This is a genomic window from Tenacibaculum crassostreae (assembly GCF_964512405.1).
Taxonomy (GTDB): Bacteria; Bacteroidota; Bacteroidia; order Flavobacteriales; family Flavobacteriaceae; genus Polaribacter; species Polaribacter crassostreae.
Genome location: NZ_CAZELE010000001.1, coordinates 115,344 through 173,014, shown reverse-complemented (window position 1 = coordinate 173,014; position 57,671 = coordinate 115,344). Strand labels below are relative to the sequence as shown.

The 57,671-nt window shown below is 32.0% G+C and carries 47 protein-coding genes (2 of these 47 cut by a window edge); 14 read left to right on the top strand and 33 right to left on the bottom strand.

Annotation, left to right across the window (positions count from 1 at the left end):
- The 5 genes in view from ACKTST_RS00760 to ACKTST_RS00740 are tightly spaced (at most 40 nt apart) and all read left to right on the top strand, a layout consistent with a single transcriptional unit that may run on beyond the window.
- Positions 1-626 carry the end of a 4Fe-4S binding protein gene (locus ACKTST_RS00760; protein WP_408045887.1) on the top strand. The gene continues 1,000 nt to the left of window position 1, outside the view, so the window shows 626 of its 1,626 coding nt (coding positions 1,001-1,626); its start codon lies off the left edge, out of view; it ends in the stop codon at positions 624-626.
- Positions 627-666: 40 nt separating this feature from the next.
- Positions 667-1,125 (top strand): toxin-antitoxin system YwqK family antitoxin, encoded by a 459-nt coding sequence (locus tag ACKTST_RS00755; protein ID WP_408045886.1) that lies wholly within the window; start codon positions 667-669, stop codon positions 1,123-1,125.
- A gap of 3 nt (positions 1,126-1,128) precedes the next feature.
- Complete coding sequence (locus tag ACKTST_RS00750; protein ID WP_408045885.1) at positions 1,129-1,824, top strand: glycosyltransferase family 2 protein; 696 nt, start codon at positions 1,129-1,131, stop codon at positions 1,822-1,824.
- The gene (locus ACKTST_RS00745) at positions 1,824-3,314 is read left to right on the top strand and encodes a cellulose synthase family protein (RefSeq protein WP_408045884.1); all 1,491 of its coding nucleotides are present in this window, start codon (positions 1,824-1,826) and stop codon (positions 3,312-3,314) included. Before ACKTST_RS00750 ends, ACKTST_RS00745 begins: the two co-directional genes overlap by 1 nt.
- Positions 3,314-4,729 carry a mannosyltransferase gene (locus ACKTST_RS00740; RefSeq protein WP_408045883.1) on the top strand — a complete coding sequence of 472 codons (1,416 nt, stop codon included), beginning with the start codon at positions 3,314-3,316 and terminating at the stop codon, positions 4,727-4,729. The genes ACKTST_RS00745 and ACKTST_RS00740 overlap by 1 nt, the downstream gene beginning before the upstream one ends.
- A 72-nt stretch (positions 4,730-4,801) precedes the next feature.
- Here the strand turns inward: ACKTST_RS00740 and ACKTST_RS00735 are convergent, their stop codons facing one another.
- The 8 genes from ACKTST_RS00735 to ACKTST_RS00700 form a co-directional block, all read right to left on the bottom strand.
- Positions 4,802-5,383, bottom strand: coding sequence for an acyltransferase (locus ACKTST_RS00735; RefSeq protein WP_408045882.1), 582 nt, complete (start codon positions 5,381-5,383; stop codon positions 4,802-4,804).
- 62 nt (positions 5,384-5,445) lie between these two features.
- Complete coding sequence (locus ACKTST_RS00730) at positions 5,446-6,189, bottom strand: energy transducer TonB (RefSeq protein ID WP_408045881.1); 744 nt, start codon at positions 6,187-6,189, stop codon at positions 5,446-5,448.
- Between the two features lie 103 nt (positions 6,190-6,292).
- A complete protein-coding gene (locus ACKTST_RS00725) occupies positions 6,293-7,015 on the bottom strand; it encodes an energy transducer TonB (protein ID WP_408045880.1) in 723 nt (240 codons plus the stop codon).
- Between the two features lie 63 nt (positions 7,016-7,078).
- Positions 7,079-7,456: a VanZ family protein gene (locus tag ACKTST_RS00720; protein WP_408045879.1), complete on the bottom strand. Its 378-nt coding sequence runs from the start codon at positions 7,454-7,456 to the stop codon at positions 7,079-7,081.
- Positions 7,422-7,802 (bottom strand): glycine cleavage system protein GcvH, encoded by a 381-nt coding sequence (gene gcvH, locus ACKTST_RS00715; protein ID WP_408045878.1) that lies wholly within the window; start codon positions 7,800-7,802, stop codon positions 7,422-7,424. Before gcvH ends, ACKTST_RS00720 begins: the two co-directional genes overlap by 35 nt.
- Positions 7,803-7,834: 32 nt before the next feature.
- Positions 7,835-14,965, bottom strand: a complete 7,131-nt coding sequence (sov, locus tag ACKTST_RS00710; protein ID WP_408045877.1) for a T9SS outer membrane translocon Sov/SprA — start codon at positions 14,963-14,965, stop codon at positions 7,835-7,837.
- Between the two features lie 6 nt (positions 14,966-14,971).
- Positions 14,972-15,553 (bottom strand): Holliday junction branch migration protein RuvA, encoded by a 582-nt coding sequence (gene ruvA, locus ACKTST_RS00705; protein WP_408045876.1) that lies wholly within the window; start codon positions 15,551-15,553, stop codon positions 14,972-14,974.
- A 77-nt stretch (positions 15,554-15,630) separates the two neighbouring features.
- Positions 15,631-17,916 carry an NADP-dependent malic enzyme gene (locus tag ACKTST_RS00700; RefSeq protein ID WP_408045875.1) on the bottom strand — a complete coding sequence of 762 codons (2,286 nt, stop codon included), beginning with the start codon at positions 17,914-17,916 and terminating at the stop codon, positions 15,631-15,633.
- A gap of 138 nt (positions 17,917-18,054) precedes the next feature.
- On the opposite strand from ACKTST_RS00700, the gene ACKTST_RS00695 reads away from it, so the two are divergent.
- The gene (locus tag ACKTST_RS00695; RefSeq protein WP_408045874.1) at positions 18,055-18,672 is read left to right on the top strand and encodes a PAS domain-containing protein; all 618 of its coding nucleotides are present in this window, start codon (positions 18,055-18,057) and stop codon (positions 18,670-18,672) included.
- A gap of 54 nt (positions 18,673-18,726) precedes the next feature.
- On the opposite strand, the gene queG is transcribed toward ACKTST_RS00695, so the two are convergent.
- Positions 18,727-19,668 carry a tRNA epoxyqueuosine(34) reductase QueG gene (gene queG / locus ACKTST_RS00690; protein ID WP_408045873.1) on the bottom strand — a complete coding sequence of 314 codons (942 nt, stop codon included), beginning with the start codon at positions 19,666-19,668 and terminating at the stop codon, positions 18,727-18,729.
- A gap of 119 nt (positions 19,669-19,787) precedes the next feature.
- On the opposite strand from queG, the gene ACKTST_RS00685 reads away from it, so the two are divergent.
- The 3 genes from ACKTST_RS00685 to ACKTST_RS00675 all read left to right on the top strand — a co-directional run bounded on the left by ACKTST_RS00685 (position 19,788) and on the right by ACKTST_RS00675 (position 25,312).
- Positions 19,788-22,382: an AsmA family protein gene (locus tag ACKTST_RS00685; RefSeq protein ID WP_408045872.1), complete on the top strand. Its 2,595-nt coding sequence runs from the start codon at positions 19,788-19,790 to the stop codon at positions 22,380-22,382.
- Between the two features lie 114 nt (positions 22,383-22,496).
- On the top strand, positions 22,497-24,962 hold the full coding sequence (locus ACKTST_RS00680) for a DUF5686 and carboxypeptidase regulatory-like domain-containing protein (RefSeq protein ID WP_408045871.1): 2,466 nt from the start codon (positions 22,497-22,499) through the stop codon (positions 24,960-24,962).
- 107 nt (positions 24,963-25,069) lie between these two features.
- Positions 25,070-25,312, top strand: a complete 243-nt coding sequence (locus ACKTST_RS00675; RefSeq protein ID WP_408045870.1) for a MoaD/ThiS family protein — start codon at positions 25,070-25,072, stop codon at positions 25,310-25,312.
- An 8-nt stretch (positions 25,313-25,320) separates the two neighbouring features.
- Here ACKTST_RS00675 and ACKTST_RS00670 read toward each other — a convergent pair whose 3' ends face one another.
- Genes ACKTST_RS00670 through recO form a run of 3 tightly spaced genes read right to left on the bottom strand, consistent with a single transcriptional unit; the run spans position 25,321 to position 28,842 of the window.
- On the bottom strand, positions 25,321-25,602 hold the full coding sequence (locus ACKTST_RS00670; RefSeq protein WP_408045869.1) for a DUF3817 domain-containing protein: 282 nt from the start codon (positions 25,600-25,602) through the stop codon (positions 25,321-25,323).
- Positions 25,603-25,611: 9 nt separating this feature from the next.
- Positions 25,612-28,116: a TonB-dependent receptor gene (locus ACKTST_RS00665; protein WP_408045868.1), complete on the bottom strand. Its 2,505-nt coding sequence runs from the start codon at positions 28,114-28,116 to the stop codon at positions 25,612-25,614.
- A gap of 3 nt (positions 28,117-28,119) precedes the next feature.
- Entirely contained in the window at positions 28,120-28,842 is a 723-nt protein-coding gene (gene recO, locus ACKTST_RS00660; RefSeq protein ID WP_408045867.1) for a DNA repair protein RecO, read from the bottom strand.
- A gap of 92 nt (positions 28,843-28,934) precedes the next feature.
- On the opposite strand from recO, the gene ACKTST_RS00655 reads away from it, so the two are divergent.
- Positions 28,935-29,408 (top strand): CYTH domain-containing protein, encoded by a 474-nt coding sequence (locus ACKTST_RS00655; RefSeq protein WP_408045866.1) that lies wholly within the window; start codon positions 28,935-28,937, stop codon positions 29,406-29,408.
- Positions 29,409-29,589: 181 nt separating this feature from the next.
- Here the strand turns inward: ACKTST_RS00655 and ACKTST_RS00650 are convergent, their stop codons facing one another.
- From ACKTST_RS00650 to ACKTST_RS00630, 5 genes are read right to left on the bottom strand one after another with little or no spacing between them, the layout of a single operon-like run.
- Positions 29,590-30,906, bottom strand: coding sequence for a sensor histidine kinase (locus ACKTST_RS00650; RefSeq protein WP_408045865.1), 1,317 nt, complete (start codon positions 30,904-30,906; stop codon positions 29,590-29,592).
- Positions 30,907-30,917: 11 nt separating this feature from the next.
- Positions 30,918-31,625: a LytR/AlgR family response regulator transcription factor gene (locus tag ACKTST_RS00645; protein WP_408045864.1), complete on the bottom strand. Its 708-nt coding sequence runs from the start codon at positions 31,623-31,625 to the stop codon at positions 30,918-30,920.
- Positions 31,626-31,638: 13 nt separating this feature from the next.
- On the bottom strand, positions 31,639-32,964 hold the full coding sequence (locus tag ACKTST_RS00640; RefSeq protein WP_408045863.1) for a histidine kinase: 1,326 nt from the start codon (positions 32,962-32,964) through the stop codon (positions 31,639-31,641).
- Between the two features lie 6 nt (positions 32,965-32,970).
- A complete protein-coding gene (trhA, locus tag ACKTST_RS00635) occupies positions 32,971-33,612 on the bottom strand; it encodes a PAQR family membrane homeostasis protein TrhA (RefSeq protein WP_408045862.1) in 642 nt (213 codons plus the stop codon).
- Entirely contained in the window at positions 33,584-34,378 is a 795-nt protein-coding gene (locus ACKTST_RS00630) for a lysophospholipid acyltransferase family protein (RefSeq protein ID WP_408045861.1), read from the bottom strand. Before ACKTST_RS00630 ends, trhA begins: the two co-directional genes overlap by 29 nt.
- A gap of 93 nt (positions 34,379-34,471) precedes the next feature.
- Between ACKTST_RS00630 and trpS the strand changes: the two genes are divergently transcribed.
- Together trpS and ACKTST_RS00620 are read left to right on the top strand one after the other, a co-directional pair.
- Complete coding sequence (gene trpS / locus ACKTST_RS00625; protein WP_408045860.1) at positions 34,472-35,440, top strand: tryptophan--tRNA ligase; 969 nt, start codon at positions 34,472-34,474, stop codon at positions 35,438-35,440.
- Positions 35,441-35,485: 45 nt separating this feature from the next.
- Positions 35,486-35,788, top strand: coding sequence for a DUF6370 family protein (locus tag ACKTST_RS00620; RefSeq protein WP_408045859.1), 303 nt, complete (start codon positions 35,486-35,488; stop codon positions 35,786-35,788).
- Positions 35,789-35,850: 62 nt separating this feature from the next.
- Here the strand turns inward: ACKTST_RS00620 and ACKTST_RS00615 are convergent, their stop codons facing one another.
- Positions 35,851-36,891 (bottom strand): NADP(H)-dependent aldo-keto reductase, encoded by a 1,041-nt coding sequence (locus ACKTST_RS00615; RefSeq protein WP_408045858.1) that lies wholly within the window; start codon positions 36,889-36,891, stop codon positions 35,851-35,853.
- A gap of 119 nt (positions 36,892-37,010) precedes the next feature.
- Positions 37,011-38,198, bottom strand: coding sequence for a phosphoglycerate kinase (locus ACKTST_RS00610; RefSeq protein WP_408045857.1), 1,188 nt, complete (start codon positions 38,196-38,198; stop codon positions 37,011-37,013).
- A gap of 111 nt (positions 38,199-38,309) precedes the next feature.
- Between ACKTST_RS00610 and ACKTST_RS00605 the strand changes: the two genes are divergently transcribed.
- Complete coding sequence (locus tag ACKTST_RS00605; protein WP_408045856.1) at positions 38,310-38,732, top strand: molybdenum cofactor biosynthesis protein MoaE; 423 nt, start codon at positions 38,310-38,312, stop codon at positions 38,730-38,732.
- On the opposite strand, the gene ACKTST_RS00600 is transcribed toward ACKTST_RS00605, so the two are convergent.
- On the bottom strand, positions 38,729-41,485 hold the full coding sequence (locus ACKTST_RS00600; RefSeq protein ID WP_408045855.1) for a PD-(D/E)XK nuclease family protein: 2,757 nt from the start codon (positions 41,483-41,485) through the stop codon (positions 38,729-38,731). The genes ACKTST_RS00605 and ACKTST_RS00600 overlap by 4 nt on opposite strands.
- A 68-nt stretch (positions 41,486-41,553) precedes the next feature.
- On the opposite strand from ACKTST_RS00600, the gene ACKTST_RS00595 reads away from it, so the two are divergent.
- On the top strand, positions 41,554-42,339 hold the full coding sequence (locus ACKTST_RS00595; RefSeq protein WP_408045854.1) for an amidohydrolase: 786 nt from the start codon (positions 41,554-41,556) through the stop codon (positions 42,337-42,339).
- Between the two features lie 105 nt (positions 42,340-42,444).
- On the opposite strand, the gene ACKTST_RS00590 is transcribed toward ACKTST_RS00595, so the two are convergent.
- The 13 genes from ACKTST_RS00590 to ACKTST_RS00530 all read right to left on the bottom strand — a co-directional run.
- Positions 42,445-43,425, bottom strand: a complete 981-nt coding sequence (locus tag ACKTST_RS00590) for an acyl-ACP desaturase (RefSeq protein WP_408045853.1) — start codon at positions 43,423-43,425, stop codon at positions 42,445-42,447.
- Between the two features lie 30 nt (positions 43,426-43,455).
- Positions 43,456-44,184: a lysophospholipid acyltransferase family protein gene (locus ACKTST_RS00585; protein ID WP_408045852.1), complete on the bottom strand. Its 729-nt coding sequence runs from the start codon at positions 44,182-44,184 to the stop codon at positions 43,456-43,458.
- Positions 44,185-44,247: 63 nt separating this feature from the next.
- Entirely contained in the window at positions 44,248-44,655 is a 408-nt protein-coding gene (locus ACKTST_RS00580; protein ID WP_408045920.1) for a hypothetical protein, read from the bottom strand.
- Positions 44,656-44,839: 184 nt separating this feature from the next.
- Positions 44,840-48,037, bottom strand: a complete 3,198-nt coding sequence (locus tag ACKTST_RS00575; RefSeq protein ID WP_408045851.1) for a TonB-dependent receptor — start codon at positions 48,035-48,037, stop codon at positions 44,840-44,842.
- A gap of 206 nt (positions 48,038-48,243) precedes the next feature.
- Complete coding sequence (pgi, locus tag ACKTST_RS00570) at positions 48,244-49,815, bottom strand: glucose-6-phosphate isomerase (RefSeq protein WP_408045850.1); 1,572 nt, start codon at positions 49,813-49,815, stop codon at positions 48,244-48,246.
- Positions 49,816-49,817: 2 nt separating this feature from the next.
- Positions 49,818-51,098: a peptidoglycan DD-metalloendopeptidase family protein gene (locus ACKTST_RS00565; RefSeq protein WP_408045849.1), complete on the bottom strand. Its 1,281-nt coding sequence runs from the start codon at positions 51,096-51,098 to the stop codon at positions 49,818-49,820.
- A gap of 99 nt (positions 51,099-51,197) precedes the next feature.
- Positions 51,198-51,974, bottom strand: a complete 777-nt coding sequence (locus tag ACKTST_RS00560; RefSeq protein WP_408045848.1) for a DUF3108 domain-containing protein — start codon at positions 51,972-51,974, stop codon at positions 51,198-51,200.
- Between the two features lie 98 nt (positions 51,975-52,072).
- On the bottom strand, positions 52,073-52,990 hold the full coding sequence (locus tag ACKTST_RS00555; RefSeq protein WP_408045847.1) for a tryptophan 2,3-dioxygenase family protein: 918 nt from the start codon (positions 52,988-52,990) through the stop codon (positions 52,073-52,075).
- A gap of 166 nt (positions 52,991-53,156) precedes the next feature.
- Positions 53,157-54,317, bottom strand: a complete 1,161-nt coding sequence (gene hppD, locus ACKTST_RS00550) for a 4-hydroxyphenylpyruvate dioxygenase (RefSeq protein ID WP_408045846.1) — start codon at positions 54,315-54,317, stop codon at positions 53,157-53,159.
- A 111-nt stretch (positions 54,318-54,428) separates the two neighbouring features.
- Positions 54,429-55,586: a homogentisate 1,2-dioxygenase gene (locus ACKTST_RS00545; protein WP_408045845.1), complete on the bottom strand. Its 1,158-nt coding sequence runs from the start codon at positions 55,584-55,586 to the stop codon at positions 54,429-54,431.
- A 194-nt stretch (positions 55,587-55,780) separates the two neighbouring features.
- A complete protein-coding gene (locus ACKTST_RS00540; protein WP_408045844.1) occupies positions 55,781-56,113 on the bottom strand; it encodes a 2Fe-2S iron-sulfur cluster-binding family protein in 333 nt (110 codons plus the stop codon).
- Positions 56,113-57,009, bottom strand: coding sequence for a sterol desaturase family protein (locus ACKTST_RS00535; protein WP_408045843.1), 897 nt, complete (start codon positions 57,007-57,009; stop codon positions 56,113-56,115). The genes ACKTST_RS00540 and ACKTST_RS00535 overlap by 1 nt, the downstream gene beginning before the upstream one ends.
- Positions 57,009-57,671, bottom strand: the 3' portion of a protein-coding gene (locus ACKTST_RS00530; protein WP_408045842.1) for an NAD(P)/FAD-dependent oxidoreductase. 393 nt of this gene lie beyond the right edge of the window; only the last 663 of its 1,056 coding nucleotides appear in the window; its start codon lies off the right edge, out of view — the gene reads right to left on this strand; the stop codon is at positions 57,009-57,011. Before ACKTST_RS00530 ends, ACKTST_RS00535 begins: the two co-directional genes overlap by 1 nt.

Genomic DNA, 57,671 nt, shown 5'->3' with positions numbered 1-57,671 from the left:
GTTGGTACTGTTCTTGGGTTTGTGGTTGTGGTGGACTTGCAGAAACTTTAGGGGATCCATACAGACAACATTCAGACAAGAGTATAAAAGCATGGAAATTGGAACGCTGGTTAATTCATTCAGTGTTAGTATTTTCTTTAGTAATGACTTTAGTCACTTTATACTGTTATTTTACAGGGGCGGATTCTTTTATCGGAATTAAATCGCAATGGATTAAAGACACTTACAGTTTCTTAATCGGAGCTTGGTTTGCAGGGGTAATCGGTACTGGTTTTTATCCAATCTTCGGAAACCGTGTTTGGTGTCGTTTTGGTTGTCCGTTAGCAGCATATATGGGGCTCGTTCAACGCTTTAAATCTCGTTTTAGAATTACCACCAATGGAGGTCAATGTATTTCTTGCGGAAATTGTTCTACCTATTGCGAGCAAGGTATTGATGTGCGTTCTTATGCTCAAAAAGGAGAAAACATTGTGCGTGCTAGTTGTGTAGGATGTGGAATTTGTTCAGCGGTTTGTCCTCGTGGAGTTTTAAAATTAGAAAACGGTCCTGAAAAAGGGCGTATCAATCCTACTGAAGTTTTATTAGGGAATGATGTTGACTTGATGAAATTGGTAAATGATAAATAAGCTATTTCATAATTGTAATTGTCTAAAAGAAATACTACTTATGGTATTATTTCTTTTTTCGCTACAGGTCTTTTCTCAAAAAACATATCATAAAGCTTTTTACTCCAACGGAAATATAAAAGAAGAAGGTTGGTTACAAAACGACAAAAAAATAAATTACTGGAAGTTCTATTATAAAAACGGAACTCTAAAAAAAGAAGGACATTTTAAAAACAATCTTCAAACAAAATATTGGTGCTTTTACCGTAAAGACGCTTCTAAAGAAAAAGAAGGGCATTTTATAAATGGAACGCAGAATAAATGGTGGTTGTTTTATGATACTAATGGAAATGTAAATCATAAATGTCAATTGAAAAACAATAAAAAAAACGGGTTTTGTTTACTTTATAAAAATCAGCAACTGGTAAAAGCTGTAAAATTTAAAAACGGTAAAAAACTAAAAGAGTGGAGTAATTTATCTTCTTTTGCAAAAGATAATAATGTCAATGATTTAAAATAACCAATGAATAAACAAGCAATAACAGTAATAATACCCGCTTATAACGAGCAAGATTCTATTGCGAATGTAATTAACGATATTCCTGCCATAGTAAATGAGGTAATTGTTGTAAGTAATAATTCTACTGATAATACTGAGCTTAACGCTAAAAATGCAGGAGCTACCGTATTAACCGAAAATAGAAAGGGGTATGGATATGCTTGTTTAAAGGGAATGGAATATGCAGCTAAGCAAAAAAACAAACCTGATATTATTGTCTTTCTTGATGGAGATTATTCTGATTATCCTGAGCAGCTCACCGAAATTGTGAGTCCTATTATTAACGATGATCTCGATTTTGTTATTGGTTCTAGAGTAAAAGAATTACGAGAACAAGGTTCGATGACACCACAGCAAATATTTGGAAATTGGTTAGCAACCTCATTAATGAAACTATTTTTTAATGCAAAGTTTACCGATTTAGGTCCGTTTAGAGCCATAAAATACAATAAACTTCTCCAGTTAAAAATGGAAGATAAAACCTACGGATGGACAGTTGAAATGCAATTAAAAGCGTTAAAACAACAACTAAGCTATACCGAAATCCCTGTAAAATATAGAAATAGGATTGGAGTTTCAAAAGTTTCGGGCACAGTAAAAGGTAGTATATTAGCAGGCGTTAAAATATTAGGTTGGATATTTAAATACAGTTTTAAATAATGGTTTTAGATTATATTATAATTTCAGTTTACACTATTTCTTTAGTGTTAATACTTATGTATGCTTTAGCACAATTAAATTTACTGTTTAATTACTTAAAAGCGCGAAAAAAAGAAGATAATAGTCCAAAATTTGATTTATCAAAACCAGAAGAAACTCCTTATGTAACCATTCAATTACCAGTGTTTAATGAACTGTATGTAATGGAACGTTTGTTAGATAATATTTCTAAGATACGATATCCAAAAGACAAGTTAGAAATTCAGGTTTTAGATGATTCTACTGATGAATCAGTAATTTCAACAGCGAAACAGATTGAGAAACTTCAACAAACAGGATTAGACATTCAACATATTAGAAGAGAAAATCGTGTTGGATTTAAAGCAGGTGCTTTAAAAGAAGGATTAACAACTGCTAAAGGAGAATTTATAGCCATTTTTGATGCCGATTTTTTACCTGAAGAAGATTGGTTAGAAAAAACTATTCCGCATTTTAAAAACTCAGCAATTGGCGTTGTACAAACACGTTGGGGACATATCAACAGAAACTATTCAACTTTAACTAAAATTCAAGCATTTGCTTTAGATGCGCATTTTACCCTAGAACAAGTTGGAAGAAACAGTCAAGGACATTTTATCAATTTTAATGGAACAGCTGGTGTTTGGCGGAAAGAATGTATTTACGATGCTGGTAACTGGGAAGGAGATACGTTAACCGAAGATTTAGATTTAAGTTACCGTGCGCAACTTAAAAAATGGAAGTTTAAGTATTTAGAAGATGTTGTTACTCCTGCTGAACTCCCTGTAATTATCAGTGCAGCACGTTCACAACAATTCCGTTGGAATAAAGGTGGCGCTGAGAATTTTCAAAAAATGCTAAAGAGAATCATTACAAGTAAAACCATTTCATTCAAAACAAAAATCCATGGAATTTTACACTTGCTAAACAGTTCTATGTTTACTTGTATATTTTTGGTGGCTGTTTTAAGTATTCCAATGTTGTATATTAAAAATGAATATGCACATTTAAAAATGTACTTTTTAGTAATGAGTTTCTTTGTAATTAGCACCCTCATTTTCTTTGTTTGCTACTGGTTTATGTACAAACGAACCTACGGTGGTGGTTTTGTTAATTTTATAAAGTACATCGGGGCATTTTTCTCGTTTTTCTCAATAGCAATGGGATTTTCTTTGCACAATACCATTGCCGTTTTAGAAGGTCATATTGGTAAAAAAAGTGAATTTGTTCGTACGCCAAAATTCAATATAAAATCGTTAAGCGACAGTTGGAAAAACAATAAATACATTCGTAAAAAACCATCTACCAATGTGATTATTGAAGGTTTGCTGGCCTTATATTTTGCCTTTGGAATGTATAGCGCTTTTGTTGTTGGAGATCAAGGTGGAGATTTTGGTTTATTTCCGTTTCACTTAATGTTATTTATAGGATTTAGCTACGTTTTTTACAAATCTATTTTCTCTAAAGCTTAATGAGTTTTAAAAAGAAATACATAAATGCTATTGTAATTTTTCTAAGCGTCTTATTGTATTTCTACGTTGCTTATTTTTTAGAAAGAACACAATTTTACATCTTAGTTTTTTTATGGAGTATTTTATTTGCTACCTCTTATTTTCTTTGGAAAAAGAATAGCAATAACTTTCAGTTTTTAGCGACTATTTCTTTTCTTTTTAGATTGGTTTTCTTGTTTGCAATCCCCAATTTATCGCAAGACTTCTATCGATTTATTTGGGATGGTCGACTAATTTTTGAAGGATTGAATCCTTATTTATCGTTACCTGAAACTTTTATTGAACAACAAAATTACCCCATAAATCAGGCAGTAGAATTGTACAGCGGAATGGGAACAATGAACGGAAGTCATTATACCAACTATCCTCCATTAAATCAATTGTTTTTTTTTATTGCTGCAATGTTTTCTAATAATAACATTTTAGGAAGTGCTGTTGTAATGAGAATTCTAATAATTTTAGCTGATGTTGGAATTTTATACTTCGGAAAAAAGCTACTTAAAAAACTGAATTTACCAATTAATTCAATCTTTCTATATATATTAAATCCGTTTATCATTATCGAGTTAACAGGAAACCTTCATTTTGAATCGGTAATGTTATTCTTCTTAGTTTGGTCTTTGTATTTATTATCTCTAAGAAAATGGATGTATTCAGCAATAGTATTAGCTTGTTCTGTTTCAGTAAAATTAATTCCGTTACTTTTTTTACCATTGTTCTTTCAATGGTTTGTAAATAAAAAAACAACCTTATTTAAAAGCTTACAACAATTGTTTGGTTTTTACTTCTTAACTATTGGAACTACCATCTTACTTTTCACACCTTTTTTTTCTTCAAATTTAATAGACAACTATACAAACTCAGTTGGTTTATGGTTTAGGAATTTTGAATTTAATGCCAGTTTTTACTACATCGCAAGAGAAATAGGCTATCTGTTTAGAGGGTATAACGAAATAGCTATCATTGGAAAAATAACACCGATACTAACAATCCTATTTTTAGTAATCATTACTTTTTTTAGGAAAAACTCCACCTTTAAAGAACTCATAACAGCGATGTTATTCGGGCTTTCTTTTTACTATTTCACTACTACAACCATGCATCCTTGGTATATAGCAACATTATTAATTTTATCTGTATTTACAAATTATCGATTTCCTGTTGTATGGAGTTTTGTAATCATATTAAGTTATCAAGCTTATGCCAATACGCCTTGGAAAGAAAATTTATGGTTTGTAACTATTGAATACTTAGCTGTTTATGGGTTTTTACTTTGGGAGATACTCATAAAAAAACCCACTCAAAAAACTCTGAGTGGGAAAAATTGCTATGAAAAAGAAAAAGAAAGTGGTCTTTCAACCACAATTCAAATATAAATAAGTTTTTCTTTACTTCAAATACTTTTTATAAAAATTTTAATCTTTTTTTTACTTTATCTAAACCTTAGGTTAACATTTTGTTACTTCATTATCTTTTAAACAATATTTATCTCCACTTTCTGGGCAATTTGCAAACCCTTTTTCATCAAAATATAAACGATGACCGTACTCGCTAATCCACCCTATTTGTTTAGAAGGATTTCCTACAACCAAAGCATAAGGTGCAACTTCTTTAGTTACCACAGCTCCTGCACCAATAAAAGCGTATTCTCCTATATTATTTCCACAAACAATTGTTGCATTTGCTCCTATACTTGCTCCTTTTTTTACAGTTGTTTCTAGGTATTGATCTTGTCTTTTAATTGCACTACGCGGATTAATTACGTTGGTAAACACCATTGATGGACCCAAAAAAACATCATCTTCACAAATAACACCTGTATAAATAGAGACGTTATTTTGAACTTTCACATTACTTCCTAACACAACCTTAGGTGATACCACTACATTTTGACCAATATTACAATTATCACCTATTTTACAGTTGGGCATTATATGGCTAAAATGCCATATTTTAGTTCCATTACCTATAATTGAACCATCGTCGATAACTGCTGTTTCGTGTGCAAAAAATGTTTTATCTGTATCCATATAAACAAAAATAAAAAAACTCAACCTAAAACGGTTGAGCTTTTTCTCTGATAATCTAAATCTTATTCAACTTTAAAAGTAATTGGTAATGTATATTTTACTTTTACTTCTTTATTATTTTGTTTTCCTGGTTGAAATTTAGGAAGTTTATTTACTACTCTATCTGTTTCTTTTTCTAGTTTCATATGCGGAGCTCTGATCTTAATATCTATGATATCTCCTGTTTTGTCAATTACAAACTGCGTTAAAATTTTATATTTTCCAGAACTTAATCCAACATCTTGAGCTAGTTCAGCATTAAAATTTCGCTGTATGTGTTGTTGAATTTTTTGCTCAAAGCATTTTTTATTTTCCTCTTCAGAAAGTCCCTCACATCCTTTAAACACAGGAGTATTTTGTACATTATTAATCGATATTGGGTCATCAGTATCATCAATATTTTCAACTTCTCTAGCCTGAAATATCGTAGTAACATCTATTACTGGTTCATCAACTGACATATCAATTACCGTGGTAATTTCTGTGTTGTTATCAACCACTTTAGGCTTTAAGTCCTCAACTCGAGTTGTTGTTTTTTCAGGTGATTTAACAACCTCTTTTACATTCTTTAAGATAATTGGTTGCTTAAACGTGTAAACTAGTTCGTAAACTTCTTCTTTTGTTGGTTCAATCACAGCCAATTCTTTAGCTGTTTCATGTTCTAAAACAAGAAAAACGACAAATAAGGTAAGTACTAAACCTAACTGCGTAAAGATTGTTGAGAATTTTTCTAACTGTTTTCTGGCGTGTTTTTTTGTTGTTTTCATAGTACATTTATTTTATGTTAATACTATGTTAAAAACAATAAGCATGCCAATAAAAAAAGCAATCCGGAATGGATTGCTTTTTTTATATTAAAGTATTTTACTACTACTCTACGTTAAATGTGATAGGTAATGTATAACCTACTCTTACCGCTCTACCTCTCTGTCTACCTGGTTGCATTTTAGGAATCTTCCTTGCAACTCTTTCTGCTTCTTGCTTTAATCTTGGGTGAGGTGCTCTTGCAGCTACGCTAGTGATAGAACCATCTTTGTCAATTTTAAATTGAACGTAAATTCTCTTTTTACCCGGTGATAAACCTAATTCATTTGCTAATTCAGCGTTAAAATTACGTTGTACGTGTTTTTGTAATTTCTTATTTAAACACTCTTTCTTTTGAGCTTTAGTACCTGAACATCCAGGAAATACAGGAACTTCTTCAATAATAGCGAAAGGTACATCTTCAACTACTTCTTCCACTTCTTCTACCTCTTCAATGTCTTCTACAACAATTTCTTCAGATTCATCTGTTTCAGTAGATTCGATAACTGTCTCTTCAACCTCTTTTTCATCTTCTACTACCTCAATTTTTTCAGGAGCTGGTGGTGGAGGTGTGTTTGGTTTTGGTTTTGGTGGCTCAATTTGAAGCTCGATAGTTTCTTCTTCAATATCTGAAGCCATATTAGCCATACCTAAATCTCCATATTCTTTATCATATGTTTTGCTTTCAATAGCAGCATATGTTACAAATAAAGCTAAAACCAAACCTATTTGCATGAATAGCTTGCTGTAGTTTTCTAAGTTTGATTTTGGATTTTTCTTAATTTCCATCCTAAATGTTTTTAATAGTTCGCTAATTTAATTAATTTATTTCAACTTTTACAAGCATAATCCTTAAATAGCTTTATTTTTCTTAAAAAAAGAGTTATAAATAATAAAAGCTATTAAAATACCCGTCGTATTTGCGATTACATCTAAAATCTCACCCGATCTATACGATGTTATTGTAACTTGTAGAGCCTCAATAATTATGCCGTAAAGAAAGCAACAAAAAACTATTAAAAGTTTACTGATTTTTGTTCTTCTTAAGGCTACTAACCATACAAAAGTGAGAATAAAATAAGCTAAAGCATGCTCAACTTTATCAATGTTATTTATTTGTATGGGAGCTTTTCCTAACTTGATTAAACTAATAATAGCAATACCTATGGTAGTAAGTATTGCTATTATTGTTACTTTATCCTTTAATAAGTTCTTGATATTGTTCAGCACTTAATAAATCTGCTACTTGTGATTCGTCAGATAATTTTACTTTAATCATCCATCCTTCTCCATAAGGGTCTGAGTTTACCAATTCTGGTTCATCTTCAAGAGCTTCATTAAACTCAACTACTTCTCCTGATAATGGCATGAATAAATCTGAAACTGTTTTTACAGCTTCAACTGAACCAAAAACTTCTTCTGAATCTAAAGTTTCGTCTAAAGTATCAACGTCTACATAAACGATGTCTCCTAACTCACCTTGTGCGAAATCAGTAATACCAATAGTTGCTACATCACCTTCTACCTTTACCCACTCGTGGTCTTTGGTATATTTTAATTCTGATGGAATGTTCATTGTAATTGTTTTTATTGTGTTTTGTGTTTGTTTTAATTTCCTAAATTATATACTAAATTGATTCCTGCATTAATTGATTGTCTCGGGAAAGAGGTTGAAATTGCATATTCAAACGTTTGATGGTTGTAATAAAAAGAAGCTGTTAAATTTCTGCTTAAATTATAGTCGGCAATGAATTTTAATCCGAATAATTTTTCGCCTCCTGTAATTTGACTATTCTCTTCATCTACACTTCTTATCAACGTTAAATTGTCTCTTAACGAAATATCTGCTCTTAAATTAATATCTCCTTTTAAGGTTTCTTTCTTTCCTGTAAATCTGGTCACAAATTTAACATCTCTGATCTTATATCCAAATCCTAAAACATATTCTGTTCCTTTAATGTCTGTTAACGTATTATTGTTAAAGTTTAAGGTTAATGTTCTATCTTTTCTTATTTCTCCTTTAAACGAAATAGAGTTTTTCATTCTAAAATCTACTTTAATTAATGGAGAAAATTCATCAATTAATGTTGCCGACGAAATTAAGAGTTCTGGTTGATAATTCCCAGAAGTATTTGTGTTTGTTATACTTTCTGAATCGTATTGTAAATTGTTAGTGTAATTACTTATTGAGTAAACCGAATTATAACCGTGAGATAACGTAAATGAGCTAAAGTTTTTCTTAAACCACTTATACTTCATAAATCCGTTATAACGAAGCGTCCAGTTTGGAATTGGAATGTTCTTGAAAATTCCTGTACTAACAGAATTAGGATTGTTTCCTGAATATGCCGCTATAAATGCTGGTAACATTGCTTGTTGTCCGTTTGTTTTAAATCCAGGGTTTGTATTTTCAGGATCTTCATCGTTTACAGCAATTCCTTGTTCAGTTGCTAATCTTCCAGAAATAGTTTCACGATAGTCTAAGAAGTTTTGATATAAAGTTTCATTATCTGAAAAAACCGTACCTAACATAAAATGACTTGAACTATAATCACCTGTTTCAAAAGGTTTGATATCTTGATCTTGCTCAAAACCTCCATTCCCATCAGAAACAATATCTAATTGTTGCGTTAAATTACTTGTACGAATTCTGGTTCCTCTTACATCAATTGTTAAGTCATTAAATGGTTTTACAGATACCGTATAATCTAATTTTTTAAACCTTGTTTTAGCATAATTCTTACTGTAGTAATCTTCATCCGCGTTACGAGTAATCAACCAATTGTTTTCAATCGCTTTATTTAAGATGTCTGTTTGGCTACCAAATACAAATCCTAATGTTGGTGCTAAACCTCCACCTGTATTGTCTCTTCCTAAGAAACCTACCTCAGGTATGTACCCTTGTAATAAAGTTCCGTTATTTTGTGTATAACTAATTTTTGCTCTTTTAACAGAAGTTAAAACATCGTATACTCCTTTTCCTAACTTTTGACCAAAAGAAGCATTCTTTTTTAATTTTGCTTTTTGCGCAACTTGGTTTTTACCTAAGGTTGCTGTTCCTTTTTGAGCTGTTTTTTTCTTTGTTCCTTTTAACAATAACTTATCTACTCCTAAAATTTTATAAAAACGACCAAAATCGATATTTGTATTTAAGTTATGCGTATTGGCATTTTGAATCATATTACCAACTTGCTCAACATAACTTTGCGATCCTGCTTTCCAATCAAAATCAGCAGTGTAGCCATAATCAGCATTAATAAAACTTAAAAATGGAAACTTATCTAAAGGAAGTTTATACGTCGCATTTAACTTTTGATGGTAATTATCTGCTCTACCAATATTGAAAAACTGGTCGTATACTTCTAAATTTTCCTCTTCTCCAAAACTATCATAAATATAATTATTGGTAGCGTTGAAGTTTAAAGTTAACGACTTTGTTAAATCGAAACCAATCGTATAATCCCAATTAAACAAGAACCTACGTTGAACTAATTCTGGTTGTTCAGGTAGCCCTTCAATTAAGTTTCTAGATTGTTGGCTGTTGTAATTTCTATTAATTCTAGAATTTAACGCTAACGTTTTAGGTACAGGATTAATATTTAAATCTTTAATGAATTTTAAATACCTACTCTTAAATCCTTTTGATTTTTTAAACGGCTCTATAACAAACGGAAGGAAGTTAAAATTATAACTCGCACCTGCCATTACGTTTTTGTTCTCGTAACTTTCAATATTATAATCTTTGTGAAATTCTTCGCTATGAGCATACGATGCTGAAAAGTTTTCTACATTATAAAATTTAGGTTTTTTCTTACTCTCAGGATTTCTATTCTTTTTTACATTGATGAAACTAATACTCTTTCTTCGAGTGTAATCTTGAGCATTTTTGCTATTCGGGTTTTTGTCAATTGCATCTTTAAGTTCTACATCTTGAAATTGCGGATCGTATTTTGGATCTCTAAATTCCTCTCCGTATGTATAACTCATAGGTACTTGCATGTTCCATTTTTTAGGCATCATTTTACCTAACTGAACATTCGTAGCTACGCTATACTGTTTAATTTCTTCAATGCTTCGTTGTTGTACACGATCTTCTACATTACCAAAACCTACCGTTGACATTCTTCCTGCTAAAGAAACATCTAGCACATCTGCCATATTTGCGTCTGCATTTACAACAGCTGCCCACCCTCCTTTATTATCAAAACCTACAGCACGTAATTCGTTAAACCAAACCTCTATCGTTTTAGTGTCAACTACTTCTTTATTCTTCACCCCTAACATTACCGTTCGTATTTGAGCTAAGGTTGGGTTTCCTTTTACAGAGATTTTTAGTTTCCCTCCTTCAATGTGTGGATCATCTATTTCGCTAGAAAAAATATCACTTATATTAAAGCCTGTTGGTCTCTCAATTTTTAAATTAGCTAATTCTTTTAATGGTATTTCTAAATTGTTCGCTGTTGGCCATATTTCTTTTGGTGAAGCACTAGAAGTTGACCATTTTAAAGTCTTCTCTATTTCGTAATAATTATCATTTAGATCAGTCCCTAAACGAATAATTGCAACTGTGTTTGTTAGGTCATCTTTTTTTGCTTCTTTTTTAGGATCCTCTGCATGTAAAAACATACGTAAATTCTTATATCTACGCATATCAATACTTATGTTTTTATAAATGGTTCTTACGTCATCCGCCTTTAGATCAGTTACTTTTAAAGTCACTGATTGTTCGTTTTGGCGTTGAATTCTATTCGTCCCTTGTAATTGTTCCCTTTGAATCCCTGGAGGTAAATCATAACGATCTTGATTTTGCTCAATACTTACCACTCCAACTTCAAACTTATTCAACTCTTCAGGGGTTAAATTTTCAGGCACTCCCGCATCTGGCAATGTTTTCGTATAACGACGCCAATCTCCACGCACTAATTCTAACTCTCCAAAACGCAATACTACAGGCATTTTAAACTGAGTTAAGAACATTCTTATAAAACGAATACTGTTAAAATCATTAATATTAAATTTTTGATCTTCTTCTACATTCCTAATCGGAATTCTAAACTGGTACCATGTAGTACTTCTAGTTTCACCATTTAACAGCGTTACATTTTGAGTTTTAACATCAATAATATGATTTTGTCCTTGAACTAAATCTGTTTTATTTAATGAAATTTCGTACTCAAAATAACTATTTACAGGATTCATCGTTTGATCCTTATTGATATCTTCTGTATCTGGATACGTTGTTGATGAAGTTGGATACGACTCGTTAGATTGACTCGCAGTAGGCGAATTACCTTGTGTTCCGTTGTAATTTTTATATCGAGATAATACTGATGGGTTCATGTTTTCTATAGCCCCACCTCTAAAAAACTGGAAATTATCCCCTGCAGGATCTTCTAAAGCAGCAAATGCTGGATATTTTGCTTTTTCTTCCTCATCATTTAAACCATCTAAACCAACATCTTGATTCGTTCTTGCTTCATTACTAGAGTCAAAAGCATATAAGATTGATGGATTGATAGGAACATTACCCCAATCTGTTTCAACAACATTTCCTCCATCATTTTTCACACCGTCTGCTGGTAATCCGTTTTCATACTGTTTTCTACCATCTTTTAAGATGTCTTCAGAAACATTTCCTAAATTGATAAACAGTTTTCCTACCCAATTAGATGGATCTTGAGGATTTATTCCTGCTTGCAACCCTTCTTCAGCAGTAATTGAATAATTCTCATAAGGATCCATTAACCAAAACTGAATGTATTCTACATTCGCTTGTTCAAAGTTATTGGTTGTTAACGATCGCATGATACCTCCCCAACGCTCTTCAGGCAATACAGTATTTGCATTTTCGTTAAAATTATACGGACCTCTTTCAGCAGGATAGTATGCTAAATCTAACGTACGCACTAAGTTTTGTTGCGTAATGTCTAAATCGGTATTTGGGAATAACTCATTGTAACGTATTTGACGAACTTCATTTCTTGATAGTTCGTTTTCATCAATATTATCAGGTCTATTTCCGCCACCATAAAATAATTGATCAACATTATACCACGCTAACTTCCCTCTTTTGTAATTGTATTCAAGTCCGAAAGCACCACCGTCAAACCCTTGTGTTTCTGGTGTACTTGCTAAAAACCATTGTTGAGGCGATCCTAAATTGATAGGAATTTGTGATGCTTCAAAATCATCTAAATACGAAGTTGCCGTACCATCAACATTAATTCCGCTCGGAGATCCTGGTAATAAATATGCCATATCTGCCCTTACCGAAACATTTGAAGGAGCTTCTGTTTCTACAAACGGTAACTTGTTAGCTAATTTGGTTAAATAAGGCACTTCTGAAGAAAAGTCTAAATTTAACCCAAGCATGATATTGTCAATAGGTTCACCTCCAAAATTTACTTTCGGAGTAATCGGTTTTTCACTTACATTTAAAAATGTACCACCTAAAATAAATTCATCAGAAAAACGATGCTCAACATCAACTCCGAAGAACGTTTTTCGCTGCTGATTAAAGAACGTATTATTTTCAACTGTTGCATTAATCGGAACTCCTGAAGCTTCTAAACCTGGGTCTAAAATTTGTACGCGACCTAATTGATAATCGACTACATAATCAATTCCTTCAACCAATTGTCTTCCTCCTGCTGTTACACGTACCGACCCTCTAGGTACATTAAACGCTCCTAGTGAAATACCTCTACTTGTTTCTGACTTAAAATATCCTTTTAAAAAAAATTTATCTAAGTTTTGATATTCGTTTTTTGCCTGAATTTTTGTGGTTAAATATAACTCTTCAAAAATGTATTTATCTTGGTCAGCAGCGTTCGTCAATTCATCTTGTAAATCTTCTCCAAAAGGTTCTGGTTCAGGAAAGATAACATATCCTCTTTCAGAATTTACTGTTATTCCTTCAACATAATCAAAAAAACCATCACCATTAGTAACTGCGTATTCACTTTGATCTAACTTATCTAAATTTAAAATACGTAATAATGGTTTATCATTTATTCCTGGAGTTAATGCTTTTTGAAGTGTATTTTGTAAGGTTCCTGTTTCGTCATCACGGTATAATAATTCAAAACGAAAACCATCTCGTTGTAACGGAAATGCTCCTAAAGCATATACGTTTTTCATCATTAATCGCCAAGTTGGAAAAGGTTCTCCAAGCGTCGTTGTTGTTGAAGTTCCTGGGCGAACAGTGTTTAAAATTTCACTACGTAACAACTTAACAACAATATTATCTGGAGCAACAACTCCATCATTAGAAAACTCACCAACTTTAAAAACTGTCTCTCCGTTGGTAGCACCTACCACAGTATATTCATAAGCTACAGCTAATACTTCACCATCATTTAACCTTCTGTTCAAAGAGATAAATCCTAATTGAGGGTTCAATCTATATTCATTAGGTTGTAACTTTCGCGCATTTTGTAAGTACGTATAGTTAAATCCTTGACGAGCTGGAACACCAATACCGTTAATAGCATCATCAACTGTTGCGACATCTCTAATTTGAGGATCTGTTAATAAACTTACTAAGTTATTCACCTCATTGTAAGGAAGATTTTTTGAGTCTCCACTAATAGTTACTTGTGCAGGGGATGCTATATTGGTGATTTCTGTAGGATTGACCTCATTGTCATCTTCAGATTCACCTAAATCGGCAAGCGCCACAATACTACGATAATCGGTTACGTTTTGATTTCGGTTAGTAACCCAAACTTCAACTCTAGTAATGTTAATTGGGCTATTAACTAACGGATAATTTTCTAAAGCAGTTTTATAATTCTCTCTAAAATATTGTGATAAAAAGAAGTGACGATCATTATCATAATCGGATGCTCTAAACTCAAATTCCTCTATGGTTGCACCTCCTTCAGCAATTACTGTTTTAGATTGTGAGTTTTGTTGAGAAAAAGCTGCAGTAATATGTGTTTTACCAAATTGTAACTGTGTTTTTACTCCAAATAAAGCTTGTGCACCGTTAATTAATGAGTTTTTAATCGGCATACTTATGTTACCTGCCTCTATATTTCTTATAATGTCATCTTCAGTCGGTGTATACTCTAACTTAATAACGTTTTGAAAATCGAAAGTAGATTGTGTATCATAATTAGCCGTTACACGTAAACGCTCACCTACTTTTGCTTGTATACTTGCGCTAATTTGCTGGTCAAAATCAAACGTAAAACTACTTTGGTTTTCTACTGATATTTGTGGATTCTCATTATTTTGATAAACCCCGCCAAGTTTAATGTTTAACTGCCCTGTTGGATTTACCTCAACAGTATTCCCTCCAAAAACAGACTCAAAAAACTTCGATTTTACGTAATATTTTGGCAGTAAATTTCTACGTGCCGCAGTAGTTCCTCTTTTATTAGGATTTGTAGCGTCTACTTTTTCTTTGAAATAGCTTCTTAAATCATTTTTCAAACGGTATTGATCATATTCACTCGGAGTCATATAAATTGGCGTACCGATACAGTAGTCTCCAATTTTTTCAACAATTTTAAACTTGTTGAGTGTTTTATCAAAAGTAATTTCTTTTTGAACCGGATTGTTCAAAAAAAGAGTTCCGTTTTGGTTGTGATTAAAATTATATTTTAAAGGTATAACAGTATCTTTTTTAACTGTATTTGTACTGTCTGATTGAGTGTTTTGTGAAAATGAAACAACACTCACAAAAAAAGCGAGCGCTGTTAGTATTTTATTCGTAACTGTTGTCTTTTCCAACCTCTTTTATAATTTTTTCAACGCCTGTTTTATAAGCATTTCAACACTTGCGTCTGGTGTTTCTTTTAATATCCCCCCTATTACTTTGTCGGCTTGCTTTCTTACAAAGCCTAGAACCTCTAAAGCAGATAACGCTTCTTCTTTATTTGTATTGTTCTGTACCACAGAAACTTCATCAACATCAAAGGTTTTTAAAACTTTATCTTTTAGGTCTACAATAACACGTTGGGCAGTTTTAGCACCGATACCTTTAACCGATTGAATTAGTTTTACATCTTCAGAAGCAATAGCTTGTTGCACCTCTTGTGAGGTCATTGATGACAACATTGTTCTAGCTGTGCTAGGTCCAACGCCAGAAACAGAAGTTAACAACAAGAAAACTTCTCGCTCCATTTTTGTTGAAAAGCCATATAATGTATGCGCGTCTTCTCTTACAGATAAGTGTGTATATAACAATACATTTTCATCGTTTGGTAATGACGAATATGTATGTAAAGAAATGTGCATTAAATATCCTACTCCGCTGCAATCTACTACTGCGTAAGTAGGGTTTTTCTCCACAAGCTTCCCCCTTATTTGTGTTATCATTCAGCTATTTTTTCTACTTGCCTAAAATAGACAAAATAATTATTTTAAAAAAAGCCCTTTTTATAAGGGCTTTCTATTTATTTTTTCTTGGATTTCATCTCTTTATTTTGAGCATCTACAACCGCTACAGCAGCCATATTTACCATTTCATCTACACTTGCACCCAATTGTAAAATGTGAACTGGTTTACTCATACCTAACAAAATCGGTCCTATTGTTTCAACTTCATCAACCTCTTTCATTAATTTATAAGTGATGTTTGCTGATTCTAAATTAGGAAAAATTAAAACATTGGCTCTTTTTCCGTTTAATTTAGAAAATGGAAACTCTTTTGCTAACAAATCTGGATTTAAAGCAAAATCTGCTTGCAATTCCCCATCAACCACAACATTTGGGTAATGACGATGGATATACGAAACTGCCTCTCTAATTTTAGTAGAACTCTCCGACTTTGACGACCCAAAGTTTGAAAATCCTAACATCGCAACATTAGGTTTCATACCAAACATTTTAGCTAAAACTGATGTTAATTGAGTAATTTTAGCTAAATCTTTTGCTGTTGGATTGATGTTGATAGTAGTATCTGCCAAAAACATTGGTCCTTGTTTTGTAAGCATCATATTAGTTGCAGCAACTCTTGTTACTCCATGGTCTTTTTCAATCAACTCTAACATTGGCTTAACTACTGATGGGTATGGTCTTGAATACCCTGTGATTAACGCATCGGCTTCACCCGAGTTTACCATCATTGCTGCAAAATAGTTGCGTTCTCGCATCCATTTTTGTGCTTCTAAAAACGTAATTCCTTTACGTTGTCTTGTTTTCCAAAAAGTTTCAGCGTAACGATTTCTTCTTTCTTCCTCTTCATCTGTTTTAGGATCAATAATCGGCACATCAGCATCAAAACCTAACTCAGCCTTTAATTCTAAAATGATTTCTCGTTTTCCTAATAAAATTGGTTTACCAATTTTTTCCTCATAAACTCTTTGTGCTGCTTTTAACACATCTAAATGATCTGCTTCGGCAAAAACCACACGTTTAGGGGCTTTTTTAGCTCTGTTATGTAACAAACGAACTTCTTTACTCCCGGTTCCAGAACGATCCATTAGTTCTTCACGATATTTTTCCCAATCTTCAATAGGTTCTTGAGCAACTCCAGAATCAATTGCTGCTTTTGCAATTGCTGGTGGAATTTCATAAATTAATCTTGGATCAAATGGCTTTGGAATGATATACTCTTTTCCGAAAGAAAGACTTACCTCATCATACACAATATTTACTTGCTCTGGCACCGATTGTTTTGCTAAATCTGCCAACGCAAGTACCGCAGCCATCTTCATTTCTTCATTAATCTTTTTAGCTCTCACATCTAGTGCTCCTCTAAAAATAAATGGAAATCCTAATACGTTATTTACCTGATTAGGATGATCTGATCTTCCTGTTGCCATGATAATATCATCTCTTGTAGCAATTGCTAAATCGTAATCAATTTCTGGCTCAGGGTTTGCCATAGCAAAAACAATAGGATTCTTTGCCATAGATAACAACATTTCTGGTGAAACTACATTTCCTTTAGACAACCCTATAAACACATCAGCATTTAACATTGCTTCTTCCAATGTATTTACATCTTCATCAGTAGCAAACTCAGCTTTTTGAGAAGTCAAGTTTTCTCTATCTTTTCTAATTACTCCTCTACTATCACACATTATTACGTTTTCACGTTTAGCTCCTAAGGCTAAATACAAACGTGTACACGAAATAGCAGCAGCACCAGCACCGTTTACAACAATCTTTACATCTTCAATGTTTTTCTTATTGATTTCTAATGCATTTTTTAAAGCCGCAGCAGAAATAATTGCTGTACCGTGTTGGTCATCGTGCATTACAGGAATATCTAATTCCTCTTTTAGTCTTCGTTCTATCTCAAAAGCTTCTGGTGCTTTGATATCTTCTAAATTGATTCCTCCAAAAGTTGGAGCAATTGCCTTTACCGTTTCTACAAATTTATCTACATCAGTTGCATCAACTTCAATATCAAAAACATCAATATCGGCAAATATTTTAAATAACAACCCTTTCCCTTCCATTACTGGTTTAGAGGCTTCAGGACCAATATCTCCCAACCCTAAAACGGCTGTACCATTTGATATTACAGCCACTAAATTACTCTTAGCTGTGTATTTATATACGTTGTTTTTATCTTTCGCTATTTCTAAACAAGGTTCAGCTACACCTGGTGAATACGCTAACGATAAATCGTGTTGTGTTGCATATTTTTTTGTAGGCACTACTGCTATTTTTCCTGGCTTCGGTTTGGCATGGTACAGTAACGCCTCATGCCTTTTTCTAGAATCTCTCATAGGTTCGTTCTTGTTTGTTTGAACTTACAAATATACAGTTTGTTACTAAGTAAAAAGAATTTACAACCTGATAAAAATCATATTTCGTCTTTTCATTTCTTAAGACATTTGTACTAATGTTAAACCAAACAAATTAAAATGGAAACTAATTTAAGACACGTTATCGACGAAGAAGTAAAATGGGACAAAACTAAAACCATTGTAAGTAAAACAGATATTTATGGCACTATTTTATATGCCAATGATGTTTTTTCTAAAACTTGTGAGTACAGTACTATTGAACTAATTGGAGAGCCTCATAATATCATCCGTCATCCTGATATGCCAAAAGTAGCTTTTAAAGCTTTATGGGATGCATTAAAAAAGGGCGAGAATTTTCATGCAATCGTAAAAAATCTAACAAGAACTGGAAGATACTACTGGGTTATCACAGATTTTACAATTGACAAAGATAGCGAAGGCAAAGTTGTAGGATATACCGCTAGAAGAAAGGCGGTGCCAAATGGAGTTGTGAAAAAAATTGAGCCGGTATACAAAACTCTTTTAGATATAGAAAAACTAAAAGGTGAAAAAGCAAGTGAATTATATTTTGAAGCTTATTTAAACGAAGAAGTAGGTAAAAACTATAATGATTTTGTCGTTGATTTATTTAACGAAGAACTTTCTAAAGAAGAGGAAGAAAAAAATAAAAAAGAAATAAACTCTCTAAAAAAAGGATTGAATTGGTTCTTTTTTGGAGAAGCAAATCCTAATTAAGAAATTCCCCAAAAACATTTTTTGTTTTTCCCTTTATCAACCGAATAAATTCTCTTATTTATTCGGTTGTTCTTTTTGTAAAAACTGAATATTTCTAGTAAGTCCTGAAAACTTTGTTCTTTTTACTGCCGATTTTTTAAATACTTTACTAAACGTTTCTTGTGTTAATTCTTGCCAATCGCGTTTTGTCATTCCTAACAAACCTTCTTGCGGATTAAACAATGGTTCATCATGCGGTTTTGAAAAACGATTCCACGGACAAACATCTTGACATACATCACAACCAAACATCCAATCTTGCATTTTTCCTTTAAATTCTAATGGAATTGCATCTTTTAATTCAATTGTTACATATGAAATACATCTGCTCCCATCAACTGTATTATTGGGTAAAATTGCTTGCGTTGGGCATGCATCAATACAACGAGTACAGTTACCACAGTGGTCTGTTCTAAAAGGAACATCATAGGCAAGCTCTAAATCGATAATTAATTCAGCTAAGAAGAAAAATGACCCATGTTGTTTTTGAATTAATAACGAATGCTTTCCGTTCCAACCTAAACCAGCTTTTTCAGCCCAAGCACGTTCTAAAACAGGAGCAGAATCTACAAAACATCGACCAGAAACTTCTCCTATTTCATCATTAATTAATTGCAATAATTCTCGCAATTTATCTTTAATTATATGGTGATAATCTTGTCCGTAAGCATATTTAGAAATCTTATAACTTCCTTCTTGCTGAACTTCCGAAGGAAAATAATTATACGACAATGAAATAACCGATTTTGCTCCATCTACCAACAATCGCGGATCTAAACGTTTGTCAAAATGGTTTTCCATATAGTGCATTTCTCCTTGATACCCATTTTGCAACCATTCTTCCAATCGAGGAGCTTCTTTTTCTAAAAAATCTGCTTTTGCAATACCACAACCCAAAAACCCCAAACGTTTTGCTTGTTCTTTAATAAAGGTTGAGTATTGTTGTTTTTTAGTCAAAATGTAAATTTTATGCACCGCAAAATTACCAAAAGAAAAATTATAATTTCCTTCACTACGTATTTACAAATAATTGCTGAACTTTGTTCGTTAGTATTATATAGCAAACTCTATTCATTATGAAAAAGATATATAAAATAGCACTAGGTATTATCGCGTTTTTTTTAGTTCTTTTAATTAGCATACCACTATTGTTTCAAGACAAAGTGATGAACTTAGTAAAAACTACGATTAACAATAATGTAAATGCTAAAGTTGATTTTAGCGATTCTAATCTTAGTTTGATTAGAAATCTCCCTAATGCTACAGTTCAACTATACGATTTAACGGTAATAAATAACGCTCCGTTTGAAGGAGATACTTTAGTGTATGCTAAAGAAGTAAACTTAAAATTAAAGCTTACCGAGCTTTTAAAAAACACTTCTGAACAATTAAATATTCAGTCTTTTACTATTGATGATGCTTTGGTAAACGTTTTAGTTAATGAAAAAGGGAATGCAAACTATGATATTGCAAAACCTTCTGAGACTGAAGAAACGAATGAAAATACATCAAGTTTTGGATTCTCACTTAATTCGTATGCTGTCAACAACTCAACTATCAAATACAACGATAAGCAAGGTAAAATTAATTTAGAGTTAACCGATTTTAATCATACTGGAAGTGGTGATTTTTCGCAAGAAAATTCAGAATTAGATACTCAAACATCTACACTAATTTCTTTTGGAATGGATGAAAACACCTATGCGAAAAATCAAAAAATTGAATTGGATGCAATTTTAGGAATGGATTTAACCAAAAAGAAGTTTTCTTTCCTAAAAAACGAAGTAAAAATTAACAATTTACCGTTAGTTTTTGATGGATTTGTGCAGGTAAACGACGACAATCAAGAGGTTAATATTAACTTTAAAACTCCTTCATCAGACTTTAAAAACTTCTTAAAATTAATTCCAGAAGCCTACACAAAAAGTATCGCAAATGTAGCCACTACTGGAGATTTTAGCGTAAACGGAAAAGTAACAGGAACTATTGATGACACTCATATTCCGAAGTTGGATATTGCTATACAATCTAACAACGCTTCATTTAAATACCCAGATTTACCTAAAAGCGTACAAAACATTCATATTGATGCGCAACTAAAAAACACAACAGGTAAAACTGAAAACACTTTTGTTACCATTAATAATTTATCTTTTAAAATTGATGAAGATACTTTTTCTGGAAAAGGAAACGTGTACAATTTAACAACCAATCCTAAAGTGAATGCTGATGTAAAAGGAACGCTGAATTTAGCCAACATTAACAAAGCATATCCTATTGATTTAAAAAATGAATTACGCGGAATTTTAAAAGCCGATTTACATACTGAATTCGACATGAAAGCGATTGAAAACAACACGCTCAATCGTATAAAAAACAGCGGACAAATGGAAGTAAACGACTTCGTTTTTTCTTCGGAAGACGTTGTAAATCCTATTCATATAAAAAACACAAAGGTTAATTTTACTCCGAGTGTTGTTTCATTAACTAAGTTTGATGCAACTACAGGGAAAAGTGATTTAAACGCTACTGGAACTCTTAAAAACTTATTAGGGTTTTTACTTTCTGACAACAAATTACAAGGAGATTTTAAAGTAAACTCAAACACTTTTTATGTGAGTGATTTTATGGAAGAAAATCCTTCTAGCAAACCCGAAAAAGAAACTTCTTCAGAAGAAAAACAAACCGAAAGTTTAAAAATTCCTGCTTTTTTAGATTGCTCAGTATTAGCAAATGCTAAAACCGTTCATTACGACAATTTAACTTTACAAAACGTAAAAGGAAGACTTCTTTTAAAAGATGAAAAAGCGATTTTGCAAGATGTAGACGCTGCTATTTTCAACGGTCAAATTGCGTTAAACGGAGAAGTAAACACACAACAAAAAAAGCCTACTTTTAATATGAAATTAGGCATTAAATCGTTTGATATTGCTCAGTCATTTGCTAGTTTAGATCTGTTACAATCGTTAAGCCCAATTGCTGGCGCTATGGATGGTAAATTAAACTCTGATATTGATTTAGCAGGAAGTTTAAATGATGATTTTACACCTAATCTTACTTCTGTTTCTGGAAATGCTTTAGCACAATTACTCACCACGACTATTAATCCGAAGAAAACAAAATCATTGAGTTTATTAAATGAAAAATTATCGTTTATCGATTTAACCAAACTCGATTTAAAAGACATCAAAACTTTCCTATCATTTAAAGACGGACAAGTAGTTGTAAAACCTTTCGATTTAAAATATAAAGACATCGGAATTACTGTTGGAGGTAGCCACGGTTTTGACAAAACGATGAACTACAATGTTACTTTAAATGTTCCTGCTAAATATTTGGGTAATGAAGCTCAAGGTTTACTTTCTAAATTAAGCGCAAAAGACCAACAAAACATTACAGTTCCTATAACAGCTAATCTTACAGGCAATATGACAAATCCTACTGTAAAAACTGATTTGTCTTCATCGGTTGCAAAGCTTAGTCAAAAACTTATCGATCAACAAAAAGATAAATTGGTAAATGATGCCTTAGGAGGCTTACTAGGAAACAAAAAGAAAGATAGTACCGCAACCGACAATAAAAAAGAAGAAACCGTTAAAAAAGTAACAGATGTGTTAGGTGGTTTATTCGGAAAAAAGAAGAAAAAACAACAAAAAGACACTGTTAAGTAACAACTTAACTATTCAACAGTCATATTAAGAAGACTTTGTAAATTGTTTAACATTTCTTAAATATTTAATACAAGGTTCTTCTTTTATGTTTGCTGCAATCAAACTTTAATGACTATGAAAAATATAATTACCCTTCTATTTGTTACATTTTCGTCTATTGTTTTTTCTCAAATAACAGGAAAAGTTACCGACACCAAAAACCAACCTCTCTCTTTTGTAAGTGTGTATATAGAAAATACAATTACAGGTACAACAACCAATTCTAATGGAGAATATGAATTAAAAATAAATACCAAAGGAAAACACGTTGTTATTTTTCAGATGTTGGGCTACAAAACGATTAAGAAAGAAATCGATGTATCTTCTTTTCCGTTTACCGTAAACATTGCACTTCCTGAAGAAGAAGTTACTTTAGATGAAGTTGTAATCTCATCTAAAGAGAATCCTGCAAACAGAATTATTAGAAACGCTATTGCCAACAAAAATAAAAACACCGACAAATTCGCTGAGTATACCGCAGATTTTTACTCTCGTGGGTTGTTTAAAGTAAAAAACCTTCCGAAGAAATTTTTGGGGCAAGATATTGGTGATATGGGAGGCGGATTAGATTCTACCAGAACAGGAATTGTTTATCTTTCAGAAACAGTTTCTAAAATTGCTTTTCAAAAGAAACCTCAACATTTTAAAGAACATATCATCGCTTCAAAAGTAAGCGGACAGGATAACGGAATTAGTTTTAACCAAGCTGAAGATGTAAACTTTAACTTTTATGAAAACTCATTTGATTTGGCAGATGTCAACGTAATTTCACCTATTGCTAATGGTGCTTTTGGTTATTATAACTACAAACTAACAGGTGTTTTTTATGATGAAAAAGGAAAGCTAATTAATAAAATTCAACTACTTCCAAAACGAAAAAACGACCGTGTTTTTAGCGGTTATATTTATATTGTTGAAGATGATTGGGCTATTTACGGTGCCGATGTTATTATTACAGGCACTCAAATTAGTATGCCGATGGTAGATTCGTTACACATTAAACAAAATTATAATTTTTCAACAACTAATAAAGCTTGGGTACCGGTAACACAAACCATCGATTTTAAAGCTGGTATGTTTGGATTTAATTTTAACGGACGTTTTTCAGCATCGTATTCAAATTATAATTTCTCTCCTGGGTTTACCCAAAAAACGTTTAGCAACGAAATACTTTCTTTTGCTGAAAATGCTACTGAAAAAGATTCAGTATATTGGAATACTATTCGCCCAGTAGCATTAACTACTGAAGAAAAATCTGACTACAAGTTAAAAGACAGTATTAAAACCATTAGAAAATCAGAAAAGTATTTAGATTCTATTGATGCTAAAAACAATAAATTTAAACTACTGGATGTTCTCTCAGGATATACGTATCGAGACACCTATAATAAATGGTCGTTAAGCACTTCTTCTCCTATTGAAAATTTAAATTTTAACACTGTACAAGGCTGGAATTCTTCTATAGGAGTTAACTACCGAAAATCGCTTAATGAAAAAGGAAGACGATTTGGTGCTGGCATTGATATAAACTATGGTTTTGCTGAAAAAAAAGCACGTCCTACCGCCTATTTTAACTACTTATGGAACAGCACTTCAAGACCTTTTTTATCAGTTTCAGGAGGAGTTTCGACACCTCAATTTAACAATAAACAACCTATTTCTAAATTCTGGAATACTATTAGTTCTATCGGATTTGAACGAAACTATTTAAAGATTTATGAAAAAACCTTTGCTAAAGCTTCCTTCTCAAAAGAAGTTACTAACGGAATTCGTATGTCTTCCTCGTTAGAGTTTGCCGATAGAAAACCCTTATTTAACACAACTGATTATGTAATGCTTCCGAAAGATGATGTCAGTTACACGTCTAACAATCCGCAAAATCCTACCGATTTTTCAACAGGTTTTACACCGCATCACATGTGGACATTTTCAATAGGTGCCAACATAAACTTCGGTCAAAAATATTTGTCATATCCTGATGGAAAATTCAACATTACAAACAATAAATACCCATCATTATTTATCGGATATCAAAAAAACTTCGGCTCAGGAAATAATGAATGGAACTCAGATTTAGTGTTTTCTCAATTATACCAAAACATCAGCTTAGGCAACTGGGGTGAATTTTCTTACAAAGCCAAAGGAGGTATGTTCTTAAAGCAAAAAGATATTCCGTTTATAGATTATGCTCATTTTAACGGAAACCGCTTATTGGTTGCTCCAAAAGACAATTATTTAAATAATTTTTACATGTTGCCATACTATCAATTAAGCACAAACGACAAGTTTGGAGAATTGCATGGAGAATATAATTTTAAAGGAGCTTTGTTGAGTAAAATTCCGTTAGTAAATAAATTAAATTTTCATCTAGTTACTAGCGCTAAAGGATTATTTACAGGAGGTAACAAACCATATTCAGAATTCGCAGTTGGTTTAGATAATATTGGTTTTGGAAAATGGCGTTTTCTCCGTGTAGATTTTGCCCGTTCTTATTTTAACGGAAAGCAAGAAAACAGGGTTGTTTTTGGTATAAAGTTGTAATTTTGTAAACACATGAAACCCTCATAGAGGGATTAGGTAAAACCAAGATAAACACCCCTGTAAAAGGAAATAGCTAAATATCAATTAGTTAATATAAATTTAAACGTATGAAAACAACCTTATTACTTTTTGGTATTGCTACAGATTTAATTGGAAGCTCTTCTTTGGAAATAGAACTTCCAAATACAATGACTATTGCTAGTTTTAAAGAATTTCTTACAACACAATTTCCTGATTTTAAAAAAATGAGTTCGTATGCAGTAGCTATTAACGAAAGTTATGCTACTGATGAAACATATATTAAGGAAAATGATATAATTGCCATTATTCCTCCTGTAAGCGGAGGATAATGGTTATGTTAAACTTCTTCTTTCTTTAAAAACTTTCCAACAAAAAAAGTTCCGAAAGGCAAGATAGATAACAAGCAAACGATACCGAAGGTTTTGTTACTCCATTTTAATTCCATCTTTAATAAAATAGCTAACGCTATATAGGCTACAAATAAAACTCCATGAGGCATTCCTAACATTTTTACATATTCAGGATTTCCTTGCATGTATTTAATTGGAACTGCTATAAAAAGTAGTAAAATGTAAGATACACCTTCTAATAAACTTACTAATCTGAAAAAATTAATCATTTGTTGTGCTTAAAAATTGGTTTGCAAAGATATTGAAATATTACGTCCTGCTGCCGAAACACCTGAAGCAAATTCTTTATAATGCTCATCAAATAAATTAGACAGTTGCGCTTGTATTGCAATGTTTTTTGTAAACTGATATTTACCATACAATCCAACGGTCATCCAACTAGGTGTTCCATAATACTTGTTGATATCTTCAGTTGCATCAGGATTAACAATTGGAGTTAAATCATGATTGTCTATCCCTTCAGTTAAGTTGTAATCTGAAATATCTTTTTTAGCATTAAAAACTAAAGTAGCACCCACTTCAAACTTCTTATTAGTATAACTTAAATCAAAACGACCAAACAATGGCGGAATAGACGATAATGGTTCATCAGGAATATCTTCTCCTTCACCTGAATCGATTGTATTTCCTTTTGTATAAGTTATCGATCCGGATGTCTTCCAATGATTTAAAATTTTTCCTTCATAACTTGCGGTAAAACCAGTTATGTATGCTCTTCCTCTATTAAAATTCGTTAAAATTTCTCCATCTATTACATTGTATTCATCACCTTCATAATACACTGTACTCTGACCGAAGAAAGGATACGGAATTCGGGTAATATTTTGATCTAAGATTGTGTAATACGCGTTTAATCCTGCTCTAAATTTTCTATTGTTAAAATACTTTTGAATTCCAACCTCAAAATTGTACGCATATTCAGGACCTAATTCAGTATTAGGAACGGTTAATCGACCACTTTTTTCTCTAATTTTCCCAACATCATCAATATTAGGAGAACGGAAACCTGATGACACAACTCCGTTTAATTGCCAATTCTTTGTTGGTTTATACACATAACCTATCGTAGCTGTGATAGATTGATTATCTAATCGAATATCATTTTGTGGAATATCAATAAATGTCTCATCTATCCATCTTGCTTTTAATACGGTATGTGTACCTCTAACACCCGTGTTTAAAGTAGATTTTGAATTAATATCTTGACGATAATCAATATAAAAAGCAGAACTCAAATAACTACTTCCCCCGTCTGGATAACGAGATTGAACAGCAAAATCTCCATCAAAACCTACAATTTTATTTTCGTTAACTCGTAAAGTTTTTCCGTAAGAGTTTGAAGCAACATCGTTGTAAGCTATTTCAACACCATATCCTAAGTTTCTGTGTGCTGCTAGTGGAACATTAAAATCTCCATTCAAACTAAAAACATCTACTGCTTCTTTTCTGTAAGAACGCTCTAAGCTTCCAAATTTTCGTTGAATACGACTCTCTTTCATATTTTGATACGCTAATGTAATCGTTCCTTTATCTAACCATTTTTTCTTCGGATTGATTAGTAACTGCGGAGAAATTAACAAACGTTCTTGTGGTCCATAATACCATTCAGCAAATTTTAAATTTCCGTTTCCTTTCAATTCTGTTAATTTATCAAAACGTGGAATATTTGACGATGTTGAATACTGTAAGTTTAGTTTAAAATCGGTATTTTTTGAAAACGGAACGTAGAATTTTTGTAACAGATCTGTTTGGCTATACCCTGTATTTCTTTGGATGTTTTCGTTAGAATTTACAACAGGTGTGTCGTTATAAAAGGTATTTGTATTATCTGAGTAAAACGGTACTTTTCCCCAGTCATCAAAACCATGAGAGCGATTTTTACCCATACGTAAATCGCCAAAATTACTATGAGATACACTTGTAAAAGACCCCCATTTTTTAAAACTTAATTCTGTTGAAACAACATTGGTTACTTCATTATTTGCTGAACTATATCGTAAAAATGAACTTCCTTTTATTTTTGTTCCTTTTTCAGAAAGTTTTGGTGTTTTTGTATAATAATGGATTACTCCTCCCAAAGCATCAGACCCATAAATAACTGAAGATGGCCCGAAAACAATTTCGGTTCTGTCTAATAAATTCGGAGCTACTGTAATTGAGTTTTGTAAGTGTCCTTTTCGATAAATTGCATTGTTCATACGAACACCGTCAACTACCAATAATACTCGGTTACTTTCCATTCCTCGCATTACTGGGCTACCGCCTCCAAATTGTGATTTCTGAATTTTTATCCCAGGAACACTTGATAATAAATCTGCAGATGTTTGAGGTGACAATCTTGCAATCTCTTTAGAAGAAACCACTGCTATTTGTTCAGCAATTCTGTTTGTTTTTTCTCTGTTTTTAAATACTGATACTATAACTTCGTCTAATTGTTCAGAATTTTTAGACAAATAAACATGGTAATTGTTCTTTTTTAATACTGATTTTTTCTCTTGAAATTCTGCATATGATACATGTGAAAAAATTAATGTTTCATCTTTTGAAAACTCTGTCACATCTACTTTTCCAGCTTCGTCGCTTATCGCAGAAATTGTTTTATTCTTATTAAATATTGCAACAGCTTCAACAGGTTTTCCTGTTTCGGCATCAATAATAGTAAGGTTTTGAGAGTAAATTGAAGTAGTAAGTACTAAAAAAAATACAGTAATTATTTGTTTCATAAATTAACTAAACACGGTTTCTAAAACGTCTAACGACTTTGGTTTCCTAAAACCCTCCAAATGCAATTCGTAATATTGAACTATAATTCGAAGGATAATTTGCCTATCCTTTTTTGAATAGGAGATTGAATTTATTGCATCAAAATTTATGCCCAAAAGGCTTTTGAAAAGATTAATTTCATCACCAATTAAAACTCCTTTTTCATATTCCTCATCAGTAAAGCTTCCCTCTAACAAACTAAACCCTTTTTTATGAGCTTGAGAAACATCAGGGTAAAACCCTAAATACTTAGATAAGTTCAGTAAAAACAACAAGTGAAAGTTGGCGACTTCATCGTGAGTATCAATCCAAATTAAAGAAGTTTCAATGTATTCATACAAAAAAGTATTCTCTTCTTCTTCTTGTATAATTGTGGATAATATCTCTGATAAAAACAGCACTATTGTTTGCTTAATTACAGAGGTGTGTACCGTTTGATAAGGATGAATCACCTGAACTTCTTTAATAGAATGTAAAGAACTTTTATTACTATGATTTGCTGTAATTTGTAATTGAGTTAATGGCTGGAAGTGGGCTGCTTTCAACTTTCCTTTTTTTGATTTTAAAACCCCTTTTATCATGTACGACTTTACACCTTCTTGTAACGTAAAACACTTTACAATTAAACTGGTGTCACCATACTTAAGAGAATTTAAAACAATGGCTTTTGTAGTAACAATCGCCATTTAGTAGAAGTTAAGCGTTAAAATCATTCTTCAAAGATATTCAATAATATCAACAAAAATGGTACATTCGTACAAATTAGAACTCCTTTTGAATGGCAATAGAAATAGAACGAAAATTTTTGGTAAAATCTCATGATTTTAAACAAGAATCGTTTCAAAAAAAATATATAAAACAAGGGTTTTTAAATTCTGCTAAAGAACGTGTAGTTCGAGTAAGAATTAAAGATGATCAAGGATTTTTAACTATTAAGGGACCTTCAAATACCAGTGGAACTTCTCGTTTTGAATGGGAAAAAGAAATACCTTTGAATGAAGCTGAAAATCTTTTTGAATTGTGCGAAAAAGGAATTATTGAAAAGTTCCGATATCTGGTAGAAATTGACACTCATATTTTTGAAGTTGATGAGTTTTTAGGTGAAAACAAAGGGTTACTTATTGCAGAGGTAGAGTTAAATAACGAAAACGAAATTTTTGCAAAACCAAACTGGTTAGGAATAGAGGTTACAGGAATAGAAAAATATTACAATTCTAATTTAAGCAAACATCCTTTTGTAGAATGGAAATAAAAAAAGGTTAAAGCTTTCACTTTAACCTTTAGTCTCTCATGTTAAGATTGTGAATTCCCCCAAAACCACAATTTCCCTAAGTGTTATACAAATTTACAGAAACTCTTCATTGCAAAATTTAGTTTTAAACGATTGGTAGTAAAAAGTTAATAATTCGTATAAAATTAAAAACAATTAACATTTATAAAACATAAGGAAAAGTGATTAAAACCTCAGTTCCTGTATGGTTTTTATCAGAAATATCTTTAACACTCACAAAAGTATTATCTCCATACATCAGCTTTAATCGTTCTTTTACGATGTTTATTCCAAACGATTTTTTGTTTTTAGATTGATATCTGTTCCTGTTTTTTGCAGCGTGTAACCCAATACCATTATCTAAAATTTTTACATTTATATTGCCTTCTTTTAAATCTATACAAAGACACAATTTTTTATCTTCTTTTTTTAAACTCAGTCCGTGCCAAATTGCATTTTCAATAAAAGGTTGTAAAAACAACGGAACAACTTTTAACTCTTCTTGGGCTATTACATCATCAACTTCTAACGTAAAAGTGAAACTGTTTTTTAACCGCATCTGTTCTAACTTAATGTAAATAGATAAAATCTCGAGCTCTTCTTTTAATGTTATTGTGTTTTCGTTAGTTACTTGTAATACTTTTCTTACCAGTGAGGAAAACTTGGTAATAAAATTTGAAGCTTCTTCTATTTTGTTTTGAACCACATAATTGTTAATAGAATTTAATGAGTTAAATAAAAAATGTGGATTCATTTGGCTTTGTAAAGCCGTCATTTTTAAGTCTGAAATTTGATTACTTTGCTTTAGTAAATTTACCTCAGCTTCTCTTTTTTTATCTTCAATTTCTCGTAAATAATTACCAATTAAAACGGCAAAAATTACACTTTGAATAATTGCTCCTACAAAATAATAAAACCTTAAATGTACTTTAAAGTCTAGTAGATAATAATCTCCTTTAATCATTTTTATTGAGCTAATATTAGCAAACAACAAGAAAATAATTGAGCCTAAAATCAAATAAAAAACTTGTTTTGTTTTCTTCTTTGAAATAATATAAAAGACCATGAATGCACAGACGGTTGAAAAAGGAACCGAATATGCAACAACAATTTTTTGAGCTTCATATCCATAAAAAAACTGTACAGCTATTAAAACAAAAGTAAAAACCAACAAGATTTTAGCTAGAATAAGTATTAAGTTATCTAGCTTAGGAAAGTCTGCTTTTAAATCAACTAAACTTCTTACAAAATAGATAAAAGACGCGTAAGCAACATATTGAATTGAAAAACTTAAATATTGGTAATAGTACTGTATTGTTTCACTTGTAAAAACTTCTCGTATTAAGTAAATTGTTAAACACAGCAAATAGATACTGTAATATTTATGAATGGCATCTTTATTCTGAATATATATAATAAAGTGATAAACGAAAAGCACTACAAGCCCTCCTCGTATCCATGAATAAAACGCCGATGTCATGTCTAACAGCACTACTTATCTAAATTCAAGGCATTAATTACTTCATTTTTTTTACTTCTACTAACTGCTACAATTGTACCGTCATTTAAGGTTAATTCATTTACTCCTTTGTTATATTCTGCTACATAAGTAAGATTTACTACATAAGAATTATGAACCCTTAAAAACTCAGGGCAAACAAACTTTTTTTGTATTTCTTTTAATGTTTTTGTAGCCACAATCGTTTTTCCATTAGTTAAATGAATTGTTGTATAACTCTTATCAGACTTTAAGTATAAAACTTCTTCTTTCGGTATTAAATACACTTTACCATCTGCTTGTATATTTATTTTTATGGGAACTTCTTCAAAAACCCTTTCATTTAACGCTTTTTTTACTTTAATCATTGCCAAAGTAAGCTCATCTATATCAATAGGTTTCATTAAATAATCTAGAGCTTGCGCTTTAACTGCTTTAATTCCATACTCATCGTATGCTGTTGTAAAGATTACTTCAAAATTCCTATCTGGAAATTTTTCAATAAATGAAAAACCATCCATCTCAGGCATTTGAATATCTAAAAAAATTAAATCTGGTTTTAGCTCTTTTACTATGTCTACAGCAATTATTGGCGAACTACATTTTGTTATAGACAACTCTTCATTTAAGCATTTATTTAGTTTCCATTCTAATGCTTCTAAAGCGTCCCTTTCATCGTCGATGATTACAATTTTTAACATTTCCCTTTAGTTTTTAAAATTTTTCACTCGGGAAAACAATGGTAACCTTAGTTCCTTTATTTTCCATATCACTTATGAGTAAATTAACCTTCGGGGGGGAATAAATTAAATCTAACCTGTTTTTGACTGTATCTATTCCAAAGGATTTTCGTTGAATCCCTTGGCTCTTATTTTTATTTAACGACTCTTTATAGCCAACTCCATTATCAATTACTTCAGTAATAATGTAGTTGTTTTCTTCTTTTACTTTTATAAGTAATTTTTTATTTCCTTCTTGTAGAGTTAATCCATGCCAAATCGCATTTTCTACAAAAGGTTGCAAATATAAAGGAACTACTTTTATCGAGCTGGTTTTTATATCTTTATCTACGATGATTTCGTAGTTGAAACTATTTCTTAGTCTAGCTAATTCAATATTAATATATAATTCGGCAATTTGCAACTCTTCCTCTAAAGAAATGTATACTTTTTCGGTAGTTTGTAATACTTTTCTTATTAAAGATGAAAATTTAGATATATAAGCAGAAGTTTCTTCTTTCTTATTTTGAAGTACAAAATTGTTTATTGAATTTAATGAATTGAATAAGAAATGAGGATTCATTCTGTTTTTAAACGCTGTCATTTTCAATTCATATAATTGTGCAGATTTTTTGTGAAGGTTAAGTTCTGCCCTAGACTTTTCTATCTCTTTTTTCTTTAAAACATCAGCAATTAAGAATGCATATATTATGGTTTGAATTAATATTCCAACAAAGAAGTAGAACATGTGATGTACATTCAAATTAATTAAAAAAGATTCGTCTTTAATAATTTTTAATGCTGTTATATTAGCTCCTAATAACGCTATAATTGATCCCAGTAAGGAATAGAGTCCGACCTTTGTTTTTATTATTTCAACAAAAGCTAACCCTCCTACTAAAGCAATTGTTAGAACTGGAGCACCGTAAAGAAGTACTTTTTTTTGAGTTTCAAACCCATAAAAAGCCTGAACAACAGCTAATAAAAGAGCTATAATTAATAGTAATATTGATACTTTTTTTGCTGCTTTATTCCACTTAGGATAATCTTCCTCAGTATTTAATAGTTTTCGAGTGAAATGAATGTAAAATGAAAATGAAATAAACTGAATTGAAAAAACTAAATACTCATAAACACAAGTCATAAACTCTCCTTCAAAAACATCTTTAATTAGAAAAATAAAAATCCCAAAAAGATAAATTGAGTAGTATTTATAAATATCTTCTTTATGCTTTAAATAAAACACAAAATGATATATCAATAAAAGGAAAATCCCTCCTCGAATCCAAGAATAAAATAATGAGTTTATGTCGAGCAGCATACTTTTTTAAATATAAAAAAATATTGTAATAAAATGACACAAACTTCCTAAAAGCACAAATACATGAAAAATTGCGTGGTTGTATGGTATTTTACTTATCGAATATAAAATAGCTCCAAGTGTGTAAGAAACTCCTCCAGCTACTAAATAATAAAGTCCTTCAGTCGGTAAATTATTCATTATGGGTTTTATAAAAAACACTACTTGCCATCCCATCAACACATATAAAACAGTTGATAGCTTATCGAACTTCCCTGTAAAAAACAATTTTAAAACAACTCCTAACAAAGCGCAAAACCAAACAAATAAGAACATATACCAACCAAAATTATTATTTAAAACCACCAAACAAAAAGGAGAATAGCTTCCGGCTATTAACACGTAAATAGCAGCGTGATCAAAAATATTTAGTCTTCTTCTTAATTTAGGTGAAGTTGATGCATGATAAAAAGTAGATGCTGCATATAAAATCACCATGCTAACGCCATAAATAATAAAACTAGCACGATTCCAAAATCCGTCGTAATTAATCGACTTTTCTACTAAAAACACCAAACCTACAATACTCATTAACATTCCAAAACCATGAGTAAGCACATTTAGTTTTTCTTCTGTATCGCTATAATGGTGATTTAAACTCTCGCTCATTATTGGGTCTGTTAGTATCTTTCATATATAACTCATCTTGTGTCAATTCATTATACATCAAATCAAACGCTTGCTTTTTTAATGCTTCTTTATCTTCAATAGTTAAGTTACTTGTTTCAATAAACTTGCATTGTTTCACTCTAAAAGTACCTGGACGTCCTTTAAAAAAATCCCAAGAAAAGTAGCGTTTCGCATCATAATATACTTGAGTTACTATAGGCATTTGATATTCTATCGATAAACTAAACGCCCCATTGGTAAAAGGTGCTAAAATTACATTTTCAGTCGGTACTAATCCTTCAGGGAAAATTCCAATGCTTAGTCCGTCATCTAAACGTTTTTTAACTCTTTCATACACTTGTTTTCTACTTTTCGGATCACTTCTATCAACCATAACTACTGCTTTTTTATAGAAATATCCAAAAACAGGAAGTTTTACCAGCTCTTTTTTTCCGACAAATAAAATCGGATTCTTACTCAGCGCAATCATAATCCACGGATCTAATAAAGAGGCGTGATTTGCTATAAACATGTAACTTTTATCTAAAGTTGTTTTTTCTTCAAATTCAGCCTTTAATCGAAATCCCATTCCGTAAATCAACACATAAGACCAAGCTCTCATTAATTTCCAAAAAGTTCCGTAGTATTTTTCATCAGAAAGTAACACTAAAACCAATGGCGACATTAATAACACCGTTGCAATCATTAAAACATAAAACCAAACACGCCAAATAAACCGAACTGGAAATAGTAAATATTGTATCATAGTTGCGAATGTAGTAATTTCTTTTGTTTGACGGATTTTAACCTTACTTTTGCCTACTAACTAATTAAGTTAATTCTTAAATTTTAAAATTACATGCCAAGAGTTTTAACAGGAGTACAAAGTACAGGAACTCCGCACTTAGGAAATTTATTAGGAGCAATTTTACCAGCTATTGAAATGGCAAATGACCCTAATAACGAATCGTTTTTATTTATTGCAGACATGCACTCTTTAACTCAAATTAAAGACGGAAAACAATTACGTGAAAACACCTATAGTACTGCAGCTACTTGGCTTGCTTGTGGAATTGACATTAACAAAACTGTTTTTTATCGTCAAAGCGATGTTCCTGAAACTACTGAGTTAACGTGGTATTTAAGCTGTTTCTTTCCATATCAACGTTTAACGTTGGCGCATAGTTTTAAAGATAAAGCAGATCGTTTATCAGATGTTAATGCTGGATTATTTACTTACCCAATGTTAATGGCTGCTGATATTTTATTATATGATGCAGAAGTTGTACCAGTTGGAAAAGATCAGTTGCAACACTTAGAAATGACTCGTGATGTAGCTAACAGATTCAACAATATTGTTGGTGACACCTTAGTTCCGCCTCAAGAAAAAATAAACGAGGAGACTAAATTAGTACCAGGTACTGATGGAGAGAAAATGAGTAAATCGAGAAATAATTTTATCGATATTTTCTTACCAGAAAAGAAATTGCGTAAGCAAATAATGGGAATTCAAACCGATAGTAAAGCGTTAGAAGACCCTAAAGACCCAGATACTGACAATGTATTTGCATTATACAGATTATTGGCATCTGATACTCAAATTGCTGAAATGCGTGCCAATTACGAAAATGGAGGTTATGGTTACGGACACGCAAAACAAGCTTTATATGAGTTAATTCTTGAAAAGTTTGCTGATGTACGCGCTAAGTACAATCACTACATGGAAAATAAACATGAAATTGACGAAGCATTGGCAATAGGAGCAGAAAAAGCTCGTGTTGTTGCTAAAGAGGTTTTACAAAGAGTTCGTGAAAAAGTAGGGTATTAAAAATTTTATTCTGAACTTGCTTTCAGAATTTCTAAATATATTATCATGAAAAAAGTTTTTGTATTAGTTTTCTTCGGAATACTAGCTTGTTCAACTCCAAAACAAAAAGAACAAATTGTAGAAGCTTCTTGCGGACAATGTCAATTCGGACTGAAATCTAAAATGGGTTGCGATTTAGCTATAAAAATTGATGATAAAGCCTATTTTGTAGAAGGAGCACATATTGATGATTATGGCGATGCCCATGACGAAAACATTGGTTTTTGTAATGTAGTTAGAAAAGCCAAAGTAACAGGAACTATAGAAAACAATACCTTTAAAGCTACTTATTTTGAAGTTATAGAATAAACTAAAACTCCGATGAAGATTCATCGGAGTTTTAGTTTATAATTATTTTGCTTCTTTATAAATTAAGGTGCTGGATTAGGAATCATAGCATGTATTACTTCTATTTCATCTAAAATTTCTTCTGACAGTTCAATATTAATAGAATCGATATTTTCTTTTAACTGACTCATTTTTGTAGCTCCAATAATATTACTCGTTACAAAAGGTAATTGATTAATATACGCCAATGATAACTGAGCTAAAGTTAATCCGTGTTTTTCTGCAATTTTTAAATATTCTGCTACTGCCTGTTGAGAACCTTCAGTCATATAACGAGCTATAAAACGCGGAAACAATGTTCCTCTTGCTCCTTCTGGTTGACCTCCATTTAGATACTTTCCTGATAACACTCCCTGAGCTAATGGAGAATAAGCTAACAAACCAATATTTTCTCTCATGGAAACTTCAGACATTCCTACCTCATATCCTCTATGAATTAACGAATATGAGTTTTGAATGGTTAACATTTTGGGTAAATTATGTTGTTCTGCAGTTTGTAAATACTTCATAGTTCCCCAAGGAGTTTCATTCGATAATCCAATATGCTTTATCTTACCTTGTTTAACAAAATCGTTTAAAGTTTCTAAAATCTCTAAATGGTTTTCAGCTTCTTTTGTAGAGGTTTTATAGGGATAATCTCGCACCCCAAAACAATTTACACCGCGATCGGGCCAATGGAGTTGATACAAATCGATATAATCGGTTTGTAGGCGTTTTAAACTACCTTCAATAGCTTCGGTAATATTCTTTCTTCCAAACTTACCCGAACGAATGTGAGCTGTGTATGCGCCTCCTCCTGCTATTTTAGAAGCCAAAACTACTTGATCTCTTTTCCCTGTTTTTTTAAACCAGTTTCCAATGATTCTTTCGGTAGCTCCATACGTTTCTGGAGTAGCAGGAACTGAATATAACTCAGCTGTGTCCCAAAAATTAACACCACGTTCTAAGGCATAATCCATTTGCTCAAATCCATCTTCTTGTGTGTTTTGACGCCCCCAAGTCATGGTTCCTAAACATATTTTTGAAACTTTTGTATCGGTATTTGGTAGTGTTGTATATTTCATAAATTATCTATCAATTGTTATTCTTGTAAAAATACAAGGTTTTTAATACTTCTCTAAAAGAAGCATAATAAAAAATCCCGCAAAAAAGCGGGATTATATATATTTTACTTTTCGAGATTTTATTTCAAAACAGCTTCAATACCTGGTAAGGTTTTTCCTTCTAACATTTCTAACATAGCACCTCCACCTGTTGAAACATAACTCACCTTTTCTCCAAAACCAAACTGTTTTACTGCAGCTACCGAATCTCCTCCTCCAACTAAAGAAAATGCTCCATTAGCTGTAGCTTCGGTAATTGCATTTCCTAATTCAATCGTTCCTTTAGAAAAGTTTTCTAATTCAAAAACACCTAAAGGTCCGTTCCATAAAATAGTTTTTGATTCTGCAATTACTTGAGCAAAGTTATCTGAAGTTTCTGGACCAACATCTAACCCCATCCATCCATCAGGAATTTCATAAGTATCTACCGTTTGTGTATTTGCATCGTTTGAAAAAGCATCTGCTATTAGTGCGTCAACTGGTAAATGAATCTTAGTGTCTTTCTCTTCTGCTAACTTTAAAATATCTAAGGCCAATTGTAATTTATCATCTTCAACCAACGAATTACCAATAGTACCTCCTAAAGCTTTAATAAACGTAAAAGTCATACCTCCACCAATAATAATGTGATCTACTTTTTCAATAATATTTTCTACAATTCCAATTTTAGAAGATACTTTTGCGCCTCCTAAAATAGCTGTTACTGGTTTTTCTGAATTATTTAAAACCTTATCGATACTTTCAATTTCGGTTGCTAACAAGCTTCCGAAGCATTTATTCTCTGGAAAAAATTGAGCAATAATTGCTGTTGATGCATGTTCTCTATGCGCAGTACCAAAAGCATCGTTTACATAAACATCTCCCCATTGTGAAAGTTGTTCTGCAAAAGCTACATCTCCATTTTTTTCCTCTTCATAAAAACGTAAGTTTTCTAACAATAAAATTTCTCCCGCTTTTAAATTATCAACAGCTTCTGCTACCTCTTCTCCAATACAATCGTTTACAAATTTTACCTGCACGCCAATAACTTCACTTACTTTATCAGCAATATGTCGTAATGAAAATTGATCTTCTTTACCTTTCGGGCGACCTAAATGCGACATTAACACACAGCTACCTCCATCTTCTAAAATTTTAATAATCGTTGGTTTTGCTGCTTGAATTCTTGTATCATCAGTTACTTGAAATTCATCATTTAAAGGCACATTAAAATCTACACGGATTAATGCTTTTTTATTTTTGAAATTGAAATCGTTCAATGTTTTCATGTTGCGTTGTGTTCTTTGTTTTGGCTAACAAAAATAATTATTTAAATCTGATTGGTTTCTATTCTTTTTACGCTTTCAATCTTATATCTTTGTTAAACTTTCATTTTAAATATGAGTGCTACATCAATAAAAATAACAAACGAAAAATTAAACTTACAAGAATGCATCGACTTTGTGAGTGAAGATTCTTGTGGCGGAATTGTTCCTTTTATTGGTACGGTTAGAAATGCTACACAAAACAAAACAGTAACGCAATTAGATTTTAGCAGCTATGTACCTATGGCTATAAAAGAAATGCAAAAAATTGCGGATACTGTTCTTGAAAAGTTTACTATTGAAAAAATTGCAATTCACCATGCTATTGGGACACTTAAAATTGGTGATATTCCTGTAATTATAACCGTTTCTGCTCCGCATAGAAATGCTGCTTTTGAAGCTTGCCAATATGCTATTGACACTTTAAAAGAAACGGTTCCTATCTGGAAAAAAGAATACTTTGAAGATGGTGAGGTTTGGGTGAACGCACATCCTTAATACGGTAAATCAGTAGGTTCTATAAAAGCAATTTCTGGATTGTATATTTCTTTGATAAAAGTTCTGATTTCTTCTAAAAACTCTTCTATTTTTTCTTGAGTAATCGCATTATCAGGAGCTCTATAATTGGATGAAAAATTCATTTGTAAAAAGCCGCTTTTTAAATTTTTAAACGAAAAAATCCCTGCTGCTAATGGTTTTACAAAATTAAATTGAGTGTATTGTGTATACAAAAACGCATACAACATTACCTGAATAGCTTTGTGATATTTTAACTCTCTAATAACTTCAAAATCGAGTACTTTTAAGTTTGTAGCATCCACCATTCCTGTTTTATAATCGATAATTCTAGTAACTCCATTTAGTTCATCGATTCGATCTACAATTCCTTTTATCTTTATTGGAAAGTCAATTCCTTCAACTCTTATTTCAGATGACAATTCTTGCTCTGTTGCAATTATTTTAAGTTGATTGTTCTCATCTTTCAACAATTGCTTTTCTTTCGATAAAAAGTTTTCTACAAAACGATTTGCTACTTCAAAAATCAATCGATTTTTCCCAGTGGTTATATCTCCATTTTTAAAATGTTTTGAGAAATAAAAAGTAATAAGTTCTTTGGTTTTTTGCTGCATATCTTCAACATCCTCTACTTGCAAAAATTTCCCGATATAAGGTTTGTAGAGTTCTTCTAACGTATCATGAACAACTGTTCCCATTGTATTTGCAGCTACGGTTTCTTCTACATCTTCTAACTCATTTATTTTTAAAATTTTTTGCTTGTAAAACGCAATCGGATTGTATAAATAATTAGTCAACGCTGATGGAGAAATTCCTTTTTGAGCTATTTCTTGCAAGCGTTCTAAAACTTTTTCGTCCTTTTTAATTTCTTTTAATTGAAGAGGTGACGTTACAACTTTCGGGCTGATAATTTTTTCAGTAATATCATCTCGCATCATTTCTAACTGTGTTACAAAACGACTTTTTTCTCCGCTTCCAAACACATCGTGCTCAGTATTATACAAGATGTAAATATTTTTAGCACGTTGTAATAACCTGAAAAAGTGATACGAAAACAGTGCATCTTTTTCTCTGTATGTTGGCAAACCAAACTCTATTTTTACGTCAAAAGGGATGAATGTGCTTTGTTGATGATTCCCTGGTAAAACCCCTTCATTTACTGAAGTGATAATTACATTTTCAAAATCTAACACACGGGTTTCTAATACTCCCATTAACTGTAATCCTTGTAAAGGTTCTCCTTGAAACGATAAACTTTCTGATTGAATTAACTGCCTAAAAAATTGATGTAAGGTTTTTAAATCTTGCACATAACCAAACTCATTATGCAAGTTTTGCAATTGTGTAAAAGCTGTATAAAAACGGAATAAATATTCTTTTTCTAACTCGTTCGCATTTTCTTTTAGCAAGTTGATTAACTCAATAACTCTGTTTAAAAACTCACTAATCGATTCAAACGGATTAAAAACAGCAGCTATTCTTTCTTTTACTTTCTCACTAATCGACGAAATAAATGTTAGTATTTCTTCCTGACTAATAAAAGTATTATTCTCTTTAGCTACCGTTTCTGAAAGTACATCGGCAATGTTGGCTTGCTCATCAATCTGTAATAACCTGTATATAGTAGCATCTTTTACCAAGCGGATGACATCTTTGTGGTAAAAAAGGTTTTCTTCCTTCTTTTCTAACTTTTCTTGATTGAGAAATAACTGGAAAATAGCAAAAATCAAACTCGTTGTGGGTACATCTTTTAACGGATATCCCATCGTAATATTAATCGCATCTAAACTCTTAGGCAGCGAATTTAACGTAATTGGCAATAGTGTTTCGTCTGCCAACACCAACGCTGTATTGTTATAATTGGGGAGCTTTTCTAAAATTTCTCCAGCATGCTTTATCTGCGTAATGTTTTTGGAAGCTCCAAATACTTCAATATGCTTTTCTTTTGAAAAATATTCTTTAACCGTTTGAATTGGATGCTGCTTATAATATTTCCATCGGGTTTTATACTTTCTTAAAAAACTACCTGCCTGATGTTGACTTTCATAAAATGTTTTGTCAATATCCCAATAAGCTTCTGCATTTCCGTTTAACAAAAATTGTTCAAACAAGAACTCTTCAGCAGCATTCAACGCATTAAATCCTATAAAAAAGTATTTTTTCTGTTGATTTTTACGGATGAAATCTGCTACTTTTTTTGTTGATTCTCGGTATAAAACTCCTTGATATCCAATATTATTTTCAACCAAAAACTGATAAAAAGCATCGTAATAGTTGTTTAGCTTTTCCATGAAAGCAAAATGATCTTTCATCAATTCAGTTTCTTTAAACTCGCCTTTTACCGACCATTTTCGTAGGCGATGAATATCTCGTAAATACACAAAAATCTCTCGTGAATTAATTAAATGCTGGTCTATTTCATTATAATCTTGCAACAACGTGAATGCCCATGATGAAAATACATCAAACGAATCAGGATTCTCTTCTTGCTCTTTGTAAATGGTGTAAAAGTGAAAAAGAAGTTGAACCGAATCAATCTTTTTCATTTCAGAAATTTCTTCAACAAAATCACCAATATTGATAATTTTTGGTAAAAAACCTGCTGAAATTTTCTTTTTAAATGTTTCTTTTACAAAAACTCCTGCTCTTTGTGAAGGCATTATAAACACAACATTTTCAAACGATTTGGTGCTTTGTAAAATAGTATCTAACGTTTCTGAAATAAAAGACTGCATACCTAGGTTTTCTTGTAAGCAAAGTACAATTTTTATCCTATTTTTGATAGTACAAACAGCGTATATTCATGAACACAACGAATACTTTACAAGTAGCTATGATTCAATTGGATTTAGTTTGGGAAAATCCGACAGCAAACAGAAAACAGCTCGAAGAAAAAATCAATAACTTGTCTAATGAAATCGATTTAGTCGTTTTACCAGAAATGTTTACCACTGGTTTTACTATGAATGCTTCAACTGTTGCTGAAACTATGGAAGGTGAAACAGTACAATGGCTACAAAATTTAGCTCAAAAAAAATCTACAGCTATTACTGGTAGTATTGTTCTTCGTGAAAATGATCACTTTTACAATCGGTTGTTGTTTGTATATCCATCTGGAAAAATAGACTCGTATGATAAAAAACATACATTTACACTAGCAGGGGAACATGAAGTGTTTTCTTCAGGAACAGAAAGAATTATCGTTGAGTATAAAGGTTGGAAAATTTGCCCGTTAATTTGTTACGATTTACGCTTTCCTGTTTGGGCTAGAAATACTGAAAATTACGATTTACTGTTGTATGTAGCCAGTTGGCCTAAACCACGTATTGAAGCTTGGGATGCTCTTTTAAAAGCACGTGCTATAGAAAACATGATTTATACGATTGGCGTAAATAGAGTAGGCTTTGATGCTAACAAGCATGAGTATACTGGAAATACAGTTTGTTACGATACTTTAGGAAATTGTTTAGTAAAAAACAACCAAGGAACTGAGGAAGTATTGATTGTTGAACTAGATAAAGACGAACAAATAAAAATTCGTAATCGTTTTCAGTTTTTGGATGATAGAGACGAATTTATACTTCAATAAAAAAGCAACGTCATTACGAACAGTAGTGAAGTAATCTGTTAACATCTATTCTACAAACAGATTACTTCGTCATAAATTCCTCGTAATGATGTTGCTTATTTAATATTAAGCTGGAATCATCCATTTAAAATTGAACTTTGTATCTGGTACAACAATTCGTTCTGTAATTCGATACATTCTATCTGGTAACTTCATTAAGAAATCACGAGCTTTTTCTGCTTCTGGAGTTAAATTGGTAATCTTATCTATTTCCCATGCTTCATTTAATTTCTTCAAAATATCTACATAATCAAAACCAGTATAAACGCCTATTCTTTGCGCAACGGTTGAAAAATCATCAAACAAGCTTCCTTTTGCCTCAAAAGACTCTCTTAAGTGCATTGCAGGCATTACAATTTTGTGTTTCATCATGTGTTGAAACGCCAACATCATTTCACTAGGATCTATCTTGAAAATTTCTTTTACAAACTCGGTATACGCTAAATGGTGGCGCATTTCATCTCCAGCAATAATTCTAGACATTTTTGCTAAAGCTTTATGACCTTGTTTCTTCGCTATTTTTGCTACGTTTAAGTGAGATATATAGGTGGCTAACTCTTGAAAACTTGTATATACAAAGTTTTTATACGGGTCGGTAGCAGTACCAATATCAAATCCGTCAGCAATTAAATGCTGTGTAGATACTTCTACCTCACGCATATTTACTCTTCCAGATAAGTATAAATACTTGTTTAACACATCTCCATGACGATTCTCTTCAGCTGTCCATGCACGAATCCATTTTGCCCAACCATTATCTGGTTGTTGTGTTACTCCATCTAGGTCTAACAACCAAGATTCATAAGTTGGTAAGGCTTCTTCAGTTATGGTGTCTCCAACTAAAACTACCCAAAAATCATCATCAAGTTCTTTAGAAATTTCTTGAATTTCTTTCACTTCTTCTATAAAAGAATCTTGTTGTGAATTCGGTAAAAAATCGGTTGGTTGCCAAATTTTTTCAATTGGCATTAAGAATTTGTCTACAAAACTGTCAATGTTTTTTTCCAGCGTTTGCATTACTTCCTTTCGAATGTTTTGTATTGACATAAAATTTAAAGGGTATATGTTTATTATTGTTTAGTGTATTGCAGATTTAACATCTGCTTCTACTTTGGTTATCAATTCATCAAACGACATACTGTTTATTTTTATTGGTTGATGAGTGATTATTTTTATTGGGCTTCCAATTCCTAAAGGAAATTTTCCATATTTAAAAACTTTCCAAGAATTATTGATTGATAACGGAACCACATATCCTTCAGGATTGTATTTAGCAATCATTTTAAGTCCGTTTACTGAAAACGCTTTAGGTTTTCCTGTTCTGCTTCGTGTTCCTTCAGGAAAAATAGCTGCAGACCATTTATTCTCATTAATTCGTTTAGCAAACTTTCCTAATTCTGATAAGGCTTGTTTTGGATCTTTTCTATCAATCAACGCAGCTCCACCATGTTTTAAGTTGAAGGAAATACTAGGAATTCCTTTTCCTAATTCTTTTTTCGACACAAACTTTGGATAGTGTTTTCTGAAATACCATATAATCGGTGGAATATCAAAAGTACTTTGATGATTCGCCACAAAAATAAGTGTCGTGTTTTCTGGTAAATTGTGTTTGTTTTCTACTTTAACTCGAATTCCTAAAATCAATAAAGATTTGATCAAAAACCAGTTCATAATATTTACGACCCTTTGATGTCCTTCTTGACCAAATAGTTTTAATCCGATCCATTGTAGTGGATGAAAGATTAATAATATAGAAAAAAACACCAATGCAAAGATTGATGAAAGAATATAACTTAGAAATTTCATTATTAAAGTTTTACTAGTGCGCAAAAATAGAAAATCCCGCGAAAGCGGGACTATAATTTTATCTTAAAACCAATTACTCCATGGAATTCTTGAGAGAATTAACAATAATGCTAATCCGTAAAAAATAGCAAAGGTTTTAAATTTAGCTTCACTCTTAACTTGTTTTTTGTGTTTAGACCAACCTATCGTAATTAAAACAATAGCTATTATCATCATTAATGGGTGTTCTAACGCTAACAAACGTACAGGAGCATCTTTCATATCTCCTAAACCTTTTTGAAAACCTCCTACAAAATACACTGCTAATCCAATTAAAAATTGAATGTGAGTTGTTATTAAAGAAAATAAGCCTAAGCGAAATTCTTTATGGGTGAATTCCTTTTTTTGTATTAATCCTATGACAGCATTTATAACTGTAAAAATTAAAACTACTAATACAATATAAGCCCAATAAGAGTGCAATGTTTTCATCATGATTTGTTAGTTTTTGTACGGAATCCGTACTGATAATTATTAAAATGATATTTATTTCTCTTGAGGTGTAAAAATTAAGATTAAACACCCCTCTTAGAAACGTTTGTAAATGTACTGCTTTTTAAGCATAAAAAAACCACCTCAATTGAAGGTGGTTTTTAAATTTATCTTTATATAAGTTTTAGTTAAATTTATATCTAACTCCAACTTGCATTTGCCATCTTGATGAGTTTAAACCACTATCATCAGATCTGTTAAGAGATGTTTCAGCTCTTGGATCATATGTATATTCTGGCGTAGTACCATCTGATGCAAATCCTTCAAAGTTAATTAATCGAACTGCATTAAAACTTCCAGAGAAGTATCTTTTACCCCAATTCTTGTTTAATAAATTTGTAAAGTTAAAGATATCAGCTGTTAACTCTAGTGAATGAGAGTTTTTCATTCCTTTTAACTTAAATTCATGTGCGAATTTTAAGTCGATTACGTGACTCCATTTAGCTCTATCTCCATTTCTTTCAGCAAACTTGCCTCTTCTGCTTCTTAAATAATCATTACTTTCAATAAAACTATTTAAATCAGCCCATTGTTGTGCTGCTGTATAAGAACCATCATCAACTAAGTTTATTTCTGATGCTGATGCAGGAACATAAACTAATGAATTTGCTTCTCCTGAATCTGAAGTTAAATTCCCTCTATCATTATAAACATAACTAATTACATTCCCTTGTTCACCATTATAGAAAACACCTAAAGTTGTTTTATTCCAGTCGTTCCATTTAAAATCAATAGATGAGTTTGCTAAAAATCTATGTCCTTGAGCAAAATCAGACCTTCCTAATCTTAAATCATTTGCACCACCTACATTTTCTACTCTAGCCCATTGAGAACTATTTTGAGAAGAAGAAGCGTCATTTAACACATAAGAATCTCCGTAAGAATACGACACTTGACCTCGTACATCTAAGAAATCAGAAAAATAGTTTTTACTTAAAGTAGTAGAGAAGTTCCAAGAATGTCCTTGGTCTGTATTAGAAGCTAAATAAATTCCTTGATAAGTTCCATCTACTTCTTGAAAACCATAATTAGGTCTACTTCCAGGTTCAGTTGTACTAAACTGTGGGCCAGCTAAATTTAAGTTTTCATACTGAATTGCATTAATATTATCATTCCATATGAAGTCAGCAGAAATAGCAAAGTTCTCAGGTAACTTTTGATCAATAGCAATGTTAGTTTTAAACACTTGAGGTAAAGTAAAATCAGAAGCGAATAAATCAACAGCTCCCCCTGTAGCACCAGTTCCTGGAACAGGATCTTTAAACTGGTTATTAACATCTGGGTTAAAGTTAGGTGTATTAGACGCCCCTCTAATATCAATTCTTCCAGAAGTAACACCATTGTTATTGTATGCTCCACCTGGCCAAACTAAAGGTACTCTTGAAGTAAAAATACCAAATCCACCTCTAACTTTAGTTTTACCATTTCCGTTTACATCCCATGCAAAACCAACACGAGGAGAAATATGAACTTTAGAGTCAATACCTTTACCTACTCTAGCCCCTTTTAAATCTTTTCCTGCTGCTTCTAACAATGCTATTGTTCTAGTGTTAAAGTCTTCATTTTCTCTACCATTTTGCCAAAAAGGCATATCAAAACGTAAACCAGCAGTAACTTTTAATCTATCAGAAAAAGTTATTTCATCTTGAAAATAAACTCCTAATTGATAAGCGTCAAATTTTGCTGCACCTTCTGAAGCATCTCCATTACCTCCAATTAATGAATATCCTAAACGATATCTAATAGCCTTTTGATTTGTTATGAAATCATTTACATTATTAAATTCATAAAATCCAAAATTTCTTCCAAAGAAAACATTATTTACACTTGAAAACTCATTGTGAGTACCTATAGTTACTTTGTGAGCTCCAGCATAAATTTCAAAATTATCAGTAATAGTTAAAACATCTTGCTCTAATAAATTTGCTGTTGAAAAAGGTTCAGAACCAAAATTAATTCTTCCTCTACCGTCTCTTATACTTACATTAGGAAATGGACTCCCATTAAAACCTCTATCATCTCTAACAGTTGTGTAACCAACTACTAAATTATTTGCATACTTACTACCAAAATTTGAATTTAATTCTAGTGTAGACGTGTTAGTAGTAGACTCAAAAACCTGATTACCATTAGCAAAATTAATAGATCTTGTAGATGACGAGTTAGCTCTGTTATTTAAAGCTTTAACATATGAATGCTTCAAAGATAATTTATGATTATCATTGATGTTCCAATCTAATTTGGCAATTAACTTATCACTCTTTAAAGAAGAAATAGCTTTTTCATAACCACCAACATCATATCCGTAGTTCGTTTGAATAAACTGCGCTAAGTTAGTTAAACCAGCAACATTGGTGTCTCCAGTATAGTCATCTCCAAAAAACCTTCTTGGAGTTTCATTATCTTGTCTTTCATAGTTAACAAAGTAGAATAACTTGTCTTTTTTAATTGCACCTCCGATTCTAGCTCCGTATGTTAATGCTGTAAATTCAGCTAACCTTTCTCTTTCATTATCTCCTGCTATATCAACTGGTGTCTTACCTGCTAACTTTTCGTTTCTAAAGAAAGAGTATACAGAACCTTGAGTTTGGTTAGTACCAGATCTTGTAATAGCATTAATAGACCCACCAGCAAAACCAGATTGTCTAACATCAAATGGAGCAATATTAATCTGAAATTGATCTACTGCATCTAAAGAAATAGGACTCACTCCCGTTTGACCTCCATTAGTACCAGAACTTGATAATCCAAACACATCGTTATTAACTGCACCATCTAAATAAATAGCATTATAACGATTATTTTGACCTCCAATAGAAATTACATTATCTCCTGTTACTTGTGCTTGAGGTGTTAATCTAGCAAAATCTGAGATGTCTCTAGAAATTGTTGGCAATGAAGCTATTTGTTTTCTTGACACCTTAGTTTCAGAACCTTCTTTTACTGAAGTATTCGCTACTACTACTACTTCTGAAAGAATATTCTCATCTTCAGATAATTTAACATTGAATGTTTCTGATGCTCCTAAGCTTAAAAAAACACCCTCTCTTTCGTAAGATTTATATCCAACGTAAGAAATTGTTAATTTATATGGACCTCCTGATCTCATATTAGAGATCCTATACAGACCATCTAAATTAGTCTCTGCTCCATATTTTGTTCCAGTAGGTATATGGGTAACCAATACGTTTGCTCCAGGTAAAGCCTCGTCAAAACTATCAACTACTTTACCCGCCATTGAAGAAGTCGTAACCCCTTGACCTAAAACTGTAGCTGTTACAAAAAACAATGCTACAAGTAATACATTTTTAAATGTTTTCATTTTTTAATCTAATTGTTATTAAATGCAGGTGCAAATATCCTGCTTTTACCTATTGCTAATATTAATTTAATGTTAAGTTTTAACATTAAATTAAGACACTACAATTTAGCAAAAACACACAAAACACCTGTAAGTCAATAAATTATATTTCAACAGAATTGTTAACAAAATCTAATGATTAGTTAAATAAATGAAAAATGAAGTTTTTAATCTTTAGAAAGTCTCTTTTTAGCAAGTTCTTTTCCTAATTCAACACCAAACTGATCAAATGAGAAAATATTCCATATTACCCCTTGTGCAAAAATCTTGTGTTCATAGATTGCTAAAAGCATCCCTAGTGAAAAAGGTGTTAGTTTTTTAAAAAGCAAATTATTGCTTGGGTGATTTCCTTTAAAAACTTTATAAGGCAATAATTTATTGATTAAATCAATTTGATTGTTAACTTTTAAATCTAAATGCGCTTCTTCTTTCGTTTTTCCAAAAGCCAGTGCTTCTTGTTGCGCATTGTAGTTTGCTATCAACTTTTCATGATGATCATTTAAACCATATAAAGATTCCTCAAACCCAATAAAATCAACAGGTATTAATTTTGTTCCGTGGTGAAGTAATTGCATAAAAGCATGTTGAGAATTCACCCCTGTTCCTCCCCAAATAATGGTTCCTGTTTGATAATCAATTTCATCACCATTTCTGTCTACATCTTTACCATTACTTTCCATAACAGCTTGTTGTAAATACTCTGGAAGCTTTGCTAAATACTGAGTATAAGACAAAACTACTTCGGTTTCAGCTTCAAAAAAATTATTGTACCAAACACTTAGCAATGCTAAAACAACTGGAATATTTTCTTCAAAACTTGATGTCTTAAAATGCTTATCAACTTCTTCAGCTCCTTGCAGTAATTCTTTGAAATTATCAAACCCAATAGATAAACATATTGATAATCCAACTGCTGACCAAAGTGAAAATCGACCTCCAACCCAATCCCACATCGGAAAAATATTTTTCTTATCTATTCCAAAACTAATCACTGCTTTTTCATTAGCCGAAACAGCAACAAAATGTTTTGAAACATCAAAAACAGTGGCTGATTTTAAAAACCAATCTCTGATTGTATTTGCATTATTTATGGTTTCTTGAGTAGTAAACGTTTTGGAAACAATAATAAATAAAGTAGTTTCTGGATTTAACTTTTTTAATGTTTCAGAAACATGATCTCCGTCAATATTAGAAACAAAATGAGTATTAAGTTTGTTTTTATAAAACTGAAGTGCTTCTACCACCATATTTGGACCTAAATTAGATCCGCCAACTCCAATATTAACTACATCAGTAATTGGTTTCCCAGTAAAACCTTTCCATTTTCCTGAAATAACCTTATTACTAAAGGCTTTCATTTTTCGTAAAGCTGTTTGAATTTTTTGTTTTACATCTTTACCATCAACATACACAGGAATATCTGAACTACTTCTTAAAGCAGTATGTAACACTGCTCTATCTTCAGTTGCATTAATTTTATCACCAGAAAAATATTTTTCAATAGCATCTTTTAACTCTACTTCATTTGCTAAAGAAATCAACAAATTCATTGTTTTTTTTGTTATTCTATTTTTAGAATAATCAACAGATAAATCACCTAAAGAAATAGAAAATTGCTCTTTTCTATTTTTATCTTCACGGAACAATTCTTTTAACTCACGTTCCTTTATTTCGCTAAAATGCTGCGTTAACTTTTTCCAAGCTACCGTTTCTGTGGGTTTAATATTTTGTAAAGGCATAATTAATGTGTAGCTAAAATTTCTTTTTCTTTAAACTGAAGCGGTTCTGGCTGTGGAAGTTTAATACTATCCAACTGAGTTTTTAACGGTTTTATATACTCTAAATACGTTGGTTTAATTTTAGGATCTAACGGTTCTGCAGATGGTAATTTTTCTCTAAATGGATCTACTTGACGACCGTTTTTCCAAAAACGATAACAAACATGTGGACCACTTGTATTACCCGTCATACCTACCCAACCAATAACATCTCCTTGTTTTACATACTCACCAACCCTAACTTTTCTTCTCTTCATATGTAAATATTGGGTTGTGTAGGTACTATTATGTTTAATTTTTACATAATTACCATTTCCGCCTCTTCTGGCTGATTCTACAACTGTTCCACTTGCTGTAGTCATAATTTCGGTTCCATATCTCGCAGCAAAATCAGTTCCTTTATGTGGTCTAACTCTATTGCCATATAACTTAATACGTCTTCTTAAGTTATATCGAGAAGAAACACGGTACTGGAATTTTATTGGGGATTTTAGAAAGGCTCTACGAAGCATATTTCCATCTTGGTCGTAATATTCTGGAATATTCTTTATAGTATCACCAACAAATCTATAAGCATACAAATCTTCTCCTCCGTGATTAAATACTGCTGCTTTAATTTTACCATAACCTACCAAAGTAGTGTCATTAATATAACGTTCTTCAAAAATAAGTTTAAACTTATCTCCTTTCTGAAGTCGGTAAAAATCTAAGGTCCAAGCATAAATATCTGCAACTCTATTAGTTAAAGTAGGTCTTAACCCTAAACTATCCATTGTAGTAGATAGGTTTGAATAGATTTTTCCCGCAATCTCTTTTTCTACAATTTTAATTGGTTTTCTGTACTTATATGCTGAAACTAACGAATCTTTAAAGTCGATAACTGTTGCTTCTACTTTATTATGTTTATAAATAAACACTTTTGCCTGTTGTAACGAATCTTTAGAGGCTAAAATTGTGTAAGCTCTTCCTGTACGGACTCTTCTTACATCAAAAGTGTCTTTAATTTTAGTAGCTATTTCGTTTATTTTTGGATACATAACATGGTGTCTATCCATGATAACCCCAAAACTTTCTCCGTTTTTAATTGTATCGTTAATAACTGTATAATCGTCGAGGTTAAACCCGTAAGCTATTACCGGTTTAGGTTTTTCAATTTCAACAGGTTTAGATTCTACTGGTTTCTTTTCTTCTTTACAAGAAAAGAAAAATGACAAAATAATAAGTGGGAGAATGATTTTCTTCAAAAAAAGCTGCTTTAAATTTGAGTTTATCCGCAAAAGTACAAATAAATACTATTTTTTGTTGCACTTTAACAAATCATAAACAGCTTGATTACATTTTAGTTAATCAACAATAATTTCAAAAGGGTTAGCTAAACCTTTATAGGCATCTAATTCAGCACGTAAAGAACCTACTGCTAGTGATGCTTTCATTTTTATCGGTATTTTATTATCATCGGCAGAAATCCACACAGTAACACTTTCTTGTTCTTTAAAAACTCTACCTGCTTGAACTAATGGTCTAAACTTTTGTGTTCTTACTTTCCCGAATTTTGTTTTTACATTTTCGTACCCCAAGAATCGAAGTTTAAACGGGTAACTTTTATTATCGAAAAACATATCTAGTTTAATTTCTTCTCCTTTTTTCATGTTTTTAGTATCCTGACTTCTTAAAAAATAAAAAGTAGAAATCATGTCTTGTGGAGATTTTACAGAAATTAATGTATCTTTTTTCTTTCTGAAATCTTGAACATAAGCAGTATTTTTTTCATGATTAAAAGTTATTTGTCGATTCTTTTTATGACCACCTTCGTCAATTTTTCTTTTAAACAAGTAGGGCTCAACCTTATCAATTCCGAAGTAGCTTTCGTATTTGTCTTCAACTTTAAAAAACCAGCTTATTACTCCTGTTGTTTTACCTTTTCCAATAGAGTGTAGTACTTTTTTATTATTCAGATTTTCTTCTTTAAGTTCTAAAGTTGCTGTACCTGCTTTTAAAAAACCACTATAACTCATATTAAATCGCAGCCATTCACCACTTTTATATGCAGTTCCTTTTTTTTGAGCAAAAAAACTTTGAGCGACAATTAATAAAGCAAAAAATAATATTCTTTTTTTCATAATGTTCAAACTTATGAAAATAGATAGACAATTACCATTCCAAAATAAAAAAAGAGGTAATAATTACCTCTTTGTTACTTTACATATTTGTTTAAAAATTAGAACGTTCCCCAATTTTTCAGCTCGTCTTCACTCCATAAATACGGGAAGAAAATTCTTCTTTGATATTTTGGATGTAAGTACTTTCTCCAATTACTTCCGCCTGTTGCTTCTAATGCAGTATCATCGCCTCCTAAATATTTGCCTGCTGCATTGTAATGAGCCATTACCCATTTTACATTTACCGTGTAATCGTAATGACGTATTGCTTTAACAAGCTCTTCATTTTCTTGAACTTCTTTAGGAAGTTGTTTAAATTTCTTTGACAAATTACAATCGTTATAATCTTCCATAAAATCAATAAACTCACCCATGTATTTTTTTTCAAAAAGATTTAACAAGGTGGATTTTTGACCTGTAGAATAATTTTTTCCTGCAGCTTGCCAATACAAATGATCGTAAGCATTTTTAAAAGACGAATTTCTATCAATTGTATCACGATAACGAGCATCAATCAAATTGATAAGATCGGTAGATGCGAACTCTATTTTACGGTATTGGGCACTTTGGAAACCACTTGCAGGTGTTAATGTATTTCGGAATTTTAAGTACTGATCTACATCCATACCATCTCCCATAACCGAAAAAGAGCTACTCAACACATCAAAATATCTGCTAATACGCATTAAATGTTTGGTGAACTTTTCTGCGGAAATATCATCAGATTTAGCAACTTGATCTATTTCCCACAAAATCATTTTAAACAACAACTCGTTTACTTGATGATACATGATAAACACCATTTCATCGGGTTGTGTTGTTCTTGGAATTTGTAATCCTAAAAGTGCATCAGTTTGGATATAGTCCCAGTAAGTAATAGGTTTACTCCAAAGCAATCCTTCTAACATTGCCTCTACTGGTACTCCTAGCTCTTCGTATTTGTTTTCTATTGATTTTAATATTTCTTCTTTACTCATTTTAATCATTAAATAGGTTTATATATTCATTTTACTACATTAAAATAAATATTAAGAAAAGGGAGATTTTATATTTAAGTACCCATCCATTTTTATAACTAAAAACCAAGAAACACAACAGTTTGTTTTGATTCTTGGTTTTTGCTGTTACTTTTTAAAATATCTTTTATAAAGTTCCTCTTTTCGCTTGTTCTCTTTCTATAGATTCGAACAACGCTTTAAAGTTACCTGCTCCAAAACCACGAGCTCCCATTCTTTGAATGATCTCGAAGAATAACGTTGGTCTATCTTCAACAGGTTTTGTAAAGATTTGTAATAAATACCCTTCTTCATCGGCATCAATCATAATACCTAAAGATTTTAACTTTTCGATATCTTCTCTCAATTCGTGGCTAAATTCTTCCAACCTACCAGGAACTGCTTTATAATATTCTTCTGGTGGAGTTGACAAAAACTCTACACCTTGAGATCTTAACTGACTTACGGTTTTTATAATATCGTCAGTAGCTACAGCAATATGTTGCACGCCTGCCCCTTCGTAGAAATCTAAATACTCTTCAATTTGAGAACGTTTTTTTCCTTCTGCTGGTTCGTTAATAGGAAACTTGATTCTTCCGTTTCCGTTAGACATTACTTTACTCATTAATGCCGAATATTCCGTATGGATTTGCTTGTCATCAAACGATAAGAAATTTTCAAACCCCATAACATCTTCGTACCATTTTACCCAAACATCCATTTGATTCCATCCAACATTACCAACCATGTGGTCGATATATTTTAATCCAGCAGTTGGTGGATTATAATCTGATTCCCATTTTTGGAAACCTGGTAAAAATGTTCCGTTGTAATTTTTACGCTCAACAAACATGTGTACCGTTTCTCCGTAAGTGTAAATTCCCGCTCTTACAACCTCACCATGCTCATCTGTTTCAACAGTTGGTTCCATATATGATTTTGCACCGCGTGAAGTAGTTTCTTCATATGCTTTTCTAGCATCTTCAACCCAAAGCGCTACTACTTTAACTCCGTCTCCGTGTTTTACAATATGATCGTTAATTGGCGACTTACTACTTAATGGAGTTGTTAGTACTAATCTGATTTTATCTTGTACTAATACGTAACTAACTTCTTCTTTCGATCCTGTTTCAAGTCCTTTATAAGCTAAAGATTGAAACCCGAATGCTGTTTTATAAAAATGTGCAGCTTGTTTTGCATTACCTACATAAAACTCTACATAATCTGTTCCTAAAAGTGGCAAGAAGTCTTGTGCTCCTTCAAATATTTTCTCTAAACCGTAGTTTACTGATTTTATTTCTTTACTCATTTTGTCGTGTTTTGTCATTGCGAAGCTTTTGTAAAAGCTATGGCAATCTTTAAATTTAATTATTGTAATTTAAAAAGATTACTCCGTCATTTTGTTCCTCTTAATGACGAACTACTCTAACCAAGATTTGTAATAATCTTCATCCGCTATTTTCATAGCTTCTTCTGTTACTTGTAATGGTTTAAATGTATCAACCATAACCGCTAACTCTTCTGTAACAGTTTCTCCGATACTTCTTTCGGTTGCTCCTGGATGTGGACCATGAGGAATACCTGCTGGATGCAATGAAATATGTCCTGCATCGATATCATTTCTACTCATAAAATCTCCATCTACATAGTATAAAACCTCATCAGAATCAATATTACTGTGATTGTATGGCGCTGGAATTGCATTTGGATGATAATCATACAAACGAGGTACAAAACTACATATTACGAATGCATCGGTTTCAAAAGTTTGGTGCACTGGAGGCGGTTGATGAATACGACCTGTTATCGGTTCAAAATCGTGAATTGAAAAAGCATACGGATAGTTATATCCATCATATCCTACTACATCAAAAGGATGTGATGCGTATACCATTTCAATAATTTCATCTTGCTTTTTTACTTTAATTAAAAAGTCTCCCTTTTCAGCATAGGTTTCTAATTCCTCTGGTCTGCGGATATCACGCTCACAGAAAGGAGAGTGCTCAAGTAATTGACCAAACCAGTTACGATAACGCTTTGGAGTATAAACAGGACGATACGATTCAACAATAAACAAACGATTGTTTTCATCATCAAAATCTAGTTTATAAATCATTCCGCGAGGAATTACTAAATAATCTCCATATTTAAAGTCAAGATTACCATACATTGTGCGTAACTTTCCTGTTCCTTTATGAACAAAAATTACTTCGTCTGCATCTGTATTTTTGTAAAAATAATCTTTGGTTGATTCTTTAGGAGCCGATAAAATAATGTTACAATCAGAGTTTGTTAACACAACTTTTCTACTCTCTAAATAATCGTTTTGAGGAGGCACTTGAAATCCTCTAAATCGATATGATTGAATATTGTTTGCTTTAGCAACTTTTGGAGCAACAGAATATTGTTTACGAATTTCTTTAACCATTGTTGGTCTAAATTCGTGGTATGAATTAGTTGACATACCGTCAAAACCAATAGTACCAAATAATTGCTCGTAATATAAATTTCCGTCTTCTTTACGGAATTGTGTGTGTCGTTTAGGAGGTATTTTTCCTAATTTATGATAAAAAGGCATTTTGTTAATGTTTTAATGATTAATACAACGTGTACCAAAACTTATTGGCACATTATTAACTATTTAAAATACACTAACACCCTACTCTGGATTGCGTTTTATCATAAATTTTAAATGCGATAAAAGATCTAACCAATACATTTCTAGAACTTTAGTTGTTGTTCTACAAATATAACAAAAAGTGGAGTTTTTTATTAGCTTTCAGGCGCTAATTCTACTTCTAAACCATCTAGTTCTGGTGTCATTTGAATTTGACATCCTAAACGACTGTTATCTTCTACATAAAAAGCCTCTGCTAACATCGCTCCTTCATCGTCTCCCATCTCTGGTAATTCATGGTTTGACTTTACATAACATTGGCAAGAAGCACACATTGCCATACCGCCGCAAATACCAATAGTTCCTTCAGGAGCTAACTCGTACGAACGAACTACTTCCATTAAGTTCATAGCCATATCTGTAGGTGCTTGTACTTCATGCGTTACACCATCTCTGTCAGTAATTTTTATTGTGATATCTTGTTCCATTACAAATTCATTTTTTTACGAAGTGTTTTTGCTCTTTTATCTTCTCCATCATGACTCCAACCAGGTGAATTGAAAATATAATTTAGCTTATCACTCCATTTTTTTGCACGTTTTACATCGTTCCAAATAGCGGCATATTCATGTGTTGCTACTTTAACTGGGTTGTAAGTTTCTATATTAACGGTTAAACCATATACTGGCTTGTCAACTTCTTTCAATTCTTTTGAAAACGTACCAAACATACGATCCCAAATAATTAGAATTCCTGCATGATTGCAATCTAAATAACGAATATTAGATGCGTGATGTACTCTGTGATGCGATGGTGTGTTAAAAATAAACTCAATAGGTTTTGGTAATTTATCTACCAATTCGGTATGTACAAAAAACTGATATATTAAACTTACGCCCATCATCGTAAACATCATCAACGGATCAAACCCTAATAAAGGAATCCACATCCAAAAGAAAAATTTATGAATACGTTCACCAACTCCTTGACGCAACGCTGTTCCTAAATTCATATAAATTGATGAATGATGTGGCACATGACCCGCCCAAAATAAACGTACTTCGTGATTTACTCTATGAAACCAGTAATACGCAAAATCATCAGCAAAAAATAAGAGTATCCACGCCCACCATTGACGCCCAACAACATCTTTTAACGGAGTTATTTCGTGCAAATAGAAAAACGCTATAAAAGCTGCAACTTTTGGTATAAATTCTACAATAGCAGAAAACACCATCATTAACAACGAAATACCCGTGTCTTTACTATAGTATTTTTCTTTCGCAAACTGGTATTCTACCAACATCGAAATAAAAAACACAGGTAAAGCGAAGTACAATAATTTATCTTCTGAAAGTTGTTGTATGTAATCGATTAAGCTCATTAATTAATCGCTTTTACTACAGCTTTTGGAGCTTCCTTTTTAGTTCCATCAAAACCTGTAACTCCACCAACCGTAGTATATTTCATTACATATTTTTTATCTGGATGGATGCGTTGATAAGCACTTTGACACATTAACGTTGCTTCGTGAAAACCACATAAAATTAACTTTAGTTTTCCTGGGTATGTATTTACATCACCAATCGCGTAAATTCCTTCAATATTGGTTTGATAATCTAACGCATTATTTACTTTAATTGCATTTTTTTCAATCTCTAATCCCCAATTAGCAATAGGTCCAAGTTTAGGAGCTAAACCAAAAAGTGGAATAAAATGATCACAAGCTAAAGTATATGGCTCTTTGTCTTTTTGTTCCACTAAAACACCTTCAACTTTTCCATCACCAACAATACCTTTTACTTCTGCAGGAGTTACTAAGTTAATTTTTCCTTCATCTTTTAGCTTTTGAACTTGATCTACAGAATCTAAATGACCTCTAAACTCGTTTCTTCTATGAATTAACGTAACCGATTTTGCAACATCGGTTAAAAAGATAGACCAATCTAATGCAGAATCTCCACCACCAGCAATTACCACATCTTTATCGCGGTACATTTCTGGTTCTTTAATCATATACTCTACACCCTTATCTTCATAATTCGA

Bases quoted from the DNA above. Each gene is read 5' to 3' on its own strand.
- ACKTST_RS00755 (WP_408045886.1), top strand. From the start codon at position 667: ATGGTATTATTTCTTTTTTCGCTACAGGTCTTTTCTCAAAAAACATAT.
- ACKTST_RS00750 (WP_408045885.1), top strand. From the start codon at position 1,129: ATGAATAAACAAGCAATAACAGTAATAATACCCGCTTATAACGAGCAA.
- ACKTST_RS00745 (WP_408045884.1), top strand. From the start codon at position 1,824: ATGGTTTTAGATTATATTATAATTTCAGTTTACACTATTTCTTTAGTG.
- ACKTST_RS00740 (WP_408045883.1), top strand. From the start codon at position 3,314: ATGAGTTTTAAAAAGAAATACATAAATGCTATTGTAATTTTTCTAAGC.
- ACKTST_RS00735 (WP_408045882.1), bottom strand. From the start codon at position 5,383: ATGGATACAGATAAAACATTTTTTGCACACGAAACAGCAGTTATCGAC.
- ACKTST_RS00730 (WP_408045881.1), bottom strand. From the start codon at position 6,189: ATGAAAACAACAAAAAAACACGCCAGAAAACAGTTAGAAAAATTCTCA.
- ACKTST_RS00725 (WP_408045880.1), bottom strand. From the start codon at position 7,015: ATGGAAATTAAGAAAAATCCAAAATCAAACTTAGAAAACTACAGCAAG.
- gcvH (WP_408045878.1), bottom strand. From the start codon at position 7,802: ATGAACATTCCATCAGAATTAAAATATACCAAAGACCACGAGTGGGTA.
- ruvA (WP_408045876.1), bottom strand. From the start codon at position 15,553: ATGATAACACAAATAAGGGGGAAGCTTGTGGAGAAAAACCCTACTTAC.
- ACKTST_RS00700 (WP_408045875.1), bottom strand. From the start codon at position 17,916: ATGAGAGATTCTAGAAAAAGGCATGAGGCGTTACTGTACCATGCCAAA.
- ACKTST_RS00695 (WP_408045874.1), top strand. From the start codon at position 18,055: ATGGAAACTAATTTAAGACACGTTATCGACGAAGAAGTAAAATGGGAC.
- ACKTST_RS00685 (WP_408045872.1), top strand. From the start codon at position 19,788: ATGAAAAAGATATATAAAATAGCACTAGGTATTATCGCGTTTTTTTTA.
- ACKTST_RS00680 (WP_408045871.1), top strand. From the start codon at position 22,497: ATGAAAAATATAATTACCCTTCTATTTGTTACATTTTCGTCTATTGTT.
- ACKTST_RS00675 (WP_408045870.1), top strand. From the start codon at position 25,070: ATGAAAACAACCTTATTACTTTTTGGTATTGCTACAGATTTAATTGGA.
- ACKTST_RS00670 (WP_408045869.1), bottom strand. From the start codon at position 25,602: ATGATTAATTTTTTCAGATTAGTAAGTTTATTAGAAGGTGTATCTTAC.
- ACKTST_RS00665 (WP_408045868.1), bottom strand. From the start codon at position 28,116: ATGAAACAAATAATTACTGTATTTTTTTTAGTACTTACTACTTCAATT.
- recO (WP_408045867.1), bottom strand. From the start codon at position 28,842: ATGGCGATTGTTACTACAAAAGCCATTGTTTTAAATTCTCTTAAGTAT.
- ACKTST_RS00655 (WP_408045866.1), top strand. From the start codon at position 28,935: ATGGCAATAGAAATAGAACGAAAATTTTTGGTAAAATCTCATGATTTT.
- ACKTST_RS00650 (WP_408045865.1), bottom strand. From the start codon at position 30,906: ATGACATCGGCGTTTTATTCATGGATACGAGGAGGGCTTGTAGTGCTT.
- ACKTST_RS00645 (WP_408045864.1), bottom strand. From the start codon at position 31,625: ATGTTAAAAATTGTAATCATCGACGATGAAAGGGACGCTTTAGAAGCA.
- ACKTST_RS00640 (WP_408045863.1), bottom strand. From the start codon at position 32,964: ATGCTGCTCGACATAAACTCATTATTTTATTCTTGGATTCGAGGAGGG.
- trhA (WP_408045862.1), bottom strand. From the start codon at position 33,612: ATGAGCGAGAGTTTAAATCACCATTATAGCGATACAGAAGAAAAACTA.
- ACKTST_RS00630 (WP_408045861.1), bottom strand. From the start codon at position 34,378: ATGATACAATATTTACTATTTCCAGTTCGGTTTATTTGGCGTGTTTGG.
- trpS (WP_408045860.1), top strand. From the start codon at position 34,472: ATGCCAAGAGTTTTAACAGGAGTACAAAGTACAGGAACTCCGCACTTA.
- ACKTST_RS00620 (WP_408045859.1), top strand. From the start codon at position 35,486: ATGAAAAAAGTTTTTGTATTAGTTTTCTTCGGAATACTAGCTTGTTCA.
- ACKTST_RS00615 (WP_408045858.1), bottom strand. From the start codon at position 36,891: ATGAAATATACAACACTACCAAATACCGATACAAAAGTTTCAAAAATA.
- ACKTST_RS00610 (WP_408045857.1), bottom strand. From the start codon at position 38,198: ATGAAAACATTGAACGATTTCAATTTCAAAAATAAAAAAGCATTAATC.
- ACKTST_RS00605 (WP_408045856.1), top strand. From the start codon at position 38,310: ATGAGTGCTACATCAATAAAAATAACAAACGAAAAATTAAACTTACAA.
- ACKTST_RS00600 (WP_408045855.1), bottom strand. From the start codon at position 41,485: ATGCAGTCTTTTATTTCAGAAACGTTAGATACTATTTTACAAAGCACC.
- ACKTST_RS00595 (WP_408045854.1), top strand. From the start codon at position 41,554: ATGAACACAACGAATACTTTACAAGTAGCTATGATTCAATTGGATTTA.
- ACKTST_RS00590 (WP_408045853.1), bottom strand. From the start codon at position 43,425: ATGTCAATACAAAACATTCGAAAGGAAGTAATGCAAACGCTGGAAAAA.
- ACKTST_RS00585 (WP_408045852.1), bottom strand. From the start codon at position 44,184: ATGAAATTTCTAAGTTATATTCTTTCATCAATCTTTGCATTGGTGTTT.
- ACKTST_RS00580 (WP_408045920.1), bottom strand. From the start codon at position 44,655: ATGAAAACATTGCACTCTTATTGGGCTTATATTGTATTAGTAGTTTTA.
- ACKTST_RS00575 (WP_408045851.1), bottom strand. From the start codon at position 48,037: ATGAAAACATTTAAAAATGTATTACTTGTAGCATTGTTTTTTGTAACA.
- pgi (WP_408045850.1), bottom strand. From the start codon at position 49,815: ATGCCTTTACAAAATATTAAACCCACAGAAACGGTAGCTTGGAAAAAG.
- ACKTST_RS00560 (WP_408045848.1), bottom strand. From the start codon at position 51,974: ATGAAAAAAAGAATATTATTTTTTGCTTTATTAATTGTCGCTCAAAGT.
- ACKTST_RS00555 (WP_408045847.1), bottom strand. From the start codon at position 52,990: ATGAGTAAAGAAGAAATATTAAAATCAATAGAAAACAAATACGAAGAG.
- hppD (WP_408045846.1), bottom strand. From the start codon at position 54,317: ATGAGTAAAGAAATAAAATCAGTAAACTACGGTTTAGAGAAAATATTT.
- ACKTST_RS00545 (WP_408045845.1), bottom strand. From the start codon at position 55,586: ATGCCTTTTTATCATAAATTAGGAAAAATACCTCCTAAACGACACACA.
- ACKTST_RS00540 (WP_408045844.1), bottom strand. From the start codon at position 56,113: ATGGAACAAGATATCACAATAAAAATTACTGACAGAGATGGTGTAACG.
- ACKTST_RS00535 (WP_408045843.1), bottom strand. From the start codon at position 57,009: ATGAGCTTAATCGATTACATACAACAACTTTCAGAAGATAAATTATTG.